The sequence below is a fragment of the Nonomuraea sp. NPDC005650 genome (genome assembly GCF_040605375.1).
Taxonomy (GTDB): Bacteria; Actinomycetota; Actinomycetes; order Streptosporangiales; family Streptosporangiaceae; genus Nonomuraea.
This window is the reverse complement of sequence record NZ_JBEXCR010000021.1, coordinates 56,116-113,786: the sequence shown is the minus strand read 5'-3', so window position 1 is coordinate 113,786 and position 57,671 is coordinate 56,116. Positions and strand designations below refer to the sequence as shown.

Annotated in this window: 41 protein-coding genes and 1 pseudogene (2 of these 42 only partly in view); 17 read left to right on the top strand and 25 right to left on the bottom strand. The window is 72.7% G+C overall.

What is annotated here, in order from left to right; genetic code table 11:
- The 3 genes and pseudogenes from ABZS69_RS33585 to ABZS69_RS33575 form a co-directional block, all read right to left on the bottom strand.
- Positions 1-238, bottom strand: partial view of a hypothetical protein gene (locus ABZS69_RS33585; protein ID WP_355379373.1) — the 5' end (the start) only. It extends 728 nt beyond the left edge of the window; 238 of the gene's 966 nt are visible here — the first part of the coding sequence; it begins with the start codon at positions 236-238; its stop codon lies beyond the left edge, outside the window.
- Positions 239-710: 472 nt separating this feature from the next.
- Positions 711-944 carry an acyl carrier protein gene (locus tag ABZS69_RS33580; protein ID WP_355379372.1) on the bottom strand — a complete coding sequence of 78 codons (234 nt, stop codon included), beginning with the start codon at positions 942-944 and terminating at the stop codon, positions 711-713.
- Positions 945-1,086: 142 nt separating this feature from the next.
- Positions 1,087-1,569 (bottom strand): annotated as a pseudogene (locus tag ABZS69_RS33575) (transposase); the annotation flags it as partial.
- 25 nt (positions 1,570-1,594) lie between these two features.
- Between ABZS69_RS33575 and ABZS69_RS33570 the strand changes: the two are divergent.
- From ABZS69_RS33570 to ABZS69_RS33550, 5 genes are all read left to right on the top strand, one after another.
- Positions 1,595-1,756: a hypothetical protein gene (locus ABZS69_RS33570; protein WP_355379371.1), complete on the top strand. Its 162-nt coding sequence runs from the start codon at positions 1,595-1,597 to the stop codon at positions 1,754-1,756.
- An 84-nt stretch (positions 1,757-1,840) separates the two neighbouring features.
- Positions 1,841-3,412 (top strand): AMP-binding protein, encoded by a 1,572-nt coding sequence (locus ABZS69_RS33565; protein WP_355379370.1) that lies wholly within the window; start codon positions 1,841-1,843, stop codon positions 3,410-3,412.
- Positions 3,413-3,414: 2 nt separating this feature from the next.
- On the top strand, positions 3,415-4,917 hold the full coding sequence (locus tag ABZS69_RS33560; RefSeq protein ID WP_355379369.1) for a condensation domain-containing protein: 1,503 nt from the start codon (positions 3,415-3,417) through the stop codon (positions 4,915-4,917).
- Positions 4,914-10,955, top strand: a complete 6,042-nt coding sequence (locus ABZS69_RS33555) for an amino acid adenylation domain-containing protein (RefSeq protein ID WP_355379368.1) — start codon at positions 4,914-4,916, stop codon at positions 10,953-10,955. The genes ABZS69_RS33560 and ABZS69_RS33555 overlap by 4 nt, the downstream gene beginning before the upstream one ends.
- Positions 10,952-16,303: an amino acid adenylation domain-containing protein gene (locus ABZS69_RS33550; RefSeq protein ID WP_355379367.1), complete on the top strand. Its 5,352-nt coding sequence runs from the start codon at positions 10,952-10,954 to the stop codon at positions 16,301-16,303. The genes ABZS69_RS33555 and ABZS69_RS33550 overlap by 4 nt, the downstream gene beginning before the upstream one ends.
- Here the strand turns inward: ABZS69_RS33550 and ABZS69_RS33545 are convergent.
- From ABZS69_RS33545 to ABZS69_RS33535, 3 genes are read right to left on the bottom strand one after another with little or no spacing between them, the layout of a single operon-like run.
- Positions 16,274-17,545 carry a 2-oxo acid dehydrogenase subunit E2 gene (locus tag ABZS69_RS33545; RefSeq protein WP_355379366.1) on the bottom strand — a complete coding sequence of 424 codons (1,272 nt, stop codon included), beginning with the start codon at positions 17,543-17,545 and terminating at the stop codon, positions 16,274-16,276. The two genes, ABZS69_RS33550 and ABZS69_RS33545, sit on opposite strands and share 30 nt — an antisense overlap.
- Complete coding sequence (locus ABZS69_RS33540; protein ID WP_355379365.1) at positions 17,538-18,566, bottom strand: alpha-ketoacid dehydrogenase subunit beta; 1,029 nt, start codon at positions 18,564-18,566, stop codon at positions 17,538-17,540. Before ABZS69_RS33540 ends, ABZS69_RS33545 begins: the two co-directional genes overlap by 8 nt.
- A gap of 11 nt (positions 18,567-18,577) precedes the next feature.
- Positions 18,578-19,459, bottom strand: a complete 882-nt coding sequence (locus ABZS69_RS33535) for a thiamine pyrophosphate-dependent dehydrogenase E1 component subunit alpha (RefSeq protein WP_355379364.1) — start codon at positions 19,457-19,459, stop codon at positions 18,578-18,580.
- Positions 19,460-19,755: 296 nt separating this feature from the next.
- On the opposite strand from ABZS69_RS33535, the gene ABZS69_RS33530 reads away from it, so the two are divergent.
- The 3 genes from ABZS69_RS33530 (at position 19,756) to ABZS69_RS33520 (ending at position 22,423) form a co-directional block, all read left to right on the top strand.
- A complete protein-coding gene (locus ABZS69_RS33530) occupies positions 19,756-19,959 on the top strand; it encodes a hypothetical protein (protein ID WP_355379363.1) in 204 nt (67 codons plus the stop codon).
- A gap of 358 nt (positions 19,960-20,317) precedes the next feature.
- The gene (locus ABZS69_RS33525; RefSeq protein ID WP_355379362.1) at positions 20,318-21,934 is read left to right on the top strand and encodes an IS200/IS605 family accessory protein TnpB-related protein; all 1,617 of its coding nucleotides are present in this window, start codon (positions 20,318-20,320) and stop codon (positions 21,932-21,934) included.
- Positions 21,935-21,976: 42 nt separating this feature from the next.
- Positions 21,977-22,423 (top strand): SHOCT domain-containing protein, encoded by a 447-nt coding sequence (locus ABZS69_RS33520; protein ID WP_355379361.1) that lies wholly within the window; start codon positions 21,977-21,979, stop codon positions 22,421-22,423.
- A gap of 6 nt (positions 22,424-22,429) precedes the next feature.
- Here the strand turns inward: ABZS69_RS33520 and ABZS69_RS33515 are convergent, their stop codons facing one another.
- The 4 genes from ABZS69_RS33515 to ABZS69_RS33500 form a co-directional block, all read right to left on the bottom strand.
- Positions 22,430-22,912, bottom strand: a complete 483-nt coding sequence (locus tag ABZS69_RS33515; RefSeq protein WP_355379360.1) for a hypothetical protein — start codon at positions 22,910-22,912, stop codon at positions 22,430-22,432.
- Positions 22,913-23,004: 92 nt separating this feature from the next.
- Positions 23,005-23,427 (bottom strand): cupin domain-containing protein, encoded by a 423-nt coding sequence (locus ABZS69_RS33510; RefSeq protein WP_355379474.1) that lies wholly within the window; start codon positions 23,425-23,427, stop codon positions 23,005-23,007.
- Positions 23,428-23,478: 51 nt separating this feature from the next.
- Positions 23,479-24,987 carry an FAD-dependent monooxygenase gene (locus ABZS69_RS33505; protein ID WP_355379359.1) on the bottom strand — a complete coding sequence of 503 codons (1,509 nt, stop codon included), beginning with the start codon at positions 24,985-24,987 and terminating at the stop codon, positions 23,479-23,481.
- Positions 24,988-25,135: 148 nt separating this feature from the next.
- A complete protein-coding gene (locus tag ABZS69_RS33500) occupies positions 25,136-28,531 on the bottom strand; it encodes a phosphodiester glycosidase family protein (RefSeq protein ID WP_355379358.1) in 3,396 nt (1,131 codons plus the stop codon).
- 105 nt (positions 28,532-28,636) lie between these two features.
- Between ABZS69_RS33500 and ABZS69_RS33495 the strand changes: the two genes are divergently transcribed.
- Positions 28,637-29,827 (top strand): cytochrome P450, encoded by a 1,191-nt coding sequence (locus tag ABZS69_RS33495; protein WP_355379357.1) that lies wholly within the window; start codon positions 28,637-28,639, stop codon positions 29,825-29,827.
- Here ABZS69_RS33495 and ABZS69_RS33490 read toward each other — a convergent pair.
- The 5 genes from ABZS69_RS33490 to pulA form a co-directional block, all read right to left on the bottom strand.
- Positions 29,747-31,924 (bottom strand): hypothetical protein, encoded by a 2,178-nt coding sequence (locus ABZS69_RS33490; protein ID WP_355379356.1) that lies wholly within the window; start codon positions 31,922-31,924, stop codon positions 29,747-29,749. The genes ABZS69_RS33495 and ABZS69_RS33490 overlap by 81 nt on opposite strands.
- Before the next feature lie 48 nt (positions 31,925-31,972).
- The gene (locus ABZS69_RS33485; protein WP_355379355.1) at positions 31,973-34,210 is read right to left on the bottom strand and encodes a hypothetical protein; all 2,238 of its coding nucleotides are present in this window, start codon (positions 34,208-34,210) and stop codon (positions 31,973-31,975) included.
- Positions 34,211-34,280: 70 nt separating this feature from the next.
- Positions 34,281-35,003 (bottom strand): VIT1/CCC1 transporter family protein, encoded by a 723-nt coding sequence (locus tag ABZS69_RS33480; RefSeq protein ID WP_355379354.1) that lies wholly within the window; start codon positions 35,001-35,003, stop codon positions 34,281-34,283.
- A gap of 141 nt (positions 35,004-35,144) precedes the next feature.
- A complete protein-coding gene (locus ABZS69_RS33475) occupies positions 35,145-35,726 on the bottom strand; it encodes a hypothetical protein (RefSeq protein ID WP_355379353.1) in 582 nt (193 codons plus the stop codon).
- 192 nt (positions 35,727-35,918) lie between these two features.
- Complete coding sequence (gene pulA, locus ABZS69_RS33470) at positions 35,919-38,432, bottom strand: pullulanase-type alpha-1,6-glucosidase (protein WP_355379352.1); 2,514 nt, start codon at positions 38,430-38,432, stop codon at positions 35,919-35,921.
- Between the two features lie 266 nt (positions 38,433-38,698).
- Between pulA and ABZS69_RS33465 the strand changes: the two genes are divergently transcribed.
- From ABZS69_RS33465 to ABZS69_RS33450, 4 genes are all read left to right on the top strand, one after another.
- A complete protein-coding gene (locus ABZS69_RS33465) occupies positions 38,699-39,994 on the top strand; it encodes an extracellular solute-binding protein (RefSeq protein ID WP_355379351.1) in 1,296 nt (431 codons plus the stop codon).
- Between the two features lie 3 nt (positions 39,995-39,997).
- The gene (locus ABZS69_RS33460; RefSeq protein ID WP_355379350.1) at positions 39,998-40,984 is read left to right on the top strand and encodes a sugar ABC transporter permease; all 987 of its coding nucleotides are present in this window, start codon (positions 39,998-40,000) and stop codon (positions 40,982-40,984) included.
- Positions 40,981-41,886: a carbohydrate ABC transporter permease gene (locus tag ABZS69_RS33455; RefSeq protein WP_355379349.1), complete on the top strand. Its 906-nt coding sequence runs from the start codon at positions 40,981-40,983 to the stop codon at positions 41,884-41,886. The genes ABZS69_RS33460 and ABZS69_RS33455 overlap by 4 nt, the downstream gene beginning before the upstream one ends.
- 117 nt (positions 41,887-42,003) lie before the next feature.
- Positions 42,004-43,224, top strand: coding sequence for an MFS transporter (locus tag ABZS69_RS33450; protein WP_355379348.1), 1,221 nt, complete (start codon positions 42,004-42,006; stop codon positions 43,222-43,224).
- Positions 43,225-43,365: 141 nt separating this feature from the next.
- On the opposite strand, the gene ABZS69_RS33445 is transcribed toward ABZS69_RS33450, so the two are convergent.
- From ABZS69_RS33445 to ABZS69_RS33420, 6 genes are all read right to left on the bottom strand, one after another.
- Positions 43,366-44,001, bottom strand: a complete 636-nt coding sequence (locus ABZS69_RS33445; RefSeq protein WP_355379347.1) for a LysE family translocator — start codon at positions 43,999-44,001, stop codon at positions 43,366-43,368.
- Positions 43,998-44,534: a hypothetical protein gene (locus ABZS69_RS33440; protein ID WP_355379345.1), complete on the bottom strand. Its 537-nt coding sequence runs from the start codon at positions 44,532-44,534 to the stop codon at positions 43,998-44,000. The genes ABZS69_RS33445 and ABZS69_RS33440 overlap by 4 nt, the downstream gene beginning before the upstream one ends.
- Position 44,535: 1 nt before the next feature.
- Entirely contained in the window at positions 44,536-44,889 is a 354-nt protein-coding gene (locus ABZS69_RS33435) for a spore germination protein GerW family protein (protein WP_355379344.1), read from the bottom strand.
- A 53-nt stretch (positions 44,890-44,942) separates the two neighbouring features.
- The gene (gene zwf, locus ABZS69_RS33430; protein ID WP_355379343.1) at positions 44,943-46,346 is read right to left on the bottom strand and encodes a glucose-6-phosphate dehydrogenase; all 1,404 of its coding nucleotides are present in this window, start codon (positions 46,344-46,346) and stop codon (positions 44,943-44,945) included.
- 1 nt (position 46,347) lies between these two features.
- Positions 46,348-47,979 (bottom strand): glucose-6-phosphate isomerase, encoded by a 1,632-nt coding sequence (gene pgi, locus ABZS69_RS33425; RefSeq protein WP_355379342.1) that lies wholly within the window; start codon positions 47,977-47,979, stop codon positions 46,348-46,350.
- Between the two features lie 98 nt (positions 47,980-48,077).
- Positions 48,078-49,784, bottom strand: a complete 1,707-nt coding sequence (locus ABZS69_RS33420; protein ID WP_355379341.1) for an IlvD/Edd family dehydratase — start codon at positions 49,782-49,784, stop codon at positions 48,078-48,080.
- A 61-nt stretch (positions 49,785-49,845) separates the two neighbouring features.
- Between ABZS69_RS33420 and ABZS69_RS33415 the strand changes: the two genes are divergently transcribed.
- Entirely contained in the window at positions 49,846-52,149 is a 2,304-nt protein-coding gene (locus ABZS69_RS33415) for a phosphoketolase family protein (RefSeq protein WP_355379340.1), read from the top strand.
- Positions 52,125-53,309: an acetate kinase gene (locus tag ABZS69_RS33410; protein ID WP_355379339.1), complete on the top strand. Its 1,185-nt coding sequence runs from the start codon at positions 52,125-52,127 to the stop codon at positions 53,307-53,309. Before ABZS69_RS33415 ends, ABZS69_RS33410 begins: the two co-directional genes overlap by 25 nt.
- A gap of 64 nt (positions 53,310-53,373) precedes the next feature.
- On the opposite strand, the gene ABZS69_RS33405 is transcribed toward ABZS69_RS33410, so the two are convergent.
- The 4 genes from ABZS69_RS33405 to ABZS69_RS33390 form a co-directional block, all read right to left on the bottom strand.
- Positions 53,374-54,402, bottom strand: coding sequence for a PAS domain S-box protein (locus tag ABZS69_RS33405; protein WP_355379338.1), 1,029 nt, complete (start codon positions 54,400-54,402; stop codon positions 53,374-53,376).
- A 50-nt stretch (positions 54,403-54,452) separates the two neighbouring features.
- Positions 54,453-54,980, bottom strand: a complete 528-nt coding sequence (locus ABZS69_RS33400) for an ATP-binding protein (protein WP_355379337.1) — start codon at positions 54,978-54,980, stop codon at positions 54,453-54,455.
- A 12-nt stretch (positions 54,981-54,992) separates the two neighbouring features.
- On the bottom strand, positions 54,993-55,604 hold the full coding sequence (locus tag ABZS69_RS33395) for a response regulator transcription factor (RefSeq protein WP_355379336.1): 612 nt from the start codon (positions 55,602-55,604) through the stop codon (positions 54,993-54,995).
- A gap of 170 nt (positions 55,605-55,774) precedes the next feature.
- The gene (locus tag ABZS69_RS33390; protein WP_355379335.1) at positions 55,775-56,491 is read right to left on the bottom strand and encodes a hypothetical protein; all 717 of its coding nucleotides are present in this window, start codon (positions 56,489-56,491) and stop codon (positions 55,775-55,777) included.
- 430 nt (positions 56,492-56,921) lie between these two features.
- Between ABZS69_RS33390 and ABZS69_RS33385 the strand changes: the two genes are divergently transcribed.
- Positions 56,922-57,521: a hypothetical protein gene (locus ABZS69_RS33385; protein ID WP_355379334.1), complete on the top strand. Its 600-nt coding sequence runs from the start codon at positions 56,922-56,924 to the stop codon at positions 57,519-57,521.
- A gap of 98 nt (positions 57,522-57,619) precedes the next feature.
- Positions 57,620-57,671: the beginning of a copper resistance protein CopC gene (locus tag ABZS69_RS33380; RefSeq protein ID WP_355379333.1), read on the top strand. It continues 539 nt past the right edge of the window; the window shows 52 of its 591 coding nt (coding positions 1-52); it begins with the start codon at positions 57,620-57,622; its stop codon lies off the right edge, out of view.

Below are 57,671 nucleotides of genomic sequence, written 5' to 3'. Positions count from 1 at the left end.
AGGCGGCGAGCTCCCGGGGAGTGTCACCGCGCGGGGGCGGCAGCGAGTCCCGGATCAGGAGCAGCCGGAAGTCCTTGACCACGAGCTCGGCCGCGTGGCCGTCGGCGGCGAGATGGCAGAGAACTAAGACGATGTGCCGGACATATCCCCCAGCCACCACGAACGCCACCCGCAGCGGCCACTCCTCCCAGTACGCGAACGGCTCCGCCGCCAGCCGCTCGCCCACCTCCTCAACCACCTCAACCAGCCCCGAACCGACCACCCCTGAATCGACCGGGCCCGACTCGGCTGGTCCTGAGGCGGCTGGTCCTGAGGCGGCTGGCCCTGAGGCGGCTGGCCCTGAGGCGGCTGGCCCAGAATCGGCTGACCCTGAGGCGACCGGCTCTGAAGCGACTGGCCCCGGACCGACCGGCCCCGGGCAAGCGGCCGGTTCCGATTCGACCACCTCGTACGGAGGGCGCGCCGTCGGCCAGACCCGTTGGAGCGGCGCGTCGCGCGGCCCGGTGAGCCGGGTGCGGAGCGACTCATGCCTGGCGACCAGCCGTTCGAGGGCCAGGGCGGCCCGTTCCACGGTCACCGGGCGCTTGGGCGCGGCAAAGGAGCGGACGATGTTGAGGTAACGCTCCTGCGGCGCGGCGGCGACGACCGCACGCCAGATGTCCTGCTGCCCCCAGGTCAGCGGCCCGTCACGGGCCGGCGGCTCACTGGGGTCAGCCATGGAGCCGGACGTAGTCCACCAGCGCGTCCAGGCTGTCGAGGGCCGTGGGGTCGAGCTCCACCCCGAACTCGGCCTCCACCGCGTCGATCAGTCGTAAATAGGCCAGCGAGGTGACGCCGAGATCGCTCAGCCGGGCCTGCCCGGACAGCACCTCGGCCGGATCGACCGCCCCGTCGGCGGCCTTGGCGATCATGTCGGCGAGCCGTTCGTGAAGCTCCCCATCCATCAGCACCTGGTGAACCCTCCCTCGTCGGGGAATCCGGGGCGAGTGTGTCACGCGGTGCCAGACGTCGGCAAGCGCCTGCAGTTGACTTCCTCCTCGGCGTAAACGCCGGGGACTCCCCCACGTCGCCGTGGCGGGCCACCTTCAGCCGGGCCTTGTCCCGGTTCTTCGATCCCTTCTGCTTGCGTGACAGTTCCCGCTGCAGGCGGGCGAGCTTCTTCTCCCGCCGCCGCAGCCACTTCGGGTTGGCGATCTTCTCGCCGGTGGACAAGATCGCATAATGGGTCAGGCCGAGATCGATCCCCATCTCGGCGTCAACCTCAGGCAGTTGCTGCCCGGCCTCGGGGACCTGGATGACGAACGAGGCGAAGTAGCGGCCCGCCGCATCCTTGATCACCGTCACACTGGACGGCGCCGCGGGCAACTCCCGTGACCAGCGCACCTGGACATCCCCGGTCTTCGCCAGATACAGCCGCCCCTGGTCGGTGAGGGTGAAGGCGTTGGCGTTGAACCGCGCCGACTGGCGATGATCATACGCGTCGTTCCACACCACCCGCGCGCAGCCGAACGTCTTGGCCAGCATGACCTGCTGGTGGGCGTCGGGGTAGAGCCGGTAGTTGTAGCGCAACTTCAAATCCAACCACCCTCCGCTCTTGATCCACTACGTTCAGCGACTCGAACGCATTATCAATCCGTCCATGGCTCTGGAAGCGGAATGCCGACTTGAGCGCCAGGTCGTATCGGCGTTGCAGGTCCACTTGGTCTTCGTGAAGGGGATCGCATTCACCCCCGGCCTGAAGGACAAGGCCTCTTGAAGGGCTTGACGCGTGTGTGCATTTTTTCTAGCGTCAAGCGGCACGATGAAAAAAATTCTGGGGGTGGTTCCGTCGGCCCTTCCAGTGCCCGATCTCCTGACGTCCCGAGCCGCCACCGATCCCGACCATGTAGCGCTGATCGTCGCCGGCCAGGGCAGCCTGACCCTGGCGGAGTGGGACGAGCGCTCGACCGCCGCCGCCCGCGCGCTCCCGGGGCCGCTCAAGGGCGATCGGGTCGCGCTGGTCTTCGGCGCCCGCGAGTGGCTGGACTACGCGGTGAGCTGGATGGCCGTGCTGAAGGCAGGCGGCGTGGCGGTGCCGCTCTCGGACCGGCTGGCGCCGCCGGAGCTGGCGTACATGATCGAGGACTGCGGCGCGGCGACGGTGGTCCACGGCGGCGGGAACACGGCGCTCCCTTCGGGGCCGACCGCCATCCCGTCAGCGACGCTCCTCTCGGGACCGGCCGTCCGCGAGGAGACGGCGGCTGCGGAGACGGCGGCTCCGGAGGCGGTGGTCCTGGATCCGCTTTCGCTCGCCCAGATCCTCTACACCTCCGGCACGACGGGCACCCCCAAGGGTGTCGCCGCCACCCACGCGAACCTGACCTCCCCGCCCGTCCACCCCAAGCGCCGCCCGTTCGCCCATTCCCGGCACCTGGTGCACGCCTTCCCCATCGGCACGAACGCCGGCCAGGTGATGCTGCTCCACGCCCTCACCGCCGCCCCGTCGGTGGTGACGCTCCCGCTCTTCACCCCGGCCCGCTTCGCCGCCCTGATCGAGGCGTACGCGGCCGGCACCGTCTTCGTCGTTCCCGCGATGGCCGTCGAGCTCCTCAACGCGGGCGTGCACGAGCGCCACGACCTGTCCAGCGTGCTGCTGCTCGGCTCGGCCGCCGCCGCGCTGCCCCCGGCGGTCGCCGCCGGCCTGACCGCCGCGTTCCCGAACGCGACCGTGGCGAACTACTACACCTCCACCGAGGCCGCCCCGGCCCAGACCATCATGATCTACGACGCGGACCGGCCCGGTTCACTCGGCCGCGCGGCGGGCGGCTCCCGGCTCAGGGTCGCGAACGCGGACGGCACCCCCGTGGCGCCCGGCGAGACGGGCGAGGTGTGGCTGCGCGCCGCCGCCCACCCCCGCGCCTACTACAGCGCCGACCGGAAGAGCCTCGACCAGAAGAGCGACGGCCAGAAGAGCGACGACCGGAAGAGCACCGGCCGGGAGAGCGCCGACCCGATGGGCGACGACCGGAAGAGCACAGGCGGGGACGGTGCCTTCCGGGATGGCTGGGTGCGGATGGGCGATCTCGGCTACCTGGACGACGAGGGCTACCTGTACCTCGTCGACCGGGAGAGCGACGTGATCAAGTCCGGCGCGTTCAAGGTCTCGACGGTCCAGGTCGAGTCGGCGCTGCACGAGCACCCGGCCGTGGCGGACGCGTCGGCGTTCGGGGTGCCGCACCCGGTGATGGGCATGGCGGTGGCCGCCGCGGTGGTGGCCACCGGGCCGCTGGCGCTCAGCGACGTACGGGCCTTCTTGAGCACCCGGCTGGCCGGCCACGAACTGCCCACGGTGCTGCTCACCCTGGACGCCCTGCCCAGGAACGCCGCGGGCAAGGTCATCAAGCGGGAACTGCGCCGTATGGCAGAGGAGTGACGATGGTCCTGGCATCGCAGGCCCAACACGGCATGTGGATCACCGAGATGATGCACGGCGGCGGCACGGCGTACCACATGCCGTTCGCCATGTGGTTCGACGGCCCGCTCGACCGGGGCGCGATGCTGAAGGCGTGTGAGTCGGTGCTCGCCCGCCACCCGGTGCTGGGGTGCGCGTTCGAGGACCGCGACGGGGAGCTGCACCTGGTGCCCGCCGCCGACCGGCCGCCGGTCGGGTTCGTCCGGGCGGCGGACCCGGACGAGTTGGTGCGCGCGGAGATCGCGCGGCCGTTCGACCTGGGGCGGGGGCCGCTGGCGCGGTTCACGCTGGTCGAGGTGGGGCCGTCGCGGCATCTGCTGCTGTTCGTGGGGCACCACCTGGTGTTCGACGGCATGTCGAAGGATCTGCTGGTGCGCGACCTGGCGGCGGCGTACTCGGGCGGGCCCCTGCCGCCGCTGCCCATCCCGTACGGTGCCGCCGCCACGATCCCGCCCGAGGCCGCGGCGTACTGGCGCGAGCAGTGGCGCGACCTGCCGACGGTGGTCATCGACGGGGTGGCGGGGACGGCGCGGACGGCCGGCCGCGGCGAGACGATCCTGCTCGACCTGACGGGCGAGATGTCCGGGTGGGAGAGGGTCGGGGTCTCGCGGTTCGAGCTGTTCCTGGCGGCCGTGCACGCCCTGCTCTTCCGGTACGGCAACGCCGAGCCGGCGGTCGCGATCGCCATGTCCACCAGGGGGCCGGAGACCGGGGAGCACATCGGACTGTTCGCCACCGAGTTACCCGTCTACTCGGCGCCGACGCCGGACGTCACTCTCGCGGAGCTGGCCCACGACCTGCGGGCCCGGCTGCGCGTGCTGAACCGCTTCCGCGACATCCCCGCGGCCAGGGCGGCGGGCGGCATCAGGCCCCGCCCCGCGCTGGCGCCGGTGTCGATCAGCTTCCGGCGGCGCGCGGCGGACGTGGCCTTCGCCGGGCTGGACGTGGTGTCCGAGTGGAAGATGTCGAACCACATGGTCAGGAACGTCCTGCACCTGCAGGCCGTGGACGGCGACGACGGCCTGCGGCTCACCCTGCACTACAGCCCCGACCTCATCGGGCGCGAGCACGTCGAGCGGGCCGGGGAGCACCTGCGCGCCGTGCTGGCCGCCGACCCCGGCCTCCGGCTCGCCGACCTGCCCCTCCCCGCCGCCGCGCCGGCTCCGGTGCCCGCGCCGGAGCAGGTCGAGGCGCACCCGCCGGGCGCGGCGGCCGGGGCGGTCGACAGCGGGGCGGTCGACGGCGAGGTGGTCGAGCAGGTACGGCAGATCTGGATGGAGGTCCTGCGGATCGAGGAGCTGGCCCCCGACGAGGACCTGTACGACCTGGGCGGCCATTCGCTGACCATCACCCAGATCAGCGCCCGGATCAGGAAACGGCTCGGCGTCGAGGTGCCGTTCGACGTGTTCCTCGACGATCCGACGGTGGCCGGGGTGGCGGCGGCGGTCAGCGAGCTGCGCGCATGATCTCCCTCGGCCAGGAACGGCTCTGGTTCCTGCACCGGCTCGACCCCGCCGACCCCGCCTACCGGGTGGCCGTCGTGCGGCGGATCCTCGGCCCGCTCGACGCCGAGGCGCTGACCGGCGCGTTCGGCGACGTGGTGGCGCGGCACGAGTCGTTGCGCACCCGCTTCCCCGACCACGACGGCCAGCCGGTCGCGATCGTGGACCCGCCGGGCCCCGTACCGGTCGAGCGGATCGACCTCGACACGCCCGAGCAGGCCGAGCGGCTGCTCGAAGAGCGCGCGAACACCCCCTTCGAGCTGGGCTCCGCGCCGCCCCTGCGCATCACGCTGGTCCGGCTCTCTCCCGGCGACCACGTGCTGTGCGTGGTGCTGCACCACATCATCGGCGACGGCTGGTCGCTGAACGTGCTCATGGACGACCTGGCCAGGTGCTACGCGGCCCGCCGGGACGGCACCCCGGCCGAGCTGCCCGAGCTGGCCACGACCTACGCCGAGTACGCCGACGCGCAGCGCGAGGCCGACGCGGACGTGGACCACTGGACGGCCAGGCTCGACGGGGCCGTGCCGCTGGACCTGCCGGTGGACCGGCCGCGCCCGGCCCGGCGGGGCAGCGCGGGCGGGGAGACCTGGTTCGACCTCGACCCGGAGCTGGTGGCCGCGCTGGGGCGGCTGGCCCGGGCGGAGCGGTGCACGCTGTTCATGGTGCTGCTGGCCGCGTACCAGGCGCTGCTGGCCCGGCACACCGGGCAGGACGACATCGTGGTCGGCACGCCCACGGCCGGGCGGAACCGGCCCGAGCTGGAGCCCATGGTCGGGCTGTTCGCCTCGACGCTGGTGCTGCGGGGCGACCTGTCGGGCGATCCGGCGTTCACGGAGCTGCTGCGGCGGACCCGCCGCACCGTGCTGGAGGCGATGGCGCACGGCGAGACGCCCGTCGAGCGGGTGCTGTCGGCGCTCGACATCGAACGCGACCTCAGCCGGACGCCGCTGTTCCAGACCATGTTCGGGCTGCACAACGCCGCGGTCGGCTACGGCGAGGCCACCGCGTTCGCCGGGCTGGAGAGCCGGCCGTTCCCGCACGGGACGCCGCCCGCGATGGTGGACCTGCGGGTGGACCTGTGGCCGGACGGCGGCGGGCTGCGCGGCGCGTTCGTGCACAGCGCCGAGCTGTTCTCCCGGCCCACCGTGGAGCGGCTGGCGGCGCGGTTCCTGGCGTTGCTGGGCTCCGTCGTCCGCCGTCCCGACGCGCGGGTGTCCGAGCTGGAGGTGCTGCCGGCCGAGGAGCGGCGGCTGCTGGACTCCTGGAACGACACCGCGGCGGACGTCCCGTCCGGCACGGTCGTGGACCTGTTCCTGCGCCAGGCCGGCCTGCGGGCGGACGCCGTCGCGGTGGAGTGCTCCGGGTCCGCGCGCACCTACGCCGAGGTGGCCCGGCAGGCCCGGCTGGTCGCGGCGGGGCTGCGGGCGCGCGGGGTGGGGCCCGGGTCCGTGGTGGCGGTGTGCCTGCCGCGCTCGGCCGAGCTGCCGGGTTCGCTGCTGGGCGTCATGATGGCGGGGGCCGCGTACCTGCCGGTGGATCCGGCGCTGCCCGCCGGGCGCGTCGAGGCCATGCTCGCCCAGGCAGGCGTGCGGGTCGCGCTGGCCGGGCCGTCCGCCCCGCTGCCCGGCCACGTCGAACGGGTCGAGCCGGTCCCCGAGGCGTCGTTCCCCGCGCCACCGGCGGCGGCCGGGGCCGCGGCGTACGTGCTGCACACCTCGGGCTCCACCGGCGCGCCCAAGGGGGTGGCGGTGCCGCACTCCGCGCTGGTCAACCTGCTGGCCGGGATGGAGCGCCTGCTCGGCTCCCGCCCCGAGGACGTGTGGCTGGGCAGCACGGCGCTGTCGTTCGACATCGCCGGGCTGGAGCTGTACCTGCCGCTGGTGACGGGCGGGCGGCTGGTGCTGGCCGACGACGACGCCGTGCGCGACGGCGTGGCGCTGGCCCGGCTCGTCGGCGCGGCCGGGGTCACCCACGTGCAGGCCACGCCGTCGGGGTGGAGCATGCTGCTGTCCGCCGGGCTGGACCCGTCGGGGCTGGTGGCGCTGGCCGGGGGCGAGGCGCTGCCGCTCGCGCTGGCCAGGCGGCTGCGCAGGCGGGTGGGGCGGCTGCTCAACATGTACGGCCCGACCGAGACCACGATCTGGTCCACCGCCTGGGAGGTGCCGCCCGCCCCCGACCGCGTGGGCATCGGCCGGCCGCTGGCGAACACCACGGTACGGGTGCTCGACCGGTCCGGCTCACCCGCGCCCATCGGCGTCCCCGGGGAGCTGGTCATCGGCGGAGCCGGGCTCGCCCTCGGCTACCTGCGCTCGCCCGGGGAGTCGCCGGAGCCGTTCGCGGGCGGGTGGTACCGGACGGGCGACCGGGTGCGGTGGCTGGGCAACGGCACGCTGGAGTTCCTGGGGCGGGAGGACGGCCAGGTCAAGCTGCGGGGGCACCGGGTGGAGCCGGGCGAGATCGAGGCCACCCTGGAGCGGCATCCCGGGGTGCGCCGGGCCGCCGTGGTGGTGCGGGGCGGCGACCTGGTCGCCTACGTGGTGCCCGCCGTCCCGGACGATCTGCTGGAACGGGCGGCCGGGTGGCTGCCGCCGTACATGCTGCCCTCGGTCGTCGTGCCCCTGGAGGCCCTGCCGCTGACCCCCAACGGGAAGGTGGACCGGCGGGCGCTGCCCGAGCCGGCGCGGCCGGCGGCAGGCCGGGGCGGCGCGCCGGCCACCGCCAGGGAGCGGCAGGTGGCGCGGATCTTCGCCGAGGTGCTGGGCACCGGCGACCTCGGCGCGGACGACGACTTCTTCGCGCTCGGCGGCCACTCGCTGCTGGCCACCCGGGTCATCGCCCGGCTGGCGGCGGCGGGCACAGGGGCGGGCACAGGGGCGCCGCTGCGGGAGCTGTTCACGCATCCCACGGTCGCCGGGTTCGCGGCCACGCTGGACGAGCTCGCGGGCGAGCCGGGCAGCCCCCTCGTGCCCCGCCCGGCCGGCACGCTGCCGCCGCTCTCCCCCGCCCAGGAACGCCTGTGGTTCCTGCACCGCCTGGATCCCGCCGACGCCTCGTACAACATGTACATCGTGCGCAGGCTCCAGGGCCCGCTCGACGGGGCGGCGCTGGAGCGGGCGGTGACCGGGCTGGTCGCCAGGCACGAGTCGTTGCGGACCCGGTTCCCCGAGGTGGACGGGCGGCCGGTGGCGGTGGTCGAGCGGCCCGCGCCCGTCCGGATCGAGCGGCTCGCGGCCCGCGACGAGGCCGAGGCCCGCGCCCTCGTGGCCGCCCGCACGAACGCCCCGCTCGACCTGGGGGCCGCGCCGCCGCTGCGCGTCACGCTGGTCCGGCTCGGGCCGGATGATCACGTGCTCTGCGTCGTCCTGCACCACATCGTGGCCGACGGCTGGTCGATCACCGTCTTCCTGGACGACCTGGCCGCCCTGTACGCCTGCGCCGAGCTCGCGCCGCTGGCCGTGCAGCACGGGGACGTCGCCGGCTGGCGGCGGGAACAGGATCGCGGCGCGGCCCTCGACTACTGGCGCGCCCAGCTGGCCGACCCGCCCGCCCTGGACCTGCACACCGACCGGCCGCACCGCACCGGCGCGACGAGCGGCGACTTCCACCTGCTCGACGTGCCGGGCGAGCTGCTCGCCCAGCTGGAGTCGACGGCGCGCCGGCATCGGGTGACGCTGTTCATGGTGCTGCTGGCGGCGTACCAGATCCTGCTGTCCCGGCACACGGGGCAGGAGGACGTGCTGGTCGGTTCGCCGACGGCGGGGCGGGACCGGGTGGAGCTGGAGCCCCTGATCGGCTACCTCAGCACCACGCTCGTCCTGCGCGGCGACCTGTCGGGCGACCCGGCGCTGGAGGAGGTGCTGGCCCGGACGCGCAGGACCGTCCTGGACGCGATGGCGCATCACGACGTGCCGTTCGAACAGCTGCTGGCCGAGCTGGACGTCGAGCGGGACCTCACCAGGAAGCCGATGTTCCAGACCCTGTTCACGCTGAACAGCCAGACCGCCGACGGCGAACGCGACCGGCTCGGCCCAGTGCGGATGTCGTTCTTCGACGACGGGTACCGGCAGGCCAAGTTCGACCTGACCGTGGAGGCGTGGCGGTCGCCCGGGCGGCTGCGGGTGGCGTTCGGGTACGACGCGGGGTTGTTCGACGCGGAGACGGTGGCGGAGCTGGCGGAGCGGTTCGCGGTGGTGCTGCGGGGGGTGGCCGACCCGGGCAACCGGCAGGTGCCCCTGTCGCGCCTGCCCGTCCTGACGCCGTCCGACGAGGCCGTGCTCGTGTCGCTGGACCGCCCTCCGGCGGGCGTGGTGGGGACCGTCGGAGGGCTCATCGCCGAGTCGGTGGCGGCGCATCCCGGCGAGGTGGCCGTGAGCTGCGGCGCCGAGGCCGTGACGTACGCCGAGCTGGAGCGGCGGGTGGCGCGGCTGGCCGGGGAGCTGGCCGCGCGGGGCGCGCGCGAAGGGGACCTGGTCGGGCTCCGGTCGGGCCGCTCGGTCGAGGCGGTGGTGGCGATGCTGGCGATCTGGCGGGCAGGCGCCGCGTACGTGCCGCTGGACCCGGAGTACCCGCCGGAGCGCCTGCGCGCCATGGCCGCCGGGACGTCCCTCGTCGTCGCAGGGGGGATCGAGCCGGGGGCGAGCCCAGGGACAGAGGCCGCGGAACGCCGGCCCGGCCTGGCGTACGTGATCTACACCTCGGGCTCCACCGGCACCCCCAAGGGCGTCGCCGTCGAGCACGCCGGGCTGGCCGAGCGGGTCCGGTGGATGCGCTCCGCGTACGGCCTGCGCCCCGGCGACCGCGTCGTCCAGCTCGCCTCGCTGAGCTTCGACACCCACGCCGAGGAGATCTTCCCCGCGCTGGCCGCGGGCGCCACGGTCGAGCTGCTGCCCGGCGGCGGCGCCACCCTGCCCGACCTGCTCGCCCGGCGGCCCGAGGTCACCGTGCTCGACCTGCCCACCGCCTACTTCCACCACCTGGTGGACCTGATCGACGAGATCGCCTGGCCGGAACGGCTCCGCCTGGTGATCCTCGGCGGCGAGCAGGTGCGGGCGGAGGCGGTCGCCCGCTGGCGCGAACGCTTCGGCGACCGGGTGCGCCTGGTCAACACGTACGGGCCCACGGAGGCGACGATCATCGCCACGTGCGCCGAGCTGCCGGGCGGGGACCCGCACCCGCCGATCGGCCGCCCGGTGGGCGCGACCCCGGTGCGGGTCATCGACCGCCACGGGGCGCCCACCCCGCCGGGCGCGCCCGGCGAGCTGTACATCGGCGGCCCCGGCGTGGCCCGCGGCTACCTCAACGCCGCCGGCACGCCTTTCGTCACCCTGCCGCAGGGCCGCTACTTCAGGACGGGCGACCGGGTGCGGCTGCGGCGCGACGGGCAGCTGGAGTTCCTCGGCCGCCTGGACGCCCAGGTGAAGGTGCGCGGCTTCCGCGTGGAGCCGGGCGAGGTCGAGCACCGCCTGCTGACCCACCCCGACGTCAGCCAGGCGGCCGTGCTCGCGCGAGAGGGCGACCTGGTGGCCTACGTGGTGCCGCGCGGGGGGACGAACGTGGCGGGCCTGGCCGAGTACGCCGCGCGGGCGCTGCCGCCGTACCTCGTGCCCGCGCACTGGGTGCTGCTCGACGCGCTGCCCCTGACCCGCAACGGCAAGCTCGACCGGGCCGCGCTCCCCGAGCCGGACGCCCCCGTCGGGAGCGACGGCACGCCGCCCAGGACCGACGCCGAGGAGCTGGTGGCCGACGTCTGGGCGGAGGTGCTGGGCGCGGACAAGATCGGCGCGTTCGACGACTTCTTCGCCCTGGGCGGCCACTCGCTGCTCGCCATCAGGGTGGCCGCCAGGCTGCGCGCCCTGGCGGGGGTGGACCTGCCGATCCGCACGCTGTTCGACCGCCGCACCGTCGCGGCGCTGGCGCAGGCCGTGGAGGAGGCGCTGGTGGCCGAGTTGGCGGGGTTGTCCGACGAGCAGGTCATGAGACTGACGGAGGAAGGCCCATGACCGAGCTGACCCAGGCGCAGCGGGCGCTGCTCACCCAGCGGCTGCGCAGGCGCGGCGGGTCGCGGCCGACCATCCCCGCGCTGCCCGCCGACCGGCTCCCGCCCCTGTCGTACGCGCAGGAGCGGCTGTGGTTCATGGAGCAGTACGCCCCCGGCAACGCCGCCTACACGATCCCGCTGGTGCGGCGGGTGCGCGGGCCGCTCCAGGCCGACGACCTGGCGGCGGCGCTGCGGAAGGTCTGCGAACGGCACCAGCCGCTGCGCACCCGCTTCCCCGTCGGCGCGGACGGGCAGCCGGACGTGCTGGTGTCGGAGGAGACCGAGGTCCCGCTGACCGTCGCCGAGGCCGGGTCGGCGGAGGCGGCGAGGGAGCTGGTGGGGCCGTTCCTGGCGGAGCCGTTCGACCTGGTGTCGGGCCCGGTCATGAGGGCGCTGCTGGTACGGCTGGCGCCCGGCGACCACGTGCTGGCGCTGGCCGTGCACCACATCGCGGCCGACGGCTGGTCGGCGAACCTCCTGCTGCGCGAGATCCTGTCGTTCTGCACCGGCGGGACGGCGCCCGACCTGCCCGTCACGTACGGGGACTTCGCCGCCTGGCAGCGCGGGCGTCCGGACGGCGACGTGGACCACTGGCGCGAGAGGCTGGCCGGGCTGGAGCCCCTGGAGCTGCCGACCGACGCGCCGCGGCCGCCCGAGCTGACCTACGCCGGGGCGGCACACCACTTCGCGATCGCGCCCGAGCTGGCCGAGCGGCTGGACCGGCTGGGCGGGGAGCACCGCGCGACGCCGTACATGGTGCTGCTGGCGGCCTTCGCGGTGCTGCTCGGGCGGTACGCGGGGCAGGACGACGTGGCGATCGGCTCGCCGGTGGCCGGGCGGGCGCTGCCCGAGCTGGACCACCTGGTCGGGTGCTTCGTCAACATGCTGGCGATGCGGGTGGACCTGTCCGGGGACCCGTCGTTCGCGGAGCTGCTGGGCCGGGTGCGCGACCTGGCCACGGACGCGTACTCGCACCAGGAGGTGCCGTTCGAGCGGCTGGTGTCGGAGCTGAACGTGCGGCGGGAGCCGTCCAGGTCGCCGGTGTTCCAGGTCATCCTCGCCATGCAGAACTACGGCGGCGAGCCGGAGCCGGGGCCGCTGACGCTGGAGGGGTTCGAGCCGGGGGTGTGGGCGACTCGGTTCGACCTGGAGCTTTACACCGGGGGCGGCGGGTCGTTCCTGTTCGTCTACAACACCGCGCTGTTCTCCGCCGAGCGGATCGAGCGCATGGGCGGGCACCTGGCCACGCTGCTGGAGGGCGTGGCGGCCGACCCGGCGGCGCCGGTGTCGGGGCTGGAGCTGCTGACGCCGCGGGAGCGGGAGGAGCGGCGGCGCTGGAACGACACCGCCGTCGACCTCGGCCCGCCGGGGCTGCTGCACGAGCCGGTCATGGCCGCCTCTGAGGGCGGGTCCGTGGCGGTGCGGCATCCCGGGGGCTCGATCACGTACGAGGAGCTGCGCCGCCGGGTGCGGGCGCTGGCCGCCCGGCTCAGGGCGGCCGGGGCGGGGCCTGGGCAGCTCGTCGCGGTCGTGATGGAGCGGGGCTGGGAGCAGGTCGTCGCGGCGCTGGCGATCAACGCGGCCGGGGCGGCGTACCTGCCGGTCGACGCCGACCTGCCCGACCGGCGGCGCTTCGAGCTGATCGAGCGCGGCGGATGCGCGATCGCGGTCACGCAGCCCTGGCTGGACCTGTCCTGGCCCTCCGGGGTGACCCGGCTCGCGGTGGTCCCGGACGAGGACGCCCCGGCGTTCGACTGTCCGGCCTCCCCCGCCGACCTCGCGTACGTGATCTTCACCTCCGGCTCCACCGGCGCCCCCAAGGGCGTGATGATCGAGCACCGGGCCGCCCTGAACACCGTCCGCGACCTCAACCGGCGCTTCCGCGTCGGCCCCGCCGACCGCTTCCTGGCGCTCTCGGCCCTGAGCTTCGACCTGTCCGTGTACGACCTCTACGGCGCGCTGGCCGTCGGCGCGACGCTCGTCATGGGCGACCCGGCCGCCGACAAGGACCCGGCCGCCTGGGCCCGCCTGGTGGAGCGGGAACGCGTCACCGTCTGGAACTCCGTGCCCGCCCTCATGGAGCTCCTGGTGGACCACGCCGAGCACGAGGGCACCGACCTCGGCTCCCTGCGCCTGGTCCTGCTGTCGGGCGACTGGATCCCGCTGACGCTCCCCGGCCGCATCCGGGCCCTCGCCCCGGACGCCGAGGTCATCAGCCTGGGCGGCGCCACCGAGGGGTCGATCTGGTCCATCTCGTACCCGATCGGCCGGGTGGACCCGTCCTGGACCTCCATCCCATACGGCCGCCCCCTCGCCAACCAGTCGTTCCACATCCTCGGCCCCGGGCTTCGGGACACCCCCGCGGGCGTGCCCGGCGACCTCTACATCGGCGGCGCGGGCGTGGCCACCGGCTACTGGCGCGACCCCGAGCGGACCTCCGCCTCCTTCCTCACCCACCCCCGCACCGGCGAGCGCCTCTACCGCACGGGCGACCTGGGCCGGTACGCCCCCGACGGCGTCATCGAGTTCCTCAGCCGGGCCGACGCCCAGGTCAAGATCCGCGGCTACCGGATCGAGCTGGGCGAGATCGAGACCCACCTCGCCCGCCACCCCGACGTGACCGAGTGCGTGGTCGTCACCGACGGGCAGGGCACGGGGGCGCAGCTCGTCGCGTACGTGGTCACGCCCCGGCTGGACCCGGCGCGCCTGCGCGCCCACCTGGCCGAGACCCTGCCCGCGTACATGATCCCCGCCCGCTTCGTCGCCCTCCCCGGCCTGCCCCTCACGCCGAACGGCAAGGTGGACCGCCGCCGCCTGCCCGCCCCCTCCGCCGCCCCGGCCGGAACGCGCACCCCGCCGGAGACGGACACCGAGCGCCTGGTGAGCGCCGTCTGGGCGGAGGTGCTCGACGGGGCGGACTTCGGCGTCGACGACGACTTCTTCGACGTCGGCGGGCACTCGCTGCTGGCCATCAAGGTCGTGGCGCGCCTGCGCAGGCAGTTGCCGTCGCCGGTCGCGGTGGTGGACCTGTTCAAGCATCCGACGGTGCGCGAGCTGGCCGCGTTCGCCGACGGCGCCGCCGCCGGGCCGCGCGGGCTGCTGCACGAGCTGACGCCGCGCCGCACGCATGCCGAGCTCACGTACGTGTGCGTCCCGTACGGCGGGGGCTCCGCGGTGGCCTACCAGCCGCTGGCCGACGCGCTGCCCGCCACGCACGCGCTGTGGGCGGTCGCGATCCCCGGCCACGACGTGGGGCTGGAGGAGGACCGGCTGCCCCTGGAGGAGGTGGCCGACCGGTGCGCGCGGGAGATCCTGGAGAACGTACGGGGGCCGCTGGCGCTGTACGGGCACTGCGGGGTCGGGTCGGCGCTGACGGTCGCGATCGCGCGGCGGCTGGAGGCGGCCGGGCGGCGGCTCGAAGCGGTCTACATCGGGGCGATCTTCCCGTTCGCCCGGCCGGGGAACCGGGCGCTGTCGGCGCTGTCCCGGCTGGCCCGGCGGGAGTACCTGCGCAGCGACCGCAGCTACGCCAACTGGCTGACCTCGATGGGGCTCGACATGAGCGAGCTCGATCCCGGGCAGGCGCGGCACATCATCAGGAACATGCGCGAGGACACCGAGGCCGCGGAGGAGTATTTCACCGGGCTGTTCGAGAGCGCGGTGGAGCCGTTGCGGGCGCCGGTGATCAGTGTGGCGGGCGAGCGGGATCCGGCCACCGAGTACTTCGAGGAGCGGTATCGCGAGTGGCACTTCCTGAGTCCGACGGCCGCGGTGGTGGAGCTGGATGAGGCCGGACACTTTTTCCTGAAATATCGGGCGCAGGAGCTGGCCGAGATCGTCACCCGCACCCACCTCGCCCTGGATCCGGGCGGAACGTCGTCGGGCCCGAACTGGCGCCTACGCGAAACCTCCCACCTCACCCAGCCGACCCCGACCTCAAGCCCGACCCCGAACCCGGCCCTGCTGAAAGCTCCCGCCGCGGGAGCGCAGCCCAGCATGCGGCGGTTCCTGGTCGTCGCCGGGGGCCAGCTGATGTCGATCATGGGTTCGGCGCTGACCGAGTTCGCCATCCCCATCTGGATCTATCTCACCACGGGCTCCCTGGCCCAGTTCGCCCTGCTCGCCGTCCTGGGTCTGGTGCCTGGCATGGTGGTGGCCCCGCTGGCGGGCGCCATCGTGGACCGGAGCGACCGCCGTACCGTGATGCTCGGCGGCGACTTCGCCGCGCTCGGAACGCAGCTCCTGCTCGGCGTGCTGCTGTGGACGGGCAGCCTGCAGACCTGGCACGTCTACCCGCTGCTCGCGCTGCTGTCGGTGGCGCTCACGTTCCAGCGCCTGGCCTACAGCTCGTCCGTGCCGCAGCTCGTGCCGAAGCGGCACCTCGGGCACGCGAACGGCATCGTGCAGATGGCCGGAGGGATGACGCAGCTCATCGTGCCGCTGGCGGCGGCCGGGCTGATGGCGGTCGTCGGGCTCGGGGGCATCCTGGTCCTGGACGTGGTCAGCTACGTGTTCGCGATCGTCGTGACGTTGCTCGTGCGCTTCCCCAGAACGATGGCCTGGCGGCGCAAGGAGCCGGTCATGACGGAGTTGGTGGCCGGGTTCCGGTATTCGTGGGGGCAGCTCGGGTTCCGGCGGATGCTGCTGTTCTTCGCGGTCCTGAACGTCTTCCTGTCACCGCTCTTCCTGATGATCTCGCCGCTGGTGCTGTCGTTCGCGGGGCTGCAGGACGTGGGGCGGATCTCGTTCCTGTCGGGGCTCGGGGTGCTGCTCGGCGGCCTGGCCATGACGGTGTGGGGCGGGCCCGGGCACGGCCGGATGCGGGCCGTGCTCTGGTGCACGCTCGCGCTGGCCGCGTTCTGCCTGATCACGGGGTTGGGGGCGGATCTGGTGCCGATCGGGGTCGGGGCGTTCGGGATGTCGTTGTGGGTGACGCTGCTCAACGGGGTCTACGCCACGATCGTGCAGGTGAAGGTGCCGCAGCGCTTCCACGGGCGGGTGTTCGCGCTGAACACGCTGATCGCCTGGTCGACGCTGCCGCTGGGGTTCGGGCTCGTGGCGCCGTACGGGGCCGCGGTGCTCGACCCGCTGCTCGCCCCGGACGGGCCGCTCGCCACGACCGTCGGCGCGGTGATCGGGACCGGGGCGGGGCGGGGGGTGGGGCTGATGTACGTCCTGTTCGCGGTCGCGATGGCGGTGCTGGCCGTCGTGGCGCTGCGGTCGAAGCTGCCGTCGCTGGTGGACGACGCCGCCGACGCCGCCCCCGACGACCTGGTCGGCCTACAGTCCCTCGAACGACGCCGTCTCTAGGGCTTCCTTGACCGCCTGGAGGAACAGCACGGCGTCCCTGCCGTTGATCAGCCGGTGGTCGTAGGCCAGCCCGATCACCGCCGCCGTGCGCTCGCCCTCGCGCTGCGGTGAGGTGAGCGCGAGGGCGCACGCCTGGCCCGGGAAGACGATGGGGACGGCCATGACGATGTCGGGGTCGTGGTGCAGGGTGACGACGATGTTGCCGCCGTCGAGCTGCTCCTGCCTGAACCCGCCGCGCTGCGCCAGCCTGCGGAACTCGGCCAGCTCCCCGGCGATCTCCTCGACGCCCTTGTGGTGGGCGTCCCGGATGACGGGCACGTACAGGCCGGTGCCGAGGTCGATCGTGACACCCACGTGGGGCGCGTCGGGGACGGCGGCCGTGCTCTCGTCCACGAGGGCGGCGAAGCACAGCGGGAAGTCCCGGTGCAGGCGGGCCACGGCGGCGACGAGGAGGTCGGGGAGGCCGACGAGCTTGCGCAACCGCTTGGTGAGGCCGCGGGCGGCCGCGATGGCCGGGCCCACGTCCACTTTTATGGCGGTGTAGGCGGCGGGGATCGTCTGACGCGAAAGGCTCACCGTCCTTGCGACGGCCCGCTGATGAGGACTCAGCCGCCGCACCCTCCCGGCCACCCCACCCCCGGACGTTCCCTCTCCGGGCGCGGCAGCGGTCGGGACCTCACCCGACGACACGGCAGCGGCGGGCGACGTCGGCGGGCCGGGTGGGAGCGCGCCCGGCGCGGCGAGGCGCTCGACGTCGGCGCGCCGCACCACCTTCACGGGCAGGGCGCGCACGCGTGCGGGGTCGATGCCCAGCTCGTCGATGAGCGCCTGCGCGGGCGCCGTGATCAGCGGCCCCCCAGACGGCAGGGCGCCGGTGGAGCCCACCGCAGGGGCGCCCGGAGCCGCAGCGCCGCCGGAGCCTGGCGCAGGCGGGGCCGGAGGGTCGCCGGGCTCCGACGCCGGCGAAGGTCCCAAAACAGGCCCGGCCGAAGCGGGCGGGGGTGGTGGGGCGGGGGTGGTGATGTGGGCGATGGGCTGGCCGGGGGTGCAGTCGGAGCCGGCCGGGATCAGGTGGGCCAGGACCCCGTCGTGCCCGCTGACCAGCTCCTCCACCGTCTTGGACGTCTCCACCGACGCCACCACGTCGTCCCTGCCCACCGGCGCGCCATCCGCCACCAGCCATTCCAGCAGCACGTACGCCGAGTCGTTGGTGTTCAGCTTCGGCACCCGGATCTCAACCATCCAGCCCCTCCAGCACGGCACGGCAGATCGTGGAGTCCTGGACGAGCACCTCGCGCTCCAGGTGAACGGCCGTCGGGATCACGCTGTCCGCCGAGCTGACCAGCCTGACCGGGCGCCGGAGCCGCCCCCAGAGACGGGTGTGGAGGCCGGCGGCCACGTGGTCGCCCCAGGTGCCGCCCGCGCTGCCGTCCTCCGCCACGCACACCAGCGGCGCCCGCCCGAGCACCGGCAGCAGCTCCGAGGGGTCGAAGGGGTACAGGCGGGAGGGGACCAGCAGGACGCCGGCCAGGTCGTGGTCGAGCAGCAGGGTTCGCATGGCGGCCAGCGCGCGGTGGGCGACCCCGCCGGGGGTGATCAGCACGTAGTCGAGATCGGCCGGGGGGATCTCCAGGCCGCCGGGTCCCCCCGTGTCGAGGCGGACCACCGCCACGTCCCCCACCAGCTCCCACCTGAACAGCTCGTCCACCTCGTACATCCGCCGCGTGTAGAGCACCTTGTCCTCGAACAGCAGGCAGGGCTCCCCCAGCGCGAGCATGCGGTCGAGCACGGCCCGGTTGTCGTGGAAGGGCGACATCTCGAACAGCGACAGCCCCGGGATCCCGATGAAATGCTTCTGCGGGCTCTGGCTGTGGGTGGGGCCGTAGCCGCGGTGGCCGCCGGACGGGCACCGGATCACCAGCGGCAGGGGCACCCGGGTCCCGTACATGGTGACGGATTTGCCGGCGAAGTTGAGGATCTGGTCGAAGGCGAGCGCCACGAAGTCGGCGAACATGATCTCCACGACCGCCTTGCCGCCCGCCAGCGCCAGCCCCGAGGCCGCGCCGACGACGGCGCCCTCGCTGAGCGGGGTGGTGAGCACGCGGTCGGGGAAGCGGGTGGACAGCCCTTTGGTGATCTTGAAGGCGCCGCCGTAGGGGTCGAGGAGGTCCTCGCCCAGGACGTACACGGAGGGGTCGTCTTCCAGGAGGCCGTGCAGGGCGCGGTTGAGGTCCTCGCCGACCCGCGCCCGTCCCCCTCGCACCCCGTGGACCGTCACGCCGGCGTCCAGACGGCCGGCGGCCGGGCGGCGACCTCGGCGGCGATCCGGTCGACCCGGGTACGGGCCGCCGCCTCGATCCCGGCGGACTGTACGGGATGCGCGGCCCGGTAGGCGGCGTACCAGTCGACCCGGGGGAAGTCCGGCGGCCGGGTGTCGTCCCCCTTGCTGTGGGGGCCGAGGCGATGGGTGGCGAACTCCACGACCAGCGGGCCGGGCTCCGTCCGCACCCGGTCGACGAGGGGCGCCAGCCGGGCGCGGATTTCGTGAATTTCCGTTATATCCACCCGGTGATGCGCGACGCCGAACGCCCGCGCCCGCCCCTCCACCGTGCCCGCCATCTGCAGCCCGGTCGGCGTGGACTGGGCGATGCCGTTGTGCTCGACCACGACCAGCAGCGGGAGCCGCCAGAGCTGGGCCAGGTTGAGCGCTTCGTACACGGCGCCCTCGCCCCAGGTGCCGTCGCCGATGTAGACGCAGGCCAGCGCGCCCGGCTCGTGCCGCTTCAGCCGTAACGCGACCCCGGCCGCCACGGGCAGGCTCTGCCCCTGGACGCCGGTGGACAGGTAGCGGTCGCGCTTCAGGTGCTGGCTGCCGCCGACGCCCTCGCAGATCGCCCCTTTCCTGCCCATGATCTCGGCCAGCAGCCCCTCCGGGTCCTCGAACCTGGCCAGATAGTGGCCGTGGCCCCGGTGGTTGCTGAAGACCCAGTCGTTCTCGCGCAGGAGCGTGCGCAGGGCGACGGGGACGTACTCCTGGCCGAGGCAGGTGTGGGTGGTGCCGTTGAGCTCGCCCTGCTCGAAGAGCGCGAGCAGCTTCAGCTCGAAGGATCGGATCAGCAGTAACAGTGCCAGGTCGTCGTCAGAGAGTTTGTCCATTGAGTCTCTCGAGCACCAGGAGAACCTCCTGAAAGGCTAACAATCCGCATATTTCCCGTCCAGGGCCACCTCCAAGCCTCGATGGAACGGTCCAATTATTCCTCAAACGAATCCTGGCCGATCACCGGTCATTACTCTGAACACCCGATCCACCGCCCCACCGACTAGAGCAAGCCGATGTTCGGGCTGTATCTGAGATCGCAACTGGCCGATCTTCGTGATCGTGTACCTTACGGTCGGCCCGGCTTAACGCGAGGAGATCCAGTGGATGTTCTACGTCGGGCTGGCGCTCAGCGGTGTCCGATGTGCTGGTCACGGTGGCTATGGCCCACCACGGTGCGAAGACCACTGCCAGGACCGCCGCCCTGGAACGGCACGGAGTGCTGACGCCCGCTCCGATCATGGCCATGTCGGAGACCGGCACCAGGATCAACGACCAGCTGCCGATCAAGCTCGGCCTGCGCATCGAGGGCCCGGAGTTCGGAACTGTTCGTGTTTGAGTATCGATGACATGGCTCTGGGCATGTCATCACCGGAGTGCGGATTCGACGTGCGCATGCAAAGGGGTAGGCCTCGCTCCGCGCGTCGCTGTCGCGCCGGGACTGCTCCGCTCGGGTTCCGACTCAGCCGTGGGGCCGTGTTGCGCATCCGCCGACCCGTATCGCGCACATGTTCTACCCAGCAGTGCCAACTCTTGGTATCGTTACGGCTACTCAACGTGAAAATCCGAGAGGGGGCGAGTGCCCATCATGCGAACGTGCCCGATCGACCGCCATCCAACAGCCTCGGCAGTACGGCACGCCCCCACCCGCCCGTCGGACACCGACCGCGCCGCCATCTCACCGCAGGCCCGCCAGCATGGCTGAGCTGCGCCCGATCGCCCCCGCCTTCATCGTGCCCGGCCCGTCCGGCGTCGCCATCCGCGACCGGCTCAAACACCTCACCCCCGCAGACGAGCAGATGCTGCGCCTGGTCGGCGCACATCTAGGCACGCTGGCCTCGGCCGATCTGAAAACCCGGTGCGCCGACGGGCTGGGGCACTCCACCGACACCTGGGCGGCCCGCAAACGCGAGCTGACCGTGCAGTCGTCGGCGCGCTGGGCCGGGGCGATCACCAAAGTGTCCCACGACCAGTGGGCGCTGGCCCGCCGCAGCCAGGCCGACCACATCCGCGACCTCCAGGCTGCCATCCGCGCGATCACCCGCCGGCTGTCACTGCCCGTCGGGAAGAAGGGCACCCGCAAGGAGCCGGGCGGCTACCGCTCAGGGCAGGAGTGGTTCGCCAAGTCCCGCCGTCTTGGCGGGCTGACCGACCGGCTCGCCCGTCGGAAGGCCGATCAGCAGGCCGGGCGGGTGCGCGTGGTGCGGGGCGGCAAACAGCTCGCCCGTACCCGGCACCACCTGGAGGCCGCCGGGCTCACGCAGGACGGATGGCGGCAGAGGTGGGAGGCCGAGCGCTGGTTCCTGGCCGCCGATGGGGAGTCCGGCAAACGCTACGGCAACGAGACCATCCGCATCACCCCCGACGGCCAGGTGTCGATCCGGTTGCCCGCGCCGCTGGCGCACCATGCGAACGCGCCGCACGGCCGCTACGTGCTGGCCTGTCGGGCGGCCTTCGCCCACCGGCGCTCCGAGTGGGCCGATCGCGTTGAGGCCAACCGGGCGGTGGCCTACCGCATCCACCTGGACGCGCAACGAGGACGCTGGTACATCACCGCTTCCTGGCAGATCCCTGCAGCCCCGGCCGTGCCGATGCAGGCTGCGCTCGCCCACGGGGTAGTCGGCGTGGACACCAACGCCGACCACCTGGCCGCCTGGCGCCTGGACACCCACGGCAACCCGATCGGCAACCCCCGCCGCTTCTCCTACGACCTGTCCGGCAACGCCGAGCATCGCGACGCCCAGGTCCGCCACGCGCTGACCCGGCTGCTGCACTGGGCACGCACCTGTGGTGTGCACGCCATCGCCATCGAAGACCTCGACTTCGCCACGGAGAAGACCCGGGAGAAGCACGGCCGCCGCAAACGCTTCCGCCGGCTCATCTCCGGCATGCCCACGAGCAAGCTGCGCGCCCGGCTCGCCTCGATGGCCGACCAGAGCGGGATCGCGGTCATCGCTGTCGACCCGGCCTACACCTCCCGGTGGGGCGCCCAGCACTGGCAGGCCCCGCTGACCAGCAAGACCCGCACGGCCACCCGCCACGACGCAGCCGCCGTAGCGATCGGCAGACGCGCCCAAGAGCACCCGATCCGGCGACGGACGACACCGCCCCCTGCCCACCGGAGCGATGAGCAGGGGCATCGGACCATCCAGGCCGGAACGGAAGCCCGCGGGCGCGAGGGACCCCGCCCCCGCATCCCCGGACCACGGACACGATCCGTGCCGCCCGGAGGCGGCGCGAACGCGGGCGACCAGAACGCTCAACACCGTTCGGAGCGTTCGGCTGAGGACATGCACCTCGTACTCAGTCCGTAGGAACGGTTCGCGTTCGACACCCAGGACCGCGTGCTGGCCGGCGTGACGCGGACGAGCAACTTCAACGCGCGCAGGCTCGTCGTGCTCGTCGATCCGGCCACGCACGAGCACCAGATCGACTGGGATCGCACCGCTCTGGTGAACGGGCTGATGCCGGCGACGTTCAACCTGGTCGAGGAGAACAGGACCTACGACCTGAGCGGCCAGGCCGGACCGCTGATGGAGATCCTGCAGCTCCTCAAGGCCAACGGCATCCCGCTGAACCGCATGACGGACGTGCGCTCCAAGCCGGAGCTGCGCCGGCAGATCCAGGACGTGGTGCGCCGGGCCGCCGCCCAACCGGCGGCCGGCGCCGCCCAGCCGGCGTTCCCGTCGGCCGAGCGGCCCGCCGCCCAGCGCCTGGAGGAGCTGGAGGCGCTCCGCACGACGGGGGCGATCACGGACGACGAGTACGCCGCCAAACGGCGGCAGATCATCTCCGAGATCTGAGGGCGCCTACTTCGACAGGTAGAGGGTCTTCCAGGTGCCCGCGTACAGGCAGACGAGGGACGGCTTGGCGGACTTGGCCTCGGAGCAGACCTTGAGCTCCACCTGGTAGACGTCCCGGTAGGAGAACGAGAAGCGCTTCGGCGTGGCGTACGAGCAGTCGCGCACCGCGTGCTGCCGGTTCGGCAGGTTGTTCCCGGAGCGGTACGTGATGCGGAAGACCGCCCAGCCGCAGGTGGCGGTGCGTCGCGTGTGGTCGTACACCTTGCCCGAGACCCGGACGACGTCGGCCGTCGGCAGGTCGGCGTGGTCCTCCCCCGTGGCCGTCAGGGTGCCCACGGCGTGGGCGGCGCGCCCCGGCGCGTAGTACGGGCCCCAAGCGGCCGAGTCCGCCGCGGTCGCGGCCTGGGCGGCGGGGGCGACGGTCGCGAGAGCGGCGATGGTGGCGGTGGCGGCGATGGCCAGACCGGCGAGGGTACGGGGGATCGTCATCAGGGGCCGTCCTTTCGTGGCGAGATGACGACAATGTGCGATAAGCCGATTTCAACCGGCTTGCCGCGGACCGACGTGCGCTTTCAAGACCCTTACGAGCCCTGCCCGGCGGTGGGGCGCGGGGCGCGCAAGTGGGCCCGCCGCGCCAGCTCCGCCTCGTCGACGAACGTGAGCATCGGCTGACCGGGCTCGCACAGCATGAACACGACGAACTTGGCCGGCGCGTCCGGCAAGGCGTTGCCGTCCTGGTAGTGGATCACGTCGCCGCCCGGCTCCCAGAACGTCTCACCGGCCTCGACCACGCGCTCCGGCTCACCTTCGAGCTCGAACCGGATCGCGCCCTCGATCACGTAGCCGAAGGCCGGCCCCGAGTGGCGGTGCGGAGCGAGGCCGGGGTGGCCGGGAGACCACTCGACGAGGATGGTCGTCCCCGAAGCGCCCTCGGGGATGAAGGGCGGCCTGACGTCCGCCAGCGTCTTGAATCCGGGCTCCGCCGCCGAGTCCTTGTTCGACATGGTCACCACACCTCCATGAGCCTGCTACCCACATACATGCAGGTCAGGCCGTCAACCGGGCAGCCTCGTCCCGACCGGGCCGGGCACGGGCGACTCCGGCGGCAGGCCGCACCATTCCGCCAGGGCGGAACGCAGGCCGAGGATCCGGGTGGCAGGATCGGCGGCGGTGCTCGCCCAGGCGATGTAACCGTCCGGGCGGACCAGCATCGAGGGCAGGCGGGCGCTTCTGGGCGTGGCGTGCCTGACCCGCGCCGGCGGCAGGCCGCCCGTCACGGCGGGCTCGTCGGCGGGGGCCAGGAGCACGAAGCGCCCATCGCGCAGCGCCTCGTACAGCCGGCTCGCGTCGCCGGTCAGGAGGACGTCGGGGGCCCGCCGGCCGACCAGCGGGTGCGATCCCCGAGGCGCGGAGTAGGAGATCGCGAGCCCGGAGACGGCCTCCCGCAGCCGGCGGGCGGCCGGCGGGAACCGGTTCATGATGATCGGGAGCGTCGCGCGCGCGACCCTGGCGCGCCGGGTACGAGCCAGGGCCGTGGTGAGCAGGCGGCCGCTGAGCCGCACGATCATGCTGCCGACCGGATGCCGTTCGGCGTGGTAGGTGTCGAGCAGGCCGTCCGGCGCCCAGCCCTGGACCGCCGCGGCGAGCTTCCAGCCGAGGTTGGCCGCGTCCTGCATGCCGGTGTTCATCCCCTGCCCGCCCGCGGGGGAATGCACGTGCGCGGCATCGCCCGCCAGGAACACCCGGCCCATGCGGTAGCGGGGAACCTGCCGCTCGTCGCTGTGGAACCTCGTCAGCCAGCGCACGTCGTGCAGGCCGAGGTCGCCGCCCATGACGCTGCGGGCGATGTCGCTCACCTCCTGGAGGCTGACCGGCGCGCTGCTGGGAAGCTGCCGGCGCCGGTCCCAGGCGATGATCCGGTAGCGGCCGTCGCCGAAGGGGGCGATGAAGCAGAAGCCCTCCGGTCCGGTGTAGAGGCCCAGCTCACGGGCCGGGGGCCGGCTGAGGTGGACGTCGGCCAGCATCACCGAGTCCACCGCGGAACGCCCGAGGAACGGAACACCGAGCGCGTCCCGTACGACGCTGCGCACGCCGTCGGCGCCCACCACGAATTTCGCCCGCCGCGTGTGGATGGTGCCGTCGACGCGCATGCTCACGTCCACGCCGTCGGCGTCCTGGTGGAGCCCGACGACCTCGGCTCCCCGCATGACCTCCACGCCGAGCCTGGAGGCCCGGTTCTCCAGCACGTGTTCGGTGTTGTACTGCGGGGTGCACAGCAGGAACGGGAACCGCGACCGCAGCCGGGACAGGTCGAGTTCCAGGTTGCCGAAGAACGTCATCGTCCCGAAGGTCACGCCGGTCTCGATCAGCTCGTCGGCCACGCCCCGGGCATCGAGCTGTTCCAGCGTCCTGGCGTGTACGACGAAGGCCCGGGACAGCTTCGAACCTCGAGGCTCGCGGTCCACGATCATGCACGCCACGCCTCTGGCGGCGAGGTCACCGGCGAGCAGCAAGCCCGTCGGGCCGGCTCCGACGATCAACACATCGGTGTCAAAGAGCGCCATCAGCGTCTCCAGTCTCCTCTGAGCGCCTTGCGACGTGATCGCCCGGGAGGAGACGGCGACTCGCTGTTATGGGTGCATTCCCTTCATAGTACGACCGGGCCGTTCAGGAGTCCGGGCGGGCCACCGCGGCGGCCCGCCCGGAGGGAGGTCAGGCGGCGGCCCTGGCGGTCAGGGCCACGGCGGCCTGGCGGGTGACGCCGTTCACCGTGACGGCGACCGTCACCTGCCCCTTCCGCAGCGCCGTCAGCGTCCCCGTCGAGGGGTCGAAGAAGGCCACGTGCCACGGCTTGACGCCGTCACGGCCGCCCACGTACAGGTTGGGCGAGCCGGACCAGGCCGCCGACACCGGGTAGGCGACGGGGACCGTCCGGCTCCCCTGCTTGACCGCCGCCGTCACCGCGCCGGGCGCGCCGATCGCGACCGTCGCGGGGGCGGTGAGCGTGAGGTCGTCCACGTGCGGCCGGACCTGCGTGCCGATCCAGTCGGGCGCGTCCGTGAACCAGTTCCGCCGTACGTGCTCGGCCTCGGCCTTCGTCACCGGGTCGACGCCCCACAGCGACCACCCGGTGAACCCGCCGTCGTCGGCCGCGGTGGCCGGGTTCTTGCCGGAGTTGCCGTTGATGAAGTACGGCACCGCGTCCACGCGCGAGGCGTGGAACGTCCCCACGTGCGCCCCGATGTACGCGGCCCCCTTGCCGGTGGTGCGCTGGAAGTCGGCCAGCCAGCCCTCCACCAGGGCCGCCTCCTTGCGGTCGCCGAGCTGGCTGCCCTTGCCGGGCGTCGGGTCGCGCGGCGGCACGTGGAACAGCACCGTCACCGAGCCCACCGACGCGTCGGTGGCGGCCTTGTCGAGCTGGGAGCGGAGCATGGCCACCTGGTCGTAGCCGCCGCCCCGCAGGTTCAGGCGCGAGGTGTCCAGGGTGATGAAGCGCGTGCCCTTGTGGTCGAAGGTGCCGTACGTGTCGCCGAAGACGGCCTCGAAGTTGTCGATCTTGCCGCCCATGACCTCGTGGTTGCCCGGAATGTAGTGATATTCCAGGGTCCCGCCGAGCTCCTCGTCGAGGATCTTCTTGGCCAGCGCGAAGTCCTCGGGCGACGCCTCGTCCACCAGGTCACCGTTGATCAGCAGGAAGTCCGGCTTGGCCGCCTTGATCTCCCGCAGCGTGCGGCGCGCGTTCTTGACGATGTCGCTGTCCGGGTCCCTGGCCACGAACTGCGCGTCCGACATGACCGCGAACCGCCACGGCATCCGGCCCACGTCCGCCTTGACCACCGGATCGGCGACCTTCGGCACCGGGGGGGCGGAGATCGACGGCGACACCTTGGCCACCAGGCCGTCGATGAGGATCTCGTTGGTGTACTTGGTGTCCGCCTTGGTCTCGGCCACGTAGAAGCGCCGCAGCTTGAGCGGGTAGTTCACGCCCGGGGGCACGGCGAACTCGACGTACTTCCAGCCGGTCCACGTCATGTACGGCCCGCGCAGGATCTGCGACTGGCCGAGCGCGTCGTAGAACTCCAGGCTCGGCCACTCGCCCTTGCCGGTGGAGTTGATCCAGAGCCCGAACGCCTGCGGCTGGCCGTCCACCACGATCTGCTGCGGCGGGCTGGCGTAGGCGGCCCTGGTCGCGGTCGAGGTGGTGAAGTCGTACGAGAGCTTGAGCCCGCCCCCGCTCTGGCCGGGCGCGGCCGACAGCGAGCCGGTGGCGCGGGCGGCGGCGAACGTCCACTTCGCCGCGTCCTCGAAGTCGGCGACCGGCTTCTCCTCGAACCCGACGGTCACCGGCACCGCCGCGTCGATCTTGCCGACCTTGGCGGTGATCAGGCCGGACCCGGTGGCCTTCTTGGCCTTGACGGTGAAGTAGCCGTGCTCGGCCGGGGTGACCTCGAACAGGCTCTTGTCGTAGTCGAGCGTGAGGTCGGCGGGCTCGATGGGCGCGGAGTTGCCGTTGCGGTCGTACCCGACCACGCCGAACGTCGCCACACCGTCCGCGCCGGCCAGGCCGAGCCGGTCGGCGGTGATGCCGAGGCGCTGGAGCGGCTGCAGGACGGTCAGGTCGATGGTGCCCTTGGCGCCGCCGCGGGAGGCGGTGACGGTGGTCTGGCCGGGCACCAGGGCGTGGAATCGCCCGTCGCGGATCACGCCGTGCACGGCCGGGTTGGCCCGCCACGACGGCGTGCCGGCGGCCGGGCCGTACGTCTCGTCGTATCCGGCGGCGGTCAGCCGGCGGGTGAGGCCGGGGAAGACGCGGTCGGGGCGGCCGCCCGCGACGGGACCGACGCCGGGCGCCTTGGCGGGGTCGCTCGCGGTCTCCAGCCAGAAGCCCTTGAGCCTGCCGCTGCCCTCGGGCGCGTAGAGCGCGAGGCCGTTGGGCACGTGGCGCTCGCCGCCGTCGGAGGGGCTGTTCTCCACCTGGACGTCGCCGGAGCCGGGCTCGCGGGCGAGCATGGTGGAGGAGCCGCCGCCGTCGAGGTTGAGGGCGTTGGCGGCGCCGAGGTCGACCATCATGCCGGCGAGCTCGTTGAGCGTGACGCCGCGGCTGTCGGCCTGGCGGCCGTCCACGGTCAGCAGGTACATCTTCCTGCCGTCGGCCGAGAACCCGACGGCGGTGCGGGGGTGCGCGGCGGGGTCGGTGGAGTTCTGGACGGCCCCGTCCTTGACCAGCACCCAGTTGCCGCCCACGGCCGCCTTGACCTGGCTGCCGTCCGAAGACTTCGGCTGGTACCTCACGTCCACGCGGTCGCCGGCCTTCAGGGCGGCCAGGGCGGTGGCCCCGGCGTCGCGGCCCAGCAGGATCGTGGTCCCGGCGGGGATGGGGCCGGTGCCGGCGGAGGTGCGTACCTCGGAGACCACCCCGTCGACCAGGACGACCTCGGCGACGGACGTGGCGCCCTCGACGGCGCGGGCCCGGTTGTACGAGCCCCACAGCGGCGTGAACAGCCCGACGCCGCCGCTCTTCACGATCTGGTTGAACTGGGTGAGCGCGATGGGCGAGCCGCCGGCCGGGGTGGCGGTGCCCTCGAAGTACATCTTGAGCACGCGGCCCAGGCCGTCGCCGGTGATCGCGACCGCGTTCTCGTGGCCCGTGACGGGCGACTGCACCAGCGAGCCGTTCTGCACGCCGATGCCCTGGGCGGCGCCGGAGTTGTTGATGTCGAAGAAGTCGCCGTTGACGGCCGCGACGGCGTGCGCGCGCTTGGCGGGCCCGGACAGCGGCTCGGTCTTGGACACCTCGCCGGAGTAGAGGTAGTCGGCCTTCGCGCCGCCGAGGTCCGCGGTGACCGCGTCCGCGCGCAGCCAGCCGAGCGCGTCGTAAGTGTCGAACGAGGTGAGCGAGATGCCCGGCGCCACCGGCCGGGTCCTCTTGGCCGTCTCCAGCCGCTGCTGCCCGGTGTCCTGGGCGAGCAGCGTGGAGGGGGGCGGGTAGGACGACGCCTTGAGCGCGTCCTCTACGGGGGGCGCGGGATCGGCCTGCGCGGGGGCCGCGGCCAGGGCGAGGGGGCCTAACGCGAGCACCGAGGCTGTCAGGATTCTGAGGGACTGCACGACCGAACTCAATCGCTCGTGGATATAACTTTCAAGACTTAGGAGTGAACTAAAAGAAAATTTCAGATCTTGTGGGCCCTCCACCAGGCTTGCAGGATGGTACGCGTGGATCGAGAGGCGCTCTACCGCGACCTGTATCCCGTCTACGCCAGGGCCCGCGCCGCCCCTGGGCTGACCTTCGTCGAGGAGCTGGACGCCTGGCTGGTGGCCCGGCACGCCGACGCGCGCGAGGTGCTGGGGCGCCCGGACGACTTCTCCTCCAAGGGCGCGCTGCGGCCCGACGTGCTCCCGGGCCCGCGGGCGTTCGCGGAGCTGGCGGGCGCGCCAGGCACCGCCCCGGTGGTGCTGAGCACGGACGGCGAGGCGCACGCGCGCTACCGCCGGCCGCTCACCCGCGGACTGTCCCCGGCCAAGGTGGCGGCGGCGCTGCCGTTCGTGCGGGAGACGGCGGAGGAGCTGGTCGCGTCGTTCGCGAAGGCGGGCCGCGTGGAGTGGATGTCCGGCTACGCCAGGCCGCTCCCGGCCGCGGTGATCGGGCACCTGCTCGGCCTCGACCCGGCCGACGTGCCCGCCGCGATCCGGGCCGGCAACCGGGCCGAGGACCTGCTGTTCACGCCGATGCCGGAGGACGAGCAGGTCGCCGCGGCCCGTGAGGTGGCCGCGCTGCGGCACCTGTTCGACGCGCACGCGGCCCGGTCGCGGACGGCGGAGAGCCTGACCGGCGAGCTGTCGCGCGGCCTGGCCCCGGGCCCCGGCGAGCCGACGCCGGAGCAGCGCGACGAGATCGTGGCCAACACGCAGAACGTCATGCTGGCCGGCCACCTGACCACGACCGCGCTGCTCGGCACCGTCGTGCACCGCCTGCTGCGCGAGCGCGGCCAGTGGGAGCTGCTGTGCGAGCGGCCGGAGCTGGCGGGGGCGGCGATCGAGGAGGCGGCCAGGTACGAGGCGCCCGTGCAGGGCTTCCGCCGCACCGTCACCAGGCCGCTGGAGCTGGCGGGGACCGCGCTGGGCGAGGGCGAGACGGTGTTCGTGTCGTTCGGCTCGGCGGGGCGCGACGAGGCGGTGTTCGAGCGGCCGGACGAGTTCGACATCGCGCGGGAGCCGGTGCGGCACCTGTCGTTCGGGCATGGGGTGCACGGCTGCCCGGGGGCGCTGCTGGCCCGCGAGCAGCTCAAGGTCACCCTTGAGCTGCTCGTACGCGAGCTGCCGGGCCTACGTCTCGCCGGCGAGGACGTCGTCATGGCGGCCACGCTCATCCACCGGGCCCCCGAGGAGCTTCACCTCGCCTGGTGAGCCCGGCTCCCCCGCCGAAGCCGGTGAGGCCGGAGAGTCCGGCTCCTCCGCCGAGCGCACGCCCGCGTGCAGCACCAGCGGCACGGCCAGCGCGACCGCCATGGACAGCACGGCCGTGCCCGAGTCGTTGACCAGCATGCCGACCACGCCGCTGACCAGCGCGCCGACGAGCCCGGCCCGCAGCATGGGCGCCCGCGCGAACGCCTTCGGCACGATGCCCGCGCTGATCTGCCCGGGCCGCAGCACGGCGAAGATCAGGAACGCCAGGCCGGCCAGCACGATCGGCATGAGGTTCGGGGAGAGCATGGTGTTCAGCATGGCGCCCAGCTTGCGCCCGATCATGGGCAGGAACGTCCCGTCGATCACCTGCCCCACGAACCGCCCCAGGTGGGTCTGCGAGGCGGGCGGGCGCAGGTGGTCGAGCACCGCGATGATCGACACCGCCACCCCGCCGAGCACGCAGAACGCGCCCAGCTTCAGCACCGACACCCGCTTGCCCGCGACGAGCAGCGCGGTCACCGCGATGCCCGGCACGAACGCGATCACGCCGCCGAAGTCGCTGCCGACGCCGGGCCAGCCCGCCAGCAGCATCGCCGCCACGCCGAGCCCCGTCACCCCGGCCACGGCCAGCCGCTTGCGGCCGAGGCGGACGAGGTGCTCCGCGGCCACGGCGGTGGCCATCAGCACGGCCGTGGCCAGCAGCGCGAACGGGATGTTCGCCAGCCCGTAGTAGCGCCCGCCGACCACGGCGGTGTAGCCCATCAGGCTGTTGAACTGCAGCGTCGTCCCGGTCAGCAGGTCGCCCACGAGCACGGCGGCGGTGGTGGCCGCGACGGCCGCGGGCGGGCCCAGCGGGTCGCGCCGCCACGGGCCGCCGAGCGCGACGGCCGCGATGATCGCCGTGCTCACCAGCACCCCGCCGATCAGCGTCGCCACGGGGTACGGGCTGCGCTCCCACGGCACCAGGTTGACCGCGTACGTGGAGACGGGGACGGCGGCGAGCACGATGGCGGCCACGCCCACCGCGCCCAGCCGCCTGCGCCTGGACAGCAGGAAGTAGGCCAGGGCGTAGAAGGCGACCTGGAGGATGGCGAAGCCGGTGAAGAAGACGCCGGTCGTGCCGCGTACGGCGGTGCCCTTGAGGTCGGCCCTGCGCAGGTCGTCGATCGTGGTGCGCTCGCCGAGCTGCCACTGCAGCCCGATCACGGTGGAGGGCGCGGCGATGCCCAGCGCGTTCAGCAGCGTGGGCGTGAGGTCGGGCAGCACGACGATGTCCGCGCGCCTGGTGGAGTTGGCCCCCACCGACGGCCCGGCGACCTGGCCGCCGGGCGCGGCCGCCATGCCCGGGCGATGCCACATCGCCACGCGCAGGTGCGGCACCGAGCCGTGGTCGCCGATCCCGGCCAGCACGATCTCGGTGTCCGGGGGCAGCTTGTCCAGCGCCGCGCCGACCTTGGCGTCGGCCTCGCGGACCAGGGCGCGCCGCCGCTCCGGCGCGAGCAGCTCGGGCTCCAGCGGCAGCTTGCCCTCCACGATGTACGGCTTCACCAGCACGTCGACGTCCACGGCCAGCATCCGGCAGCGGCTCCAGTCGGCCAGCCCCGCGGGCTCGGCGGCGTACAGGTCGACCTTGCCCTCCCGGTCGGCCAGGGCCAGCGCCGCGCCCGGCCCGACGGCGGCCGTGCACTGCCCGGCGGCGTGCACGGCGTTCCCCAGCGTGCCCGCGTACGTCCCGTCACGCAGTTGCAGCAGCCCGGCGACCTCGGAGACCACGGCCCCCTGCCCCTGGACGACCGGCTCCGGCGGCATCCCGCACCGGCGCCCGACCGCCGAGCGCACGCCGGAGGCCACGGTCAGCCACCCGTCGTACGCGCAGGTCACGGTGCCCACGGCCTTGACCGACAGGGACCCGATCCCGCTCTGCCCGGCCAGCCGCCACATCCGGGGCGTGTCGGCCGGGTCGAGATCGCTCCACATCAGCCCCGGCACCCCGATGAACGCCACCCGCCCGCCGGCGTCCTCCCGCGCCGCCTGCGCCGCCGCCTGGGCGGGCGAGGCCGTCCACCACAGGGCGGACGACACCAGGAGCAACAGCACCCATCTCACCGAGCCAACCCCCGCTCTTGTTGGGAAACGCCCGAAACCCTACCGGGCCGGGAGCTCGGGCGAGGGCCTTCCGACGATCAACCGGCTCAGCGCCTCGTCGTACTCCGGGTCGAGCCAGTAGTCCGAGTGCCAGCGCGCCTGGGGCAGCGGCTCGCCGGGGACGGGGCGGGGCGGGTCCCAGCAGAACCGGTCCACGCCGTTCGGGGTGCCGGAGGCGGGGGCCAAGGGGTCGACGCGGCCGAAGACGGGCCCGCCGATGGGGTCGCTCAGCCGGTAGAGGTTGTACCAGGGGACGGCCTCCCGTACGGCCGTCAGCCCGCCGGAGCCGAAGTAGGCGGGGAAGAAGGCGGAGTACAGGCGGCGTAACGGCGAGCCGTGGGTGATCATCCTGACCCGGGCCCGCGCCTCGGGCCCGAGCTGCAGCACGAGGGCGGCGGTGATGACGCTCCCCTGGCTGTGCCCGGACAGGACCACCTCGTCCCGCTCGGTCCTGGACAGCCGGCCCACGCGGTCGATCAGCTCGGGGATGACGCGTTCGGTGTAGCAGGGCGGGGCCAGCGGGTGGATGGCCCGGGGCCAGAAGGTGGAGATGTCCCAGAGGATCCCGATCGTCCGGCGCAGGCCGGCGTCGTCGTACGTGCGGCGGCCGAGGAAGACCAGGCCGACGACGACCGCCGTCATGGCCCAGCTCCCGAGCGTGGCGAGCAGGCCCACGATCCCGCCGCCCGGGGTGAACAGGTGGAACTGGTAGATCACGGTGGCCGCGGCGAACCCGGCGACGCCGATCCCGGTCAGCACGGCCAGCACGAGGCCGGCGCGGTCGGTCAGCGCGGCGAGCGCCCATTCCCCGGCCACCGCGCCGCCGTCGCGCTCGCCGTAGAGGGGCGTCAGCTCGGGGGTCAGCCGGCGGGCGTCGGTGCCGCGGATCGCGTACAGGACGATCGCGAGGGCCACGAAGCCGACGGCCAGCAGCGGCACCAGCGCGGCCGTCCACCACACCGGGTCGTCGAGGAAGAGCTTCCTGTCGAGCGGCTCGGGGGAGGCGGAGGTGCCGGGGACGCCGAAGAACGTGGCGGTCCAGAACAGCAGGCCGAGCGCCAGCACGTTCGCGCTGCCCGCGGCCACCATCAACACGAACCACGCGGCGATCCCGCCCATCGCCCGCGGCTCGCCGGAACCGCGGTCCATCCAGGCCAGCACGCAGGTGGCGACCAGGATGAACACGCCGATCCCGACCGTGAGCGCGAACTGGAACGTCCCCACCCCCACACCGGGAAGCTGCCGCGCGGGCGGGCCCGGCTCCATCCCGGCCAGCGCGGCCCCGAGCGTGGCCAGGCACACCAGCGGCGCGAGCACGCGCAGCGCCCGGCACGCGAACGTGAGCCACCCCGGGATCGTCTCGTCCGAGCCGGGGTCCAGCCGCCGGGCGATCCACGGCAGCGCGACGAGCACCACGGCGGCCAGTTGCAGGCCCGCGTTCGCCACGGTCAGGGCGAGCCCGAGCGTGGTGCCCGCGAACGGCGCGGACACGGCCACGCCGACCGAGGCGATCGCGAAGCAGACGTGCACGACCCGCAGCCGCCACACCGGCGCCTCGCCGTGCCACAGCCGCGGCTGGGCCAGCGGCAGATCGGCGCCGGGCCCGCCGTCGGGCGGCACGGGCGTGCGCTCGTCGCGCTGCCAGGTGCGCCGGGCGATCCACCACAGCAGCACGACGACCAGCAGCGGGATCAGCGCGGTGACCGCCAGCCGCTTGGACGGCTCGTTCCCCCACAGCGCGCCCAGCCAGTGCACCCACACGGGCGCGGTGTCGTAGGTGCAGGCCCGCCCGGCCGCGGTGCACTGCCAGCCGACGAGGTCCACACTGGCCCGGGTGACGGCCCCGACGAGGGTCCCGGTCAGCAGCAGGGCGAACAGCCGCTGCGCGGCCTCGGTCACGTGCCGCAGCCCCGTGCCGCGCCGGGGCCTGGGGAGCATGAAGTACGACAGGTTCGCCAGCGCGAACGGCAGCAGGAGCAGCCACAGCGCGATCGTCCTGCCGCCGGAGGTGAGGCCGCCCCAGGCGTAGGCCTCCCGGTGGCTGGCCTCCGGCACGTCCGCGTGCTCGCCGTCCGGCCGCCCCTCGGTCCACCAGCGCCGGTAGAACCCGGTGGTGCCGTCGCCGGCGACGAGCCAGGGGTGGGGGTGGTTCAGCATGCCTTCGGGGGGTGTGCCGGAGACGCCGTGGACGCGTAGCTCGGTCACACCCGAGCGGGTCTCGTCGAGGAATCCGTCCATGCCGCCATGATCCCGCCACAAGGTTCATCACGTACAGTAACCAGATTGGCACACATTCCGGGCGGGAGTCTTACGAGACGGTGACGCCCAGAAGATGCCCGAGCCCGAACGTGACGGCGGCGGCGCCCATGCCCAGCGCGAGCTGGCGCACCCCGCCCAGCCACCACGGCCGCGCGGTCATGCGCGCCACGGCCGCCCCGAACCCGAACAGCGCCAGCACGCTCACCACCATGGCGACGACCAGCCCGGACGCCCCGAACAGGAACGGCACCAGCGGCACCAGCGCCCCGGCCGCGAACGCGCAGAAGGACGACGCGGCGGCCACGTACGGCGAGGGCAGGTCGTCGGGGTCGACGCCCAGCTCCTCCCGGACGTGCACCCGCAGGGCCTGCTCGGGATCGGCCGAAAGCCCCTCGGCCACCCGCCGCGCGAGGTCCTCGTCGAGCCCCTTCGCCCGGTACATCGCCGCCAGCTCCGCCTGCTCGCCCTCGGGATTGCGGGCCAGCTCCCGCCGCTCGACGGCGATCTCCGCGCGCATCAGCTCCGTCTGGGACTTGACCGAGGTGTACTCACCGGCCGCCATGGAGCAGGCGCCCGCGATCAGCCCCGCGACCCCGGCCACCACCGCGCCGCGCCCGGCCCCGGCCGCGCCCACGACTCCGGCGATCAGCGCGAGATTGGACACCAGCCCGTCCATCGCTCCGAAGACGGCGGGACGCAACCACCCACCGGTGACGTCGCGGTGACTGTGGTGCTTCTCCGGGACATAAGGGTGAGTCAGCTCAATAGTCACGAAAGTGCCCTCCATTCCCAATATTTCAGTAGGAATGTAGACACAAGTCCTCAAGATCCGCAACGAAGGAGAGGCTTCCCTGACCTGCGAAGAAGCCCGATCCGGGCGGCGTCCACCGCCCGGGCGCCGCCGGGAAACCGGTCAGGCGTGGGCCGGTGCCGGAGCGGTCTGCTCCGTAGTGCGGATGAGGGCGGCGCAGTCGTCGATCGACTCTTCCAGCAGGCGGCGCAGCAGCGCGTCCGGGTCGGTGATGCAGGCCTGGACGATGCCCACGACCGACAGCTGGACCGCGTTCGGCGCCGCGTACCGGCGGAAGCCCTTCTCCGTGATCCTGGCCGCGCGGCTGAAGCGCCGGGCCTGCTCGGCCGCGTGCGGCACCTCCTCCATCGCCCGGCGGCTCTGCTCGCTGAGCTGCCCGGACGGGCCGCCTTCGAGCCTGGCGAGCATCTCCTCGGCCGCGAGCACCGAAACCGCCAGCGCGAGCTGGCGCTCGGCCGCCGCCACCGGCAGGGCCATCGTGGCGCAGCGCAGCGCGATCCGGGCGTCCACCCTCAGGTCGTCGCTGGCCAGGCCGATGATGGACGGGACGAGGTGGACGAGCTGGGCGCGGCTTTCGTCGCTGGTGTTGTCGTTGACCAGGCGGGCGAGTGCGGCCAGCAACGGGTGGGTGCAGGCCGGGTGGTCGCTCCACCGCTCTCCGGCCAGGTAGGAGGCCAGTTCCATGAAACAGGCACCGCGTTTCGGATTGCGATGTCTGCCGCGGGACAGGACCGGCATGTGATCAAGGTGATTGTCCACGGGTGCTCCACTGCTCCACGCGATCGCCGTCTCTTCAGTCTGCGCTGTCACGACCGCCAACGCCAGTGATGTACGTTCTTGGTCCTAAATGTTCCCCCTACCCGAGCTGTCCCACCTCTATCCGGTGCCGGTTTTGCCGACGAACACCGCCACCGTGCGGGCCGGGACCGTGAGCGTGCCGGTATCCGGGGCGAAGACGGACTCCCGGACCACCGGATCGCCGGAGGCGGCCTGCACGGGGTGCAGCGCCATTGCCAGCCCCGCCAGCCGCTCCATCGGCTGGGCCTGCGTGGACGGGGTGGCGTTGAACACGACGGTGACCGACGACCAGCGCGGATCCAGCCCGGACGTGTCCACGTGCATCGCGATCACGCCGTCCGCCGAGTCGGCGAACGTCAGCCGCTCGCGCACCTCCGACCCCAGCGCGAACGCCGGCGACGACGCCCGGATCCGCAGCAGCTCCCCGAACCTGGCCCGGCAGTCGCCGATCTCCCCGCAGCCGGGGACCAGGGCCGGGTCGGCCAGCAGCGGCCCGGCGTAGGGCCACCTGGCCTCGTTGTCGGCCCTGGGCGGCAGCCCGCCGCCGAACCCGTTGCCCTGCGAGCAGTCCCACAGCAGCCGGTTGAACCAGTCGCCGGAGTCGTAGGAGTTGCGGTCGAGGGACTTCGAGCGCAGCCGCTCGCTGCCCGCGTGCACGAACGCCGCCCCCTGCGCCAGCAGCACGGTGGCCAGCGACAGCACCTGCATGCGCACCCGGTCGGCCATCGGCGTCGGCTGCGGCAGCTTGTACGCCAGCGCGTCGAACAGGGTCTCGTTGTCGTGCGCGTCCACGTACGTCACGCTCTCGCCGGGCTCGGCCGCGTACCCGGCGGGCGCGCCGTTGTAGTCGATCTCCGCGCCCGTCTTCCCGGAGGGCAGCACGTAATCGCGCAGGTTCCCGGCCAGCCCGAGCTTGATCAGGTCCGTGTAGCCGGCGAGCCGGGCCCGCTGCTGCTCGGCCGTGCCGTTGGCCGGGGAGCCGTTCGGGGCGCCCGCCAGGCCCGAGCCGAACCCCTGCGCGCGCGGGTCGGCGTCGAAGGTGCTGCCGCCGCGCACCGCGTCCCGCAGCCGGTCGTTGAACGTGCCGATGCCGGTGCCGGCCAGGTTGGCCTGCGTGGCCTGCTCGAACCTGGCGCCGTCGGCCACCTCGCCGAAGTTCCAGCCCTCGCCGTACAGGATGATCGACCTGCCGTCCACGCCGTCCACGGCCACGGTCAGCTCGTCGAGGGCACGGCGGACGGCGAGGAGGTTGGCCTTCGGGTGGTGGCCCATGAGGTCGAAGCGGAAACCGTCGATCTTGTACTGGCGCGCCCACGTGACGACCGAGTCGATCACCAGCCGGCCCATCATCGTGTGTTCGGGCGCGGTGTTGGGGCAGCAGGTGGAGTCGGCGACCGTGCCGTCCTCAAGGAGGCGGTGGTAGTAGCCGGGCACGATCGGGTCGAGCACGCCGGTGGAGTGGGTGTGGTTGTAGACCACGTCCATCACCACGCGCAGCCCGGCGCCGTTGAGCGCGGCGACCATGGCGCGGAACTCCTTGATCCGCTCGTCGGGGTCGGTCGCGTACGAGCCCTCGGGCACCGTGTAGTGCAGCGGGTCGTAGCCCCAGTTGAAGGAGTCGCTCGCGGCCGTGTGCGCCACGCACTCCTGCTGCCGCTCCGAGTCGGGCGGCAGCGTGGCGAAGTCGCAGTCCGGCTCGGTCCGGTCGGCCCCGCGCTCGGGCACCGTGGCGAAGTCGAACACCGGCAGCAGGTGCACGTGCGTCAGCCCGTCCTCGGCCAGCGCCCGCAGCGCGCGCATCCCGGCGGAGTCGAGGCCGAAGGCCGCGTACGTGCCGCGCAGCCCGGCGGGGACGGTCGCGTCGGAGGCCGAGAAGTCGCGCACGTGCAGCTCGTAGATCGTCGCCCGGTGCTGGGGGACCGCCGGGGGCTTGACGAGCCGGTCCCAGCCGGGCGGCTTGAGCGCGGGGCTGTCGAGGTCGACGAGGCTGCTATGCCCGCCGTCCGGGGTCACGGCCGGTCCGTACGGGTCCGTGACCTCGCTCGTCCCCGAGTGGTGCGTGACCAGGAACGTGTACTCGCGGCCCCACCACGCCGGCCGCCCGCGTACCGACCAGACGCCGGTCTCGTCGTCGCGCCGCATCGGGTACACGGTCCGGCCTGGACTGTAGAGGGCAAGCTCGACCTTCACGGCGGTCGGCGCCCACAGCGACAGCCTCGGGATCCTCCGCCCGGAGGGCCCGAGCGGGGCGGTGGCCGCCCCGGCGTAGAGGTCGTCGAGCACGCCGGGGATCTGCACGCCCGTCTCCGCCACGAGCTCGCCCGAGCCGTCCCGTGCCACGGCCACGACCCGGCCGCGCAGCGCCTCGCGGACGAGGCCGGCGTCGCGCGGGTCCACCTTCAGCGCGGTGTACGACGCCAGGTGCGGCCACGCGTTCCGCTGCTCCTCGCTCAGCGTGCCGGGCGACAGCCGCACGACCCTCGGGCCGTCCTCGCCGCCGCAGGCCAGGGAGTGGTCGAGCGACGGGTCGACCTGCCACGCGACCGTCTCGCGGTCGATCCAGTGGGCCCTCGCCCCGCCCTCGAGGATCACGACGCTTTGCAACCCTTTCTGGAAATTTCTGAAACCGCCAGAACCGCCTCCCGGCCGCAAGGGCGGCGGCCACGCGGTGATCAAGGGTCCACCATAGGGGACCGCCTGCGGAAACGCCGGGGAACACGGGGGTTGGCGGCCAGTCTTCGCATCCGTGGATCAAGGTAACAACTTGCAGAAACCTTACGTACCCATCTTTCAAGGAGCCTCACGTCGGCGTAACGTCCGGCGTGTTCCACCCCCCTCGAGCTCGTGAGGAGAAGGACATGCGACGACTCTTACCCGCCGCGGCCGTCGTTGCGGCACTGGCTCTGGCGGTCTCCGCCTGCGGCGGTGGGAACGGCGGTGGGAACGCGACGAGCCCCACCGCGGCCGTCTCCGACCCCTCGAAGGTCAGCGGCGAGATCACGTGGTGGGACACGACCCGGCCGGACAGCGAGGGGCCGACGTTCCAGGCGTTGATCAAGGAGTTCGAGGCGAAGTACCCGCAGGTCAAGGTCAAATACGTGAACGTGCCCTCCGACCAGGCGCAGGGGCAGTTCCAGACCGCCGCGCAGGCGGGGGCGGGAGCGCCGGACGTGATCCGCTCGGAGGTGGCCTGGACCTCGCAGTTCGCGTCGCTGGGCTATCTGCAGCCGCTGGACGGCACGCGGGCGGTGGACGACGAGGCCGACTTCCTGCCGGGACCGCTGAGCAGCACCGAGTACAACGGCAAGACGTACGCGGTGCCGCAGGTCACCGACACCCTCGCGCTGCTCTACAACAGGCGGCTGCTGAAGGAGGCCGGGCACGACGAGGCGCCGAAGACGATCGCCGAGCTGAAGCAGACCGCGCTCGACGTCAAGGCCAAGACCGGCGCCGAGGGGCTGGCGCTCAACGTCGACTCCTACTTCCTGCTGCCGTTCATCTACGGCGAGGGCGGCGACCTCCTGGACGTGGCCGGCAAGAAGATCGTGGTGAACTCGCCGGCGAACGTGCGGGCGATCCAGACCGTGGCCGACCTGATCAGCTCGGGCGCCGCGCCCAAGCCCGCCACGACGGAGAGCTACGCCAACGCGATGACCGCCCTCAAGGAGGGCAAGGCGGCGATGATCTACAACGGGCCGTGGTCGCTGTCGGAGATCTACCAGGGCAAGGAGTTCAAGGACAAGAAGAACCTGGGCATCGCGCCGGTCCCGGCCGGCTCGGTCAAGGCCGGCGCGCCCACGGGCGGCTGGAACCTGGCCATCTACGCGGGCTCCAAGAACATCCCGGCGGCCTACGAGTTCGTCCGCTTCATGACCACGGTGGAGGCCCAGGCGAAGATCGCCAAGGAGATCAGCCTGCTGCCGACCCGTACCTCCGCGTACGCCAACCCCGACGTGCAGGGCAACTCCGACGTCGTGGTCTTCAAGCCGATCATGGACACCGCCGTGCCGCGGCCGTGGATCCCCGAGGGCGGGCAGCTGTTCCAGCCGCTGCTGGAGGGCTACCAGTCGCTGGTCGGCGGCAAGGCCGCGCCCGCCGACGTGCTCAAGAAGGTCGACGAGCAGTACCGCGGGATCATGAAGGACTGGAGCTGACCGGTGGCGGTCTCGACCGGACGGGTGGTGGCCGCGGGTGAGGGGGCTCGCGGCCGCCACGACAGACCTGGGCGGTTGCGGCGCGCGCTGTCGGCCCACTGGTACGCGTGGGCGATGATCGCGCCGGTGGTCGTCGTGATGGCGGTGCTGATCGGCTGGCCGCTGGCGCGCGGGGTGTACCTGTCGCTGACCGACGCCACCGAGGCGAACATCGGCCGGACCATCGGGGTGAACGTCATCCCGGCCACCTACGAGTTCGTCGGTCTGGACAACTATCTGCAGATCCTGACCTCCAGCCTGTTCTGGGACAAGCTGGTCTGGACCGTCGTGTGGACGGTGGTCTGCGTGGCCCTGCACTACGGCATCGGCCTCGGCCTGGCCGTGATGCTCAACCGCAGGCTCCGCTTCCGCTCCGTCTACCGCGTGCTGCTGATCCTGCCCTGGGCGGTGCCCGCCTTCGTGGCCGCCTTCATCTGGCGCTACCTGTACAACAGCGACTACGGCGTGATCAACGGCTTCCTGAAGGCGGCCGGGCTGTCCGGGGTCGGCTGGCTGGACGACCCGACCACGGCCAAGATCGCGGTCATCGCGGTGAACGTGTGGATCGGGGTGCCGTTCATGATGGTCGCCATGCTCGGCGGCCTGCAGTCGATCCCGGCCGAGCTGTACGAGGCGGCCGAGGTGGACGGGGCGAGCCCGTGGCAGCGGTTCAGGGCGATCACGCTGCCCGGGCTGCGCCAGGTGTCGTCCACGGTGGTCCTGCTCGGCACGATCTGGACGTTCAACATGTTCCCGATCATCTTCCTGGTGACGCGGGGCGGGCCCGGCAGCGAGACCGAGATCCTGGTCACCTACGCCTTCCGCGAGGCCTTCACCGGCGTGCGGAACTACGCGGGCTCGGCCGCGTGGGGCGTGATCATCCTCCTCATGCTGGTGGTGCTGGCGATCGGCTACCGCCGCACGTTGCGCAGTCAAGGAGATCCCTGGTGAGTAAGACTGGGAGCCCGCCTGTGCGTACGGCGGGGCGCGGGAGCTCGCACGTGCGTACGGCGGGGCGCGGGCGCGGGGAGCGCGGCCCGCTGGCCTCGATCGGCCTGCACGCGGGGCTGCTGCTCGCCGTGGCCGTCTCCCTCTTCCCCGTCGTGTGGCTGGTGCTGACCTCGCTCAAGCCGCGCGACAGCTGGCTCTCGGCGGAGCTGCGGCTCTTCGACCACTCCTCGTTCGACAACTACGTCCGCGTGCTGACCGCGACCGAGTTCCCGCAGTGGCTGCTCAACAGCGTGCTCACCGCCGGCCTGACCATGCTGGCCGGGGTGTTCCTGGCGGCGACCACCGGGTACGCGGTCAGCCGGTTCCGCTTCCCCGGGCACCGCTCCGTGATGTGGCTGCTGCTGATCACCCAGATGTTCCCGGTCGCCATCCTCATCGTGCCGCTCTACAACCTGATGGCCGGGCTGGGCCTGCTCAACCAGATCCCCGGGCTGGTGATCGCGTACATGACGATCTCGGTGCCGTTCTGCGCCTGGATGATGAAGAGCTATTTCGACACCGTCCCGGTGGAGATCGACCAGGCCGCGATGGTGGACGGGCTGACCCCGTTCGGCACGTTCTGGCGCGTGGTGCTGCCGCTGGCGCGGCCCGGGATCGCGGTGACCGCGTTCTACTGCTTCATGACCGCCTGGGGCGAGGTCGGCTACGCCACGGTGTTCATGTCGCAGGAGGACAAGCGCACCCTGGGCGTCGGGCTGCAGCAGTTCGTCGGCCAGCACTGGTCCGACTGGGGGCTGATGACCGCCTCGGCCGTGCTCATCGCCATCCCCGCGGGCGTCGTCTTCCTCCTGGTCCAGCGCCACCTCATCACCGGTCTCACGGCCGGCGCCACGAAGTCCTGAATCCTGGCCTGAATCTTTCGCATAGTGGCTCACCGGCCACTCGCGGGCCGTCTGGGCGGCGGGCAATGATTGCAGGCGCCGTATAAACGCGGACGCAATGCAATGGAGGGTTTGGACATGCCTGTAGGGCTTCTCGCCCTGGCACTCGGAGGCTTCGGCATCGGGCTCACCGAGTTCGGGATCATCGGACTGCTGCCGCAGGTCGCGGCGGACTTCGGCGTCAGCGAGCCGGTCGCCGGATATCTGGTCTCGGGTTACGCGCTGAGCGTGGCGGCCGGGGCCGTCGCGCTGACCGCGGCGATCGCCCGGTTCGACCGCAAGAAGGTGCTGCTGGCGCTGATGGTGCTGTTCATCGCGGGCAACCTGATCTCCGCGATCGCGCCGGTCTACTCGGTGCTGATGACGGGCCGGGTCGTCGCGGCGCTGTGCCACGGCGCGTTCTTCGGCGTCGGCTCGGTGGTCGCCGCCGACATGGTCGCGCCGGACCGGCGGGCCGGCGCCATCTCGCTGATGTTCGCCGGGCTGACCGCGGCCAACGTGCTCGGGGTCCCCCTGGGCACGCTGCTCGGGCAGCAGCTCGGCTGGCGCTCGACGTTCTGGGCGATCACGATCATCGGCGTGGTCGCGCTGGCCGGGATCCGGGTGCTGGTGCCGCCGACGCCGGCGCCGGCCGGGACGAGCCTGCGCGGCGAGCTGGCCGCGTTCCGCCGGCCGCAGGTGTGGGTGTCCGCCGCGGTCACCGTGCTCGCCTTCGGCGGCATGTTCGGCGCGTTCACCTACATCGCGTTCACGCTCACCGAGGTCAGCGGGTTCGCCTCCGCCACGGTGCCCTGGCTGCTGGTGCTGTTCGGGGCTGGCACGTTCGCGGGCAACTTCCTCGGCGGCAAGTTCGCCGACCGGGCACTGAACGCTTCGCTGATCGCGATCCTGGCGCTGCTCACCGCCGTGCTCGCGGTGTTCGCGCTGACCGCGCAGAGCAAGGTCATGACGGTCGTCTCGCTGCTGCTGATGGGCGCGGTCGGCCTGGCCACCGCGCCCGGACTGCAGCTGCGGATCATGCGGTACGCCCAGGACGCGCCCACGATGGCCTCCGGCGCCAACATCGCGGCCTTCAACGTCGGCAACGCGCTGGGCGCCTGGCTGAGCGGGCTGGCCCTCGGGGCGGGCTTCGGGTTCGTCTCACCGCTCTGGGTCGGCGCCGGGGTCACCCTCGCCGGCCTCGCCGTCCTGGCAGCGGGCTCGGCCCTCCCGAACCGCCGCAAGCCCCAGACCGCCGAATCGGGCGTACCGGACCACCGCACACCACACACCACCGGCTCGGGCGTACCGGACCACTAGACGCCGCACACCGCCAGGTCGGGACCGCCTGACCACCCCACGCCACAGACCACCGGATCGGGAGTGCCGGACCACCGTGCGTTGCGGGCTTCCCGGGTCGGGGGGAGCGGCCCGCCGCGGCGGTGTCGGGCGGATGGTGGGCTACGGGCGGGTGGCCGCGGCCAGCCTGACGCCGAGGGCGACGAGGGCGGTGCCGGTGAGGCCGTCCACGACCCGGCGCACGACCGGCCGGGCGAACAGCCGGCGCAGCGTGCTCACCACGTTGGCCACCACCAGGAACCACGCGACCGTCCCCGCCAGCGCGATCACCGACAGCAGCAGCGTGTCCCCGATCGAGGCCCCCGCGCCGACGAACTGCGGCACCAGGGCCACGAAGAACAGCGCCGCCTTCGGATTGAGCACGTTGGTCAGCAGCCCCTCCGCGAACGCGGCCCAGCCGCCGCGCCGCCCCGGGCCGGGCAGGTCCAGCTTCGGCGCGCCGCCCGTGCGCAGGGCGGCGCGCAGCGCCTTGGCCCCGAGGTAGAGCAGGTACGCCGCCCCGACCACCTTCACCACGGTGAAGGCCGTGGCCGAGGCCGCCAGCAGCGCGGCGATGCCGGTGGCCGCGGCGACCACCCACACGAACACGCCCACGGCGATGCCCGTCGCGGCCGCCATGCCGTGCAGGCGCCCGGACCCGGCGGAGCGGCGGACGACCACCGCGAAGTCGGGACCGGGCGACATCGCCCCGAGCAGCACGACTCCCCCGAAGGCCACGAACTGCGACATAGAGGTCATGGCGTCCACCTTACGAGCACCCGGCCCTCGGGGATCAGGGTCGACCGCTCCCACGTCCAGGTCGGCACCGTGATCATCTCGGCGGGGCCGCCGAGGGCGACGGGCGTGTCGAGGAGGGCGGAGTGCGGGGTGAGCCGCAGGCCGCCCTCGGGGATGACGACGGTCTCCAGCGGCGTGCGCAGGCTCGGGCCGTCCGGCTCGTCCAGGTCGCTGCTCACCCAGCTGTCCTCACCGGCGAAGGCCGTGAACACCAGCGCGCCGACGGGCGCGGCGCCGGAGTGGCGCAGCGTCCCGGCGGGCAGCCAGCCGTGCCGGCCGGCCTCGTACGTGATGCCGGAGAGGCGCAGCTCGCCCTCCAGCACCACGAACTCCTCCCCCGCCAGGTAGTGCCCGCGCTCGGGCCGGGCCCAGCCGGGCGGGAAGCGGACGAGTGAGGACAGGCCGTCCAGCCGGGTCTGGCGCACCGGCAGGTTGGCCCCCGGGATCAGGAAGTCTCGGGTGGGCAGGTCCGCGTCGAGCAGGTCGACCAGCACGTCAGCGCCCGCGCCGCCGCTTCTTGAGGATGGAGCGGAGGGTCAGCGCCACCACGATCAGCACGATCTGGCCACCGATCACGATGCGGTTGACGTCGACGGCGGGCCGCCAGCTGACCTCACCGTCCTTCAGCACGAACACCCCCGCGGGCGTGGCGCCGAAGCCGACGCCGATGCCGCCGCCCCTGCCCTCCTCGCCCTTCTCCCCTTTGCCCCGGCCCTCCCCGCCGCCGCCCCCTTGGGCGACCCGGGCGACGGGGATGACGACGACGTCGCCCTGCCGGACGGGCTCGCCGAAGACGCGCTTGACGGTCGCGGCGTCGGTCGCCTGCTCCACCACCTTCATGATGTCCATCCCACTATCGTTCACCACGGATCGCCCGGCTGAACACCGGCGTCCGGTATGCGTCAGTCGAACGTCGTCGAGATCTCGTGCCAGCCGCCCGGCGCGATCTTCGCGGCCGGCGCCGGCCCCCAGGACCCCTGCTCGTACGGCAGCGGCCGCTCCGGCAGGTCGAGCACCCGCTGGACGATCCGCCACGACTCCTCCACCAGGTCGAACCTGGCGAAGCGCCGCGGGTCGCCGCTGACGGCGTCGGCCAGGACGCGCTCGTAGGCGGCCTCCATCGGCCCGAGCACCTTGGTGAAGTCGACGCTGACCGGCACCGGCCTGGTGTGCTGCCTGCCCGGCTCCTTGGCCAGCAGGTCGAAGGTGACCCCGGCGTCCGGCTGGAGCCGGAACCTGATGAGGTTGGGGCCGGGCGGCGCGTCGCCGCCGCGGAACATCGTCACCGGCGGCCTGCGCAGCTCGGCGACGACCTCCAGGTCGGTGGTCGGCAGCGCCTTGCCGGAGCGGACGCACCACGGCACGCCGGCCCAGCGCCAGTTGTCGATGTAGGCGCGCAGGGCGACGAACGTCTCGGTGGTGGAGCCGGGGCGCACGCCGTCGGTGTCGAGGTAGCCGGAGTATTGGCCGCGTACGACGTCGGCGGGGTCGATGGCCTGCACGGCGCGCAGCACCCGCCACTTCTCGTCGAGCTGGGCGCGGGCGTCGGTGGACGGCGGCGGGTCCATGGCGAGGATGGCCAGCAGTTGCAGCAGGTGATTCTGCACCACGTCGCGGACCGTGCCGTTGGCGTCGTAGAAGGCGCCGCGGTCGCGCACGTCGAAGTCCTCGGCCATGGTGATCTGGACGCTGCGGATGTGGTTGCGGTTCCAGATGGGCTCCAGCAGCGTGTTGGCGAACCGGAACACCATGAGGTCCTCGACCGGCTCCTTGGCCAGGAAGTGGTCGACGCGCCGCACGTGGTCCTCGTCGAAGTGCTTGAACAGCTCCTCGTTGAGCTCGCGGGCCGAGGTGAGGTCGTGGCCGAACGGCTTTTCCACCACGAGCCGGGCGTCGTGGTTGAGCCCGGCCCCGGCCAGCCCTTCGGCGACCGTGGCGAACAGCGAGGGCGGCACCGCGAGGTAGTGGACGACGAAGCCCTTGCCGGCCACCTCCTCGCGGAGCCTGGCGAACGTCTCGGGGTCGCGGTAGTCGCCCGCGACCAGCCGCAGGTTTCCGGCGAGCTTGTCGAAGGCCGCGTCGCGCACGCCGCCGACGGCCTCGCGGGCGTGCTCACGCAGCCCGTCGAGGTCGAGGTCGGTCTTGGCCACGCCGATGACGGGCAGGTCGAGCCGGCTGTCGGCGGTCAGGCGGTAGAGCGCGGGCAGGATCATCTTGCGCGCGAGGTCGCCGGTGACGCCGAACAGCACGAGCGCCCCGGCCTTCTCGGCGCCCCGCCCGTGCTCGGTCCCGGACGCGTGACGCATGTCAGACCCGCCTTCCGCGCAGCTCGCGGTATTTCCGGACGAGCTGTTCGGTGGAGGCGTCGGGCAGCGCGGCGGGCGGCTCCTCGGAGGTGAGCGCGGGCGCCAGGTCGAGCGCCATCTTCTTGCCCAGCTCGACGCCCCACTGGTCGAAGGAGTCGATCCCCCAGATCGTGCCCTCGACGAACACGATGTGCTCGTAGAGCGCGACGAGCTGGCCCAGGGTCGAGGGGGTCAGCTTGGGCGCGAGGATCGTGGAGGTGGGCCGGTTGCCGGGCATCACCTTGTGCGGCACGACCTCGGGCGGCGTGCCCTCGGCGGCGATCTCCTCGGCCGTCTTGCCGAACGCCAGCGCCGAGGTCTGGGCGAAGAGGTTGGCGGTGAGCTGGTCGTGCATGCCCTCGCGGTCCTCGAACGGCTCGGCGAAGCCGATGAAGTCGGCGGGCACGAGCCGGGTGCCCTGGTGGAGGAGCTGGTAGAAGGCGTGCTGCCCGTTGGTGCCCGGCTCGCCCCAGAAGATCTCGCCGGTCGCGGCCGGGACGGGGGTGCCGTCGGCGCGCACGGACTTGCCGTTGGACTCCATCGTGAGCTGCTGCAGGTAGGCGGGGAAGCGGTGCAGCCGCTGGCTGTAGGGCAGCACGGCGCGGGTCTCGGCGCCGAAGAAGTCGTCGTACCAGATGCCGAGCAGGCCCATCAGCACCGGCATGTTGGCCTCGAACGGGGCGGTGCGGAAGTGCTCGTCGACGGCGTGGAAGCCGGCCAGCATCTCGCGGAAGCGCTCGGGCCCGATCGCGATCATCAGGGAGAGGCCGATGGCGCCGTCGTAGGAGTAGCGCCCGCCGACCCAGTCCCAGAAGCCGAACATGTTGTCGGTGTCGATGCCGAACTCGGCGACCTTGGCGGCGTTGGTGGAGACGGCCACGAAGTGCTTGGACACCGCGTCCTCGCCCAGCGCCTCGACCAGCCAGCGGCGGGCGACGCGGGCGTTGGTGAGCGTCTCGAGCGTGGTGAAGGTCTTGGAGCTGACCACGAACAGCGTGGTCGCGGGGTCGAGGTCGGCGAGGTTGCCGGTGATGTCGGCCGGGTCGATGTTGGAGACGAACCTGGCCCGCACGCCCGCGTCGGCGTAGTCGCGCAGCGCCTCGTAGGCCATGGCGGGGCCGAGGTCGGAGCCGCCGATGCCGACGTTGACCACGGTCTCGATCGGCTTGCCGGTGGCGCCCTTCCACTCCTTGGACCTGACCCGGTCGGCGAAGGCGCCCATCTCGCCGAGCACCGCGTGCACGTCGGCGACCACGTCCTGCCCGTCCACGACCAGCTCGGCCTCGCGCGGCAGGCGGAGCGCGACGTGCAGGACGGCGCGGTCCTCGCTGACGTTGATGTGCTCGCCGCCGAACATGGCGGAGATCCGCTCGCGCAGCCCCGCCCGCTCGGCCAGGGCCACCAGCAGGTCGATCGTCTCGCCGGTGGCGCGGTGCTTGGCGTAGTCGAGGAACAGGTCGCCGGCGGTCACGGTCATGCGCCCGGCCCGGCCCGGGTCCTGCGCGAACAGCTCGCGCAGGTGCCTGCCCGCCAGCTCCTCATGGTGCTTGCCGAGAGCCGCCCACTCCTGGCTCTGAGTGATGTCGCCGTTCACGCTTCCTCCTCGTGTCGCCAAACCCGATCACCATCGTGCCGTAACCCATTACCCACCGAGATTGATTCCGCGCACGGCGGAGGGGAGTCTTTAGGGCCTCAGTGGGATTCGCGCCCGACGTGGTCGCCGCTGGAGCCGATGAGGAAGTCGAGGTCGGCGCCGCGGTCGGCCTGGGTGACGTGCTCGACGTAGAGGCGCTCCCACCCGCGTACGGGCTGGGCGTGCCCGATCGTCACGGGCCGCCTGGCGGCCAGCTCGGCGTCGGGGATGTCCACGTCGAGCCGCCGGGCGGCGACGTCGAGGACGATCGGGTCGCCGGTGCGCACCTTCGCCAGCGGGCCGCCGGCCGCCGCCTCGGGCGCGGTGTGCAGGACGACCGTGCCGTACGCGGTGCCGCTCATGCGGGCGTCGCTGACGCGCACCATGTCGCGCACGCCCTTCTCCAGCAGCCTGGCGGGCAGCGGCAGGTTGCCCACCTCGGGCATGCCGGGGTAGCCCTTGGGGCCGCAGCCGCGCAGCACGAGCACCGAGGTCTCGTCGATGTCCAGGTCGGGCGAGTCGAGGCGGGCGTACACGTCCTCGATGCTGTCGAAGACGACGGCCCGGCCGCGGTGGCGCAGCAGCTCGGGCGAGGCGGCGGCGGGCTTGATCACCGCGCCGCCGGGGGCGAGGTTGCCGCGCAGGACGGCGATGCCGGCGTCGGGCAACAGCGGGTCGGAGCGGCGCCTGATGACGCTCTCGTCCCAGATCTCCGCCTCCGCCAGGTGCTCGGCGAGGGGGCGGCCCGTGATGGTGATCGTCTCCTGGTCGAGCAGGTCCTCGACCTCCTTGAGCACGGCGGCCAGGCCGCCCGCCCTGAACAGGTCGTCCATCAGGTGGCGCCCGGCGGGCTGGAGGTCCACGAGCAGCGGCACCCCGGAGCCGGTGCGGTCGAAGTCGTCCAGGGACAGGTCCACGCCGAGCCGGCCCGCGACGGCCAGCAGGTGGACGACGGCGTTGGTGGAGCCGCCGACGGCGGCCAGGGTCACGATGGCGTTGAGGAACGAGCCCCTGGTCATGACCTGGCTCGGGCGGCGGTCCTGCCGGACGAGGTCCACGGCCAGGCGGCCGGTCTCGTGGGAGCGTTCGAGCAGGCGGCTGTCGGGGGCGGGGATGCCCGCGGTGCCGGGGATCGTCATGCCGAGGGCCTCGGCCATGCAGGCCATGGTGGAGGCGGTGCCCATGGTGTTGCAGTGGCCGCGGCTGCGGATCATGGACGACTCGGAGCGCATGAACGCCTCGCGCGAGAGCGTGCCCGCGCGTACCTCCTCGCTGAGGCGCCACACGTCGGTGCCGCAGCCGAGCGGCGCGCCGCGGAAGTGCCCGGTCAGCATGGGGCCGCCGGGCATCACGACGGCGGGCAGGTCGACGGAGGCGGCGGCCATGAGCAGCGACGGGATGGTCTTGTCGCACCCGCCGAGCAGCACCACGCCGTCGATGGGGTTGGCGCGCAGCATCTCCTCGGTGGCCATGGCGGCCAGGTTGCGCCAGAGCATGGCGGTGGGGCGCACGTTCGTCTCGCCGAGGGAGACGACCGGCAGGTTGAGCGGCACGCCGCCGGCCTCCCAGACGCCGTTCGCGACGCTCTCGGCGACCTCGTCGAGGTGGGAGTTGCAGGGGGTGAGGTCGGAGGCGGTGTTGGCGATCGCGATGTGCGGCTTGCCGCCCTCGAACGCCTCGCGGGGCAGGCCACGCCGCATCCACGCCCGGTGTATGTAGGAGTTTCGGTCGTTCCCCGAGTACCAGCGCGAACTCCTCAATGCCATATTCGGCACTTTATCCGTCATATCGGGGATTCAGCACCTTCTGTGGAGGAAGCTGCAGGGGATGGACCATATCGACGCGTACTGGCGGGCCGCGAACTACCTGTCCGTCGGTCAGATCTATCTGCTGGACAATCCGCTGCTGAGCGAGCCGCTGCGGCCCGAGCACATCAAGCCGCGCCTGCTCGGCCACTGGGGCACCACGCCGGGGCTGAACTTCTGCTTCGCCCACCTCAACCGGGTGATCAGGGAGCGGGACCAGGACATGATCTACATCGCGGGTCCCGGGCACGGCGGCCCCGCCGCGGTGGCGCACGCGTGGCTGGAGGGCACGTACTCCGAGCGCTATCCGGACGTCTCGCAGGACGCGGAGGGCATGCGGCGGCTGTTCCGCCAGTTCTCCTTCCCCGGCGGGATCCCGAGCCACGTGGCGCCCGAGACCCCGGGCTCGATCCACGAGGGCGGGGAGCTGGGGTACTCGCTCGCGCACGCGTACGGGGCCGCCTTCGACAACCCGGACCTGGTCGTGGCCTGCGTCGTCGGCGACGGCGAGGCCGAGACGGGCCCGCTCGCGACGAGCTGGCACTCCAACAAGTTCACCGACCGCGACCGCGACGGCATCGTGCTGCCCATCCTGCACCTGAACGGCTACAAGATCGCCAACCCGACCGTGCTCGCCCGCATCCCCGAGGCGGAGCTGTTCAAGCTCATCGAGGGCTACGGCTACCGCCCGCACCTGGTGGGACCAGACCACGAGGAGATGGCCCGCACGCTGGACAGCGTCTTCGACCAGCTGGCCGCGTACAGGCAGGGTGGGTCCGACCGGCCGCCGATGATCGTCCTGCGGACGCCGAAGGGGTGGACGGGGCCGCGCGAGGTGGACGGCAGGCAGGTCGAGGGCACCTGGCGGGCGCACCAGGTGCCGCTGGCCAACGTCCGGGAGAACGCCGCCCACCTGGCCATGCTGGAGGAGTGGATGCGCTCGTACCGGCCGGAGGAGCTGTTCGACTCCGGCGGCAGGCCGGTGAGGGAGATCCTGGAGACCGTGCCGCGCGGCACGCGCCGGATGAGCGACAACCCGCACGCCAACGGCGGCGAGCTGCTGGAGCCGCTGCGGCTGCCGGACTTCCGGCGGCTCGCGGTCGAGGTCAAGTCGCCCGCCACGCAGACGAGCGAGCCGACGCGGGTGCTCGGCGGGTTCCTGCGCGACGTGATCGCCGCCAACCCCCGGACGTTCCGGCTGATGGGGCCGGACGAGACCGCCTCGAACCGTCTGTCGGCGGTGTTCGAGGCCACGGACCGGGCGTGGAACGCCGAGACGCTGCCGACGGACGAGGACCTGGCCCCCGGCGGCCGGGTGATGGAGGTGCTGAGCGAGCACCTGTGCCAGGGCTGGCTGGAGGGCTACCTGCTGACCGGCAGGCACGGGCTGTTCAACTGCTACGAGGCGTTCATCCACATCATCGACGCCATGTTCAACCAGCACGCGAAGTGGCTGGAGTCCGCGCAGAAGATCCCCTGGCGGCGGCCCGTCGCCTCGCTCAACTACCTGCTGTCCTCGCACGTGTGGCGCCAGGACCACAACGGCTTCAGCCACCAGGACCCGGGCTTCCTCGACGTCGTGATCAACAAGAAGGCGTCCGTGGTGCGAGTCTACCTGCCGCCGGACGCCAACACGCTGCTGTCGGTCGCCGACCACTGCCTGCGCTCGCGCGACTACGTCAACGTGATCGTGGCGGGCAAGCAGCCGGTGCTGGACCTGTTCACGATGGAGGAGGCCGTCGCGCACAACACGCGCGGCCTGGGCATCCTGCCGTGGGCCTCCACCGACGAGGGCGCCGAGCCGGACGTGGTGCTGGCCTGCGCGGGCGACGTGCCCACCCAGGAGACGCTCGCCGCCGCCGCGATCCTGCGCGAGCACCTGCCCGAGCTGAAGGTACGCGTCGTCAACGTGGTGGACCTCATGCGCCTCCAGCCGCCCTCGGAGCACCCGCACGGCATGACGGACGCCGAGTTCGACGCCCTGTTCACCACCGGCAAGCCGGTCGTCTTCGACTTCCACGGCTACCCGTCGCTCATCCACCAGCTCACCTACCGCCGCCGCGGCCACGACAACATCCACGTGCGGGGCTACAAGGAGGAGGGCACCACGACCACGCCGTTCGACATGGCCATGATGAACGACATCGACCGCTTCCACCTGGTCATGGACGTCATCGACCGGGTGCCGGGGCTCGGCTCCACGGCGGCGCACCTGCGCCAGCGCATGAGCGACGAACGGCTGCGGGCCCGCGCGTACACCCGCGAGCACGGCGAGGACACCCCGGAGATCAGGTCGTGGACGTGGCCGGGCGCATCCTCGTACTGAACATGGGCTCGTCGTCCATCAAGTACGAGCTCATCGACGTCGGCACCCGCGCGCGCCCGGCCAGGGGGCTGGTGGAGCGCGTCGGCGAGGAGCGCGGGCGGCTGACGCACCACGCCGGGGACGGGCCGCCGCACGTGCGGGAGGGGCCGTTCCCCGACCACGAGGCGGGGCTGGCCGCGGTCATGGAGGCGTTCGGGGCGGCGGGGCCGGAGCTGGACCCGGTCGCGGTCGGGCACCGCGTCGTGCACGGCGGGACCCGGTTCGGCGAGGCGGTGCTGGTCGACGACGCCGTGATCAAGGCGATCGAGGAGCTGGCGCCGCTCGCGCCCCTGCACAACCCGGTCAACCTCGCCGGGATCCGGGTGGCGCGCGGCGCCTTCCCGGGGGTGCCGCAGGTGGCGGTGTTCGACACGGCGTTCCAGCTGGGGCTGCCGCCCGAGGCGTACACGTACGCGGTGCCGCGCGAGTGGCGCGAGCGGCTCGGCGTGCGGCGCTTCGGCTTCCACGGCACCTCCTGCGCGTACGTCTCCCGCCGCGCCGCCGCCTTCCTCGGCCGCGACCCGGCCGCGCTCGGCCTCATCGTGCTGCACCTGGGCAACGGCGCCAGCGCGACCGCGATCTCCGGCGGGCGCAGCGTCGACACCTCCATGGGCCTGACGCCCCTGGAGGGGCTGGTCATGGGCACCCGCTCGGGCGACGTCGACCCCGCGCTGGCCGGCTACCTGGCGCGGGTGGCCGGGATGGACGCGCGGCAGGTGGAGAGCGGGCTCGACCGCCACGGCGGCCTGCTGGCGCTCGCCGGGACCGGCGACATGCGCGAGGTACGCGCCCGCGACGACCCCGAGGCCCGGCTGGCCCTGGCGGTCTACACGCGGCGCGTCCGCAAGTACGTCGGCGCCTACTACGCGCTGCTCGGGCGGGTGGACGCGATCGTGTTCACCGGCGGGGTCGGGGAGCACGACGCGGCCACCCGCGCCGAGTCCCTGGCCGGGCTCGACCGGCTCGGCATCGCCGTGGACCCCGCCCTCAACCTGGCCGAGTCGGCGGCGGAGCGGGCGGTCTCGCCGCCGGGCGCGGAGGTGGCCGTGCTCGTCATCCCGACGGACGAGGAGTGGGAGATCGCCCGCCAGGCGCTCGCGCTGATCGGCCGGGGGCCATGACGTGCGGCGCGGTACGGCCGGGGGTCAGGTCAAGACGTGTGACGCGGCACGGCCGGGGGTCAGGTCATGACGTGCGGTGCGGCACGGCCGGCACCCAGAAGTCCACCGTCGTGCCCATGCCGGGCGCGCCGCGGATGCTCCACCAGCCGCCCGCCGTCTCGGCCCGCTCGCGCATCTCGATCAGCCCGAAGTGGTCGTTCCGGCCGTCCTCGCGGGTGATCCCGACCCCGTCGTCGCGCACGCGGACGTGGACGCCGCCGTCGAGCGAGGCCAGCTCCACGGCGACCGCGACGGCCCCGGCGTGCTTGCGGACGTTCGTGAGCGCCTCCTGGCAGATGCGGTAGACGGTGATCGCGCTCTCGGGGGGCGGCTCGCCGTCCAGGCGGTTCACCAGCTCGTACGCCACTCCCGCCATCTCCTGCTCCAGGTACGCGGTGAGCCCCTCCACCAGCCCGTCAGCGGGCGGGCGTAAGCGGAAGGTCAGGTCGCGCAGTCGCCCGACGGCGGCCTCCACCGCCTCGCCGAGCGCGCCGACGCCGGCCGCGTGCTCCTCGGGCAGGCCCTCCCCCAGCGCCCGCAGCCGCATCCCGACGGCGACCATGGACTGGATGGTGTCGTCGTGCACGTCGGAGGCGATGCGGCGGCGCTCGCGCTCCTGGGCCTGGACCAGGTGGGCGAGCAGCAGGCCGCGCTCGTCCAGCGCCCTGGCCATGCTGCGCCGCTCGGTCAGGTCACGCGTCACCTTGCCGAACCCCCGCAGCTCGCCGGCCTCGCCGCGCAGGGCGGTGATGACGACGCTGGCCCAGAACCTGGTGCCGTCCTTGCGGACCCGCCACCCCTCCTCCTCCCAGCGGCCGTCGGCGGCCGCCGCCTCCAGCTCCATGGCCGGCTTGCCGGACGCGACGTCCTCGGGCGGGTAGAAGACGGAGAAGTGGGTGCCGATGATCTCGTCGGCGGTGTAGCCCTTGATGCGCTGGGCTCCGGCGTTCCAGCTGGCGATCCTGCCGCGGGGGTCGAGCATGAAGATGGCGTAATCGCGGATGCTCTGGACGAGCAACTCTATATCCGCCTGCGGGAGGTCATCCACGGCCATACCGCAGCTTTTCACGACGTGGCCCGGGGACCCAACCTTCCCCGGCGGGTTCAGCCGTCGAGAGCGCGGGCCTGGAGCGGGGCGAGGCGGGGCGCCAGCTCGCACCAGACCACTTTCCCGCCCTTTCCGCCGTCCTCGCTGTTGTCTCCGTCGGCGGGCGCGGTCCCCCAGCCGATGGACAGGAGCCGGACGACGTGCAGCCCCCAGCCGTTCGACGGGCCGGGCTCGCGTGGTTCGGGCAGCCGCTCCCCGGCGTCGCCCACCTCGACCCGCACCCGTCCCGCGCTGCCCCGCATCCTCAGGGACGGCGGGCCGTCGCCGTGCACGAGCGCGTTGGTCACCAGCTCGGAGACCACGAGCAGGACGTCCTCGTGGTGGCCCTGATAGCCGCACTCGGCCAGGGCCTGACGGACGATCCGGCGCGCCGCCGTGATGCTGCCCATCTCCTTCGGCAGGGGCGTGTCCACCTGGTATCGCCCGGCTTCCTCGCTGACCACCCCTCTACTCTCGGGGAGCCACCATCCGATCACGAGACGCAGCCGCGCCAGGCCGCCCGGTACACCTGTGGGACGCGACATGGTGCAAGTGCGTCAGTCGAGCAGCCCTTCCCTGCGGGCCAGCGCGACCGCCTCCAGCTTGGACCTGGCGCCCAGCTTCTCCAGCACGTGCTGCACGTGGTTGCGCGCCGTGTTGCGGGCCACGCCGAGCCGTTCGCCGATCTCACGCGTGCCGATGCCCTCGGCCAGCAGCAACAGCGTCTCCCGCTCGCGGGCCGTCAGCGCCGACCCCAGGCGCCCCGCGCGCCCGGTCAGCCGGTCGAGCACCCCGGGCAGCAGCCCGGGCGCGAACACCACCCCGCCGGCCGCCACCTCCCGCACCGCCGACTCCAGCTCCCCCAGCCGGGACGACTTCACCACCAGCCCGGCGCCCCCTGCCGCCACCGCCCTGGCCGCCACGGAGACGGTCGCCTCGCCGGTCAGCACCAGCACCCGTGCCTTGGGCGCCGCCGCCGCGAGCCTCCCGATGGCCGCGATCGCGTCGCCGTCGGGCAGCCGCCGGTCGAGCACGACGACGTCCGGCTGGAACCTGCCGGTCTCGGCCACCGCCCCGGCGATGCTGCCGGTCTGGGCCACCACCTCGATGTCGGGCACCCGCGCCAGCGCCATCCCGATGGCCTCGGCGACCATGGCGTGATCCTCCACGAGGACCACCCGGATCGAAGGGGAAGCCGCCATTGTCCGAAGTCGCCTCTGTCCGAAGTCGCCGCTGTCGCGGTTTCCGCTCCCCGGGCGCACCCCGGCCCGGCGCCACGAGCAGTGTCCCACGGCCCGCCGCCCGGCGCACAGCGCCCGCGGCCGTCGGCGCCGTTCGCTCAGGACTTCCAGGGCAGGCGGCGGTGCTTGAAGGTCGGATTCTTGGTCTCCCAGTAGCGCCACCCCTCCACCCTGGCGGGGATGTTGGCGTATCCGCTGGAGACCCTGACGTCGCGGCACGTGCCCATCACGCGCCAGGCCGACCAGCCGATGCGGTAGCCGAAGACGCGATACCACAGATGGCCGTACTTGCCCTTGGTGATCTCCCGGCTGTACTCGTGGCCGGTGAAGACCATGTGACGCTCTTCGAGGTGCGGAAGCCCCATCCTGCGCATCTCGTGCACCACATCGCGGGTGGTGATCGGTTCCACGACGTCGAGCGGTTCGGTCGTGGAGACGGCCTTCCGCCGCTCGTTCTCGGTCTCCAGGAACGCGCGGACCTCGTGCTCCCGGGTGACCGACGCCGTGACCGTGCCGCCGGGGCCGTCGACGAAGTTGGTGCGGGGCAGGAAGAAGTTCCGCGGAGAGAGCGTGTGCACCTTGAAGAAGAGGTGCGGGCTGCATCTGTCGCCGTGGATGAGGGGGAAGCGACGCTGACGGTGACGGCGGCGGCGGTCGGTGGTGTCGGCGGCGACGGTACCGGCGGTGCCGGCCGTGCCGGTGTCGGCGGCGCCGGTGTCGGCGGTCTCGACGGTGCGGTCGGTGTCATCGTCGTCGTCCGCTCTCGCCGCCGGCACCAGGGCGGCGACCAGGACCATCGAAAGAGAGCCGCTCACTGCCCATCTCATCGCGTGACGCGCCTTGGGCCAAGCGGAATTGACTGGGGCAATTGTCCGTGAATCGGGAGTGGACATGTACCGTACCTTTCGGAATGCGTCAGGCCGGGATCCGGCCTCTGCCGCCCGCCGAACGGGCCGACAAGATCGGTACGATGGTTACAGTTGCCGCGAGGCGATCTTCAACGCCACGCCGCAGGCGAATTTCCCATGCTGGGAAAGCGCCGGTGAAAAAGTGTCAATATCAGATCGTCCCTTTCACAAACCCGCATCACGGTGTTCCGGCGTCGCCGCGCCCGTGTCCGGAAAGCCGGACAAAGGCTGGATGACCTGCTACGACGCGACTCACAGGGCCGTCCGGACGGGTCGGGACGGTCATTCACGGGAGAAATCTGAGACTTTTTCCCGACCTTCGAGGAGAATATCGGCTGTGCCCTCCGCGTCGCCCTCGGTGCCGCTCTCCGCGTCGCCCGCCGTATCGCCCGCCGGGTCTCCGGTGCTGCGTCTTGTGCGGGCCGTCGTGTTCGCGACGGTCTGCGGCGCGGTGTCGGCGGGCGGGCACGCGCTGGCGGGCGGCGGCCTCGTGCCGTTCGAGGTCTACCTGGCCGGGGTGCTGGCCGCGCTCGGGCTGGCGTACCTGATCGACGGGCGCGAGCGTGGCCCCGCGGCCGTGCTCGTGGCGACCGTGAGCACGCAGATGCTGCTGCACCAGCTCTTCGAGCGGCTCACGCCCGACGCCCTGGCCGGTCCGGCGCACGGGCATCCCGCGCCCGGCATGGCGCTGGTCCACCTCACGGCGGCGGCGCTGTCGGCCTGGTGGCTGCACCGGGGCGAGCGCGCGCTGTGGCTCATGATCCGCCTGTACGGCGCGCCGCGGCCGATCGTCCCGCTGCCCGCCGCCGTCCCGGTCGAGGCCGTCCGGCCCTCGTGGCGACCGGCCACCCCGTACCTGACCGCGTACGCGGGAAGGACCGTCTCCGGCGCGATCCTCAGGCGAGGCCCGCCCCAGGGGTTCAGGCACTTCAGCTGAAGCACCAGTCCCTTGGCGCGTCCAGCGGGGCGCGTACTCTTGCCTGTGTCCGGACGGCGCCGCGCGCGCGTCCGGAAGATCGTTTCTGGAGACCCATCATGGCGTTCCTGCCACGACAGATCATCGGGGCGGCGCTCGCGTGCGCCCTCA

Excerpts from the sequence above, each read along its gene's own strand:
- ABZS69_RS33580 (WP_355379372.1), bottom strand. The coding sequence starts at position 944 with ATGGATGGGGAGCTTCACGAACGGCTCGCCGACATGATCGCCAAGGCC.
- ABZS69_RS33560 (WP_355379369.1), top strand. The coding sequence starts at position 3,415 with ATGGTCCTGGCATCGCAGGCCCAACACGGCATGTGGATCACCGAGATG.
- ABZS69_RS33555 (WP_355379368.1), top strand. The coding sequence starts at position 4,914 with ATGATCTCCCTCGGCCAGGAACGGCTCTGGTTCCTGCACCGGCTCGAC.
- ABZS69_RS33550 (WP_355379367.1), top strand. The coding sequence starts at position 10,952 with ATGACCGAGCTGACCCAGGCGCAGCGGGCGCTGCTCACCCAGCGGCTG.
- ABZS69_RS33545 (WP_355379366.1), bottom strand. The coding sequence starts at position 17,545 with ATGGTTGAGATCCGGGTGCCGAAGCTGAACACCAACGACTCGGCGTAC.
- ABZS69_RS33535 (WP_355379364.1), bottom strand. The coding sequence starts at position 19,459 with ATGGACAAACTCTCTGACGACGACCTGGCACTGTTACTGCTGATCCGA.
- ABZS69_RS33525 (WP_355379362.1), top strand. The coding sequence starts at position 20,318 with ATGGCTGAGCTGCGCCCGATCGCCCCCGCCTTCATCGTGCCCGGCCCG.
- ABZS69_RS33515 (WP_355379360.1), bottom strand. The coding sequence starts at position 22,912 with ATGACGATCCCCCGTACCCTCGCCGGTCTGGCCATCGCCGCCACCGCC.
- ABZS69_RS33510 (WP_355379474.1), bottom strand. The coding sequence starts at position 23,427 with ATGTCGAACAAGGACTCGGCGGCGGAGCCCGGATTCAAGACGCTGGCG.
- ABZS69_RS33505 (WP_355379359.1), bottom strand. The coding sequence starts at position 24,987 with ATGGCGCTCTTTGACACCGATGTGTTGATCGTCGGAGCCGGCCCGACG.
- ABZS69_RS33485 (WP_355379355.1), bottom strand. The coding sequence starts at position 34,210 with ATGGACGGATTCCTCGACGAGACCCGCTCGGGTGTGACCGAGCTACGC.
- ABZS69_RS33475 (WP_355379353.1), bottom strand. The coding sequence starts at position 35,726 with ATGGAACTGGCCTCCTACCTGGCCGGAGAGCGGTGGAGCGACCACCCG.
- ABZS69_RS33465 (WP_355379351.1), top strand. The coding sequence starts at position 38,699 with ATGCGACGACTCTTACCCGCCGCGGCCGTCGTTGCGGCACTGGCTCTG.
- ABZS69_RS33450 (WP_355379348.1), top strand. The coding sequence starts at position 42,004 with ATGCCTGTAGGGCTTCTCGCCCTGGCACTCGGAGGCTTCGGCATCGGG.
- ABZS69_RS33445 (WP_355379347.1), bottom strand. The coding sequence starts at position 44,001 with ATGACCTCTATGTCGCAGTTCGTGGCCTTCGGGGGAGTCGTGCTGCTC.
- ABZS69_RS33435 (WP_355379344.1), bottom strand. The coding sequence starts at position 44,889 with ATGGACATCATGAAGGTGGTGGAGCAGGCGACCGACGCCGCGACCGTC.
- zwf (WP_355379343.1), bottom strand. The coding sequence starts at position 46,346 with ATGCGTCACGCGTCCGGGACCGAGCACGGGCGGGGCGCCGAGAAGGCC.
- ABZS69_RS33420 (WP_355379341.1), bottom strand. The coding sequence starts at position 49,784 with ATGGCATTGAGGAGTTCGCGCTGGTACTCGGGGAACGACCGAAACTCC.
- ABZS69_RS33415 (WP_355379340.1), top strand. The coding sequence starts at position 49,846 with ATGGACCATATCGACGCGTACTGGCGGGCCGCGAACTACCTGTCCGTC.
- ABZS69_RS33405 (WP_355379338.1), bottom strand. The coding sequence starts at position 54,402 with ATGGCCGTGGATGACCTCCCGCAGGCGGATATAGAGTTGCTCGTCCAG.
- ABZS69_RS33400 (WP_355379337.1), bottom strand. The coding sequence starts at position 54,980 with ATGTCGCGTCCCACAGGTGTACCGGGCGGCCTGGCGCGGCTGCGTCTC.